Source organism: Pelistega suis, assembly GCF_013133795.1.
GTDB lineage: Bacteria > Pseudomonadota > Gammaproteobacteria > Burkholderiales > Burkholderiaceae_B > Taylorella > Taylorella suis.
On record NZ_JABGBN010000001.1, the window covers coordinates 345,803 to 403,215 of the forward strand.

The window sequence follows — 57,413 nt, forward strand, 5'->3', positions numbered from 1 at the left end:
AACGTCGGCTAAGATACCTGCACCACCAGAAGGATCGACACCAGCAATAGTCAGTGTATTTTTAATCATGAAAAAGTATTCCCATAAAAGTAAAAGGATTAAGTCCTTATTTTGATAAGGGTTTTATCTATTGTAAAAGAGGAAATCCCAGTTTCCAAAAAGAAACAGGAGTAAAATAAAAATAGTTAATCAATACCATAACATTGATGGGAAGTTTTGTTTAATTTATTAATAAGTAAGGAAAAACTATGGTGACAGCAAAAAAATCTGCTCCTCGTAAAGTAACTCCTCGTAAGGCTAGTTCAGGAGATACGATTACAGGTCGTACATCAACACAGACACGTAGCAATGTGGTGAATAACCGTGTACGTGAGCGTATTGATAAAGAGAGTGCTGCTGTCGCTGTTGCTTTAGAGAAAAAAACTGAGTCTGTACACAGTTTATTAGAGGGATTATCAGCGGATGATCGTAAGGCTTTATTAAAGCTTTTACGTGATGAAAAACGTAAATTAGACGCAGAGAAAGTTGAAGATTCAGATAATGTGCTTGTCGAAAACTGGCAAGAAGAGGGTGTTTACCCATATCGCTATTTGATGAGCCGTCGCAATTATGAGTTCCAAAAATATAATCTTCAGGTTGAACTTTTGAAATTACAACAATGGGTTCAGGAAACAGGTTCTCGTATTGTGATTCTTTTTGAGGGTCGTGATGCAGCAGGTAAGGGTGGTACGATTAAGCGTTTTATGGAGCACTTAAATCCACGTTTTGCTCGCGTAGTGGCACTACAAAAGCCAACTGAAGTAGAAAGTGGTCAGTGGTATTTCCAACGTTATGTACAACATTTACCGACAAAGGGCGAGATGGTTTTATTTGACCGCTCTTGGTACAACCGTGCAGGTGTTGAGCGTGTGATGGGATTCTGTTCTGATGCTCAATATAATGAATTTATGCGTCAGGCTCCAGAGTTTGAACGCAATCTTGTACGTAGTGGGATTGTATTGATTAAATTTTGGTTCTCCGTCAGCCGTGAAGAGCAACGTCGTCGTTTCCGTGAGCGTAAACACCATCCATTAAAACAATGGAAGCTATCTCCAATTGATATGGCTTCTTTAGATAAATGGGACGACTATACTAAAGCGAAAGAGGCTATGTTCTTCCATACGGATACGAGCGACGCGCCTTGGACGGTGGTGAAGTCAAATTGTAAAAAACGTGCACGTTTAAATGCAATGCGTTATGTTTTACATAAATTTAACTACAAAAATAAAGACCTTAAATCTATCGGTAAAATTGATCCGCTCATCGTTGGTCGTTCAAATGTGATTTATGAATCAGGCGAAAGCGCTGTTATTGATAAACCTAAAATAGCCTAATTGCTTAGCCTGAATGTATAAAGTGTATTAATTTATTTAAGTTACTTGTAGAACCAGTCTTCATTGAAGACTGGTTTTTTCATTATGTTGCAATAAAAGGTATCAATCGTTGATATAGGGAAATGCAATCTGACAAGTTGATGTAATCTCAGTAAAATAAGATGATGTTATTGTCAATACAATGGATGAAAACGTCTTTACGTAACTGAAAAAGAGAGAAGAATATGAGTTTTGATTTTGATTTATTAGTGATTGGTGCAGGTAGTGGTGGTGTACGTGCCTCACGTATGGCAGCCGCTCGTGGTGTAAAAGTGGCTGTTGTCGAAGGAGCTCCTTTAGGAGGGACTTGTGTGAATTTAGGTTGTGTGCCAAAGAAGCTTTATAGCTATGCCTCAAGTTTTCCTGGACATTTTAGCTCATCAAAAGGTTATGGCTGGAGTGAGGTTTCTTCCTCTTTTGATTGGGAAGTGTTAAAGAAAAATCGTGCGACAGAAATTACTCGCTTAAATGGCATTTATGGCAATTTATTAAAAGGGTCTGGTGTTGTTCAATTGAACGGTTGGGGGGCTATTGTCGATGCTAATACGGTTAAAGTAGGTGATAAGACATATACTGCACGTTATATTCTGATTGCTACAGGTGGATGGCCTACTGTGCCTGATGTACCGGGCAAAGAGCTTGCCATTACGTCTAATGAAATTTTTGATTTGCCAGCCTTTCCTAAACGCTTATTAGTCGTTGGCGGTGGCTATATTGCGAGTGAGTTTGCCTCCATTTTTAATGGTATGGGTGCTAAGGTTATCCAGTTGTATCGTTCCGAAAAAATCCTACGTGGTTTTGATGAGGATATTCGTCATTTCTTAAGTCAAGAAATGGTAAAACATGGCGTTGATTTACGAGTTAATAGTGATGTTGCCAAATTAGAAAAGACAGCGACGGGTATTTTAGTTACCTTAAAAGATGGTTCGACCGAAGAGGTTGATCAAGTACTCTATGCGACGGGGCGTGCACCTAATACCAAAGGATTGAATTTGGAAGGAGTTGGTGTGGCAACAAGTAAGAGTGGGCATATCATTGTAGATAAAAACTATATGAGTAATGTACCTTCTATTTTTGCTATTGGTGATGTGGTGGGACATTTAGAGTTGACTCCTGTTGCTTTAGGTGAGGCGATGGTATTAGTTGATTATTTATTTGGTGATAAAACGCGTCAAATGAGTTATGACAATATTCCTACGGCTATTTTTACAACACCTAATGCCGCCACAGTAGGCTTAACAGAAGAACAAGCACGTCAACAATATAAGGATATTGCCATTTATCGCTCTGACTTTAAAGCGCTCAAGCATACCTTAACAGGCAAAGATGAACGGACATTAATGAAGTTAATCGTTGATAAAGCCAGTGATAAAGTACTTGGCGTTCATATGGTGGGTGATGAAGCAGGAGAAATTATCCAAGGTTTTGCTGTGGCCTTAAAAGCGGGTGCAACAAAGGCAATTTTCGATAGTACGATTGGGATTCACCCAACTGCTGCAGAGGAATTTGTGACAATGCGTACACCGGTGGGGGATTAATGCAGCAACAGATTCAGCATTGGTTAGTTTCAAATAATGTAGCGTTTTATCCAGAATATCTTGCGCTTGGTCTTGCCCTTCTGGGTATTTTGATTTGTTGTGTAGGGGTGTCTTATGTGGCGTATTTAGTCTTACGCCGCATTATGCAAAATGTATGTGCTAAGTCTTCGTTTTTATTTGTACGCAGTCTTAGCGAAACACAGCTGTTTACACATATTAATTATTTAGTTGTTGCCATCGTATTACAACAACTATTGATGTTATGGTTGCAGCCATCTACTTTACAAAAGGTATTATTGGTTATCGCTCAAGTATGGCTATTGCTTTGTGTATTATTTATTGCATTTGCCTTACTCAATGCTTTAACGCGGTGGACATTTGAACGAGGATTTGCAGGTAATTTTCCAGTTCGAGGTCTTATCCAGACCATTAAGCTATTGTTGTCTATTGGTATTGGCATTGGTATTATTTCCTTATTAATTGGTCAATCGCCTTTGATTTTATTGTCCGGTTTAGGTGCAATGACGGCGGTATTGATGCTGGTATTTAAAGATCCTATTTTAGGATTGGTAGCTGGTATTCAGTTGTCAGCGAACAATATGCTCAGTATCGGTGATTGGCTTGAAATGAGCAAGTATAATGCTGACGGTGCGGTTATTGATATTGGCTTAACTACCGTCAAGGTGCGTAATTGGGATAATACCGTCACCACCATTCCGACTTATGCCTTAATTTCAGACTCGTTTAAAAATTGGCGTCCAATGAGTGAGTCAGGAGGGCGTAGGATTAAGCGTTCTGTAATGATTGATGTGAGTACTGTTCGGTTTATTTCTGAAGATGAGGTTAACCGCTTAACGCGTAGTCCTTTATTATCTGAATATATCATTGCGAAATCGCATGAGTTGGAGCAAGCTAATCGCGAGGCGGATATGAGTTTAGGCTTAAATGGTCGTCGCCTTACAAATTTAGGGACGTTTCGTGCTTATTTGGCTCGCTATTTAAAGAATCATCCGCATGTGCATCAAGAGATGACTGTGATGGTGCGTCAATTAGCCCCTACAGAAAATGGCGTGCCTTTAGAGATTTATTGTTTTAGTAATGATGTGGCATGGGTAAATTATGAGGGGATTCAGGCTGATATCTTTGATCATATCTTTGCTGTGGTGGGTGAGTTTGGTTTACGTATTCATCAATCTCCAACAGGCTATGATATGCAGATAGGTCTTCATCATAAGGATTAAAGAGAAAGAGTTATGCTTAATTCAAATGCTATTGTGGCGATTGGTACCTTGGGGGGTACGATTACAATGACCTCTCAAGATGGGGCGACAGGTGTTAGTTCAACCTTGGGAGCAGTTGATTTAGTACAGTCTATTCCAGGGCTAGCAGAGTTGGCGGTACAGTTGCGTCTTAAGACGCTTGCTAATTTGGCTAGTGGTTCTATTCAGTTTGAGCATCTTTTTCAAGCCTTAGCTTGGGCAAAGCAACAAGTAGAAGATGGAGCGACAGGAGTTGTTCTTGTCCAAGGAACGGATACATTGGAGGAAAGTGCATTTTTCCTTGATATGTATTGGCCTTATGGTGCCCCTTTAGTCTTAACAGGGGCTATGCGTTCTCCTAAAGAGGCGGGTGCAGATGGTCCAGCAAATTTATTATCTGCGATTAAAGTAGCAATGAATCCTAAAATGCGGAATTATGGCTCAGTAGTCGTAATGAGTGATGAAATTCATCAAGCGAGATATGTGCGTAAGCAGCACACTATGTCGGTTAATGCCTTTGCATCACCGGTTGTTGGTCCATTAGGCTATGTTCAGGAAAGTGATATTTTGCTTTATCGTCAGGCTAATGAGCGAGCAGTATTGCCCATACCTGTGCAATATGATGAGAAAGTCTTGCTAGTAGAGGCAGTCTTGGATGAGTCTATTGAGCTATATCAAGTCTTGCCTAAGCTTTCGTATGCGGGATTGGTTATTGCGGGCGTGGGGAGTGGGCATGTATCAGAAAACGTGAGAAATGCCTTAATTCCCGTATTGGAGAAAATGCCTGTTTTAATGGCTTCTCGTACGGGAGCGGGAAGTACGACAAAAGCCGTTTATGGGTATAAAGGGGCCGAGATTGATTTACAGTCTTTGGGTGTGATGATGGCAGATGCCTTATGTCCTCGGAAGGCACGCTTATTATTAAGTGCGATTTTATGGTCAGCAGATGGTCAGCGAAGCTATATTGAACAAGCCTTAAGAAAATATCTTAATACGTATAAAACACCTTAAATAGACTAAGGGTTAATACTAGGGACTCCAAAAAACAACGGTTTTGCGCTTAAAGCCACTTATAATGTGCGCTGCCTAACCCAGGTGTGGTGGTATAACATCGAAGAAGTATGCGTGGTTAGGTCATATCGATGTTGTTTTTTGGAGTAGTAAAGCAATGACTCTTAGTACAATTGCTATCCTTGTTTCTTTGTTTTTATTGATGTATCTCGCTTATCGAGGTATTTCAGTTTTAATTTTAGCACCAGTAATGGCAGCCTTAGCTGTCTTGCTATCAGGCGATTTTTCTTTAATGGCACCTATTTATACCGAAACCTTTATGGGTGCTTTAGGTAATTATCTCTTAAAATTCTTCCCAGTATTCTTATTGGGTGCTATTTTTGGTCAGCTTATTGCGGATTCGGGAGCTGCATCTAGTATCGCACATTGGTTCACTCGAATTCTTGGTCCTAAACATGCAATCTTAACGGTAGTATTGGCGTGTGCAGCCTTAACGTATGGCGGTGTGTCTTTATTCGTGGTGGCATTTGCGATTTATCCTATCGCTAAAGTGATGTTCTATCGTGCCAATTTGCCTAAACGTTTTATTCCTGGAGCGATTGCATTAGGTGCATTTACGTTTACAATGACGGCATTACCAGGTACGCCTGCGATTCAAAATGCTATCCCTATTCCTTACTATCAAACCAATGTATTTGCTGCGCCGGGTCTTGGTTTAATTGCCTCAGTTATTATGTTTTGTTTTGGCTGGTGGTGGCTGACAGCACGTGCGAATAAAGCAGTAGCTGCTGGCGAGGGATATGGCAATCATAATGACGGTGTTGAGCACGAAAATATCGAGGAAAAAAATGCGATGCCAGTATGGTTAGCATTTTCACCGCTTATTTTAGTGATTGGTTTAAATGCCTTATTTACGTATGTCATTTTCCCAAGTGCAGATTTTTCAGCCGTAGCAGCTAAGTTCCCTAATTTAGTTCCTGCTAAAAATACGGGTATGTGGGCGATTATTATTGCTTTAATCTTATCGTGCATTTGGTTAATTGTGATTGCATGGAATCGCTGGGCTGATTTACGTGAGACAATCAATAAGGGCTCTTTTGGCTCTATGCTACCGGCATTTAACACAGCTTCAGAAGTAGGTTATGGTGCAGTGATTGCGAGTCTAGCAGGCTTTGTTATTATTAAAGAGTTTGTGTTAGGTGTTGCTCCGGGCAATCCATTGATTTCTGAGGCAGTGGCGATGTCAGCTTTAGCAGGTATCACAGGTTCTTCTTCTGGTGGTTTAAGTATTGCTTTACAAACATTAGGACCAGACTACTTACGCTTAGCTGTTGAGAATAATATTAGCCCAGAGTTATTACACCGCGTGGCGGTGATTGCTGCAGGTGGTTTTGATACCTTACCGCATTGTGGTGCTATTATTACATTATTATCGATTTGTGGTTTAAATCACCGTCAATCGTATGCGCATATTGCTGCTGTCACTATCGCAGGACCTGTGCTTGCTGTAACGGCGGTTATCATCTTAGGAACCATATTTGGCTCTTTCTAAGTAAACGATAGTTATGCTATGATAAACGAGGGTTGGTTCTTATGAGCCAGCCCTTTGTACTTATCAGGAGAAAAGGATGGGTCTTTATATCGGATTAGGTATTGGCTTGTTGCTAGCGACGTGTGTTGTGCATTGGGTCGTATGGAAATTTTTATTAAAGCCTCGTTTAGACAAGCATGCTAAGATGATTCAAGAGCAATCACAACAGCAAGAGTCATAAAGTCCATTAGCTTGTTATAATGAAAACCTTGTGTGGTTCGAAATCCTCCCACACAGTTATCTAGGTTGCTTAGATAACTAAATCAAAACTAAGGAACTTATTTATGTTATCCCAAGAAAAAGCCTTGGTCATCTTTTCTGGTGGTCAAGACTCCACGACTTGCTTGGTGCAAGCGATAGCGACATATGGTCGTGAGAATGTACAAACCATTAGCTTTGCTTATGGACAGCGTCATTCGATTGAATTAGAAAAAGCACGTTGGATTGCTCAAGATTTAGGTGTTTCTCAGACGGTGTTAGATTTATCGCTGATGAAGCAAATTACGCATAATGCGCTGATGGATAATCAAGCAGAGATTGCCGAAGACAACAATGGTATGCCCAACACTTTTGTTGATGGACGTAATGCATTATTTTTGATGTATGCGGCTATTTATGCGAAATCACAGGGCATCAAGCATATTATCGTCGGTGTCTGTGAGACGGATTTTAGTGGTTATCCAGATTGCAGAGATGTATTTATCAAATCAATGAATGTGACCTTGAATTTAGCGATGGACTACGCTTTTCAGATTCATACCCCATTGATGTATTTAACTAAAGCTGAAACATGGGCATTGGCTGATACATTAGGGTATTTGGACTATATTCGTGAGCATACACATACCTGCTATATGGGAATTGTCGGTGGCTGTGGTGAATGTCCAAGTTGTGTGTTGAGAGACAAAGGTTTAGCGAGCTATCTAGAAAGTCGCTCAGCACAGGGAGCGTCACGATGAAAGTGGTTAAAACCTTTACGTTTGATAGTTCGCATTTATTGGACGGTCATGACGGAAAGTGCAAAAATCTACACGGACATACCTATAAATTAGAAGTTGAAGTGAGTGGTTCTTTGCATATGGATGGTCCTAAAGAAGGGATGGTGATTGACTTTAGCGACTTAAAAGCCGTAGTAAAAGAGCAAGTGGTCGATAAGATGGATCATGCCTTTCTTTACAATCGCTTAAATGAAAGAGAATGTGCGATTGCGAATTTGCTAGAAGGCTGGAATCTGAAGACGTATCCTTTAGAGCAACGTACGACAGCTGAGGTGATGAGTCGTCATATCTTCCAATTATTACAAGAAAAAGGCTTGCCTGTCACACGAGTCAGGTTATGGGAAACGCCTAACTCTTATAGTGAGTATGATGAATATGATGGTTAATCATGAGCAGCCTTTACAACGCTTAGATAGTCAAAATCCTAGCTATCGTATTGTAGAGATTTTTGAGAGCCTGCAAGGTGAAGGTCATAATACAGGTATGCCTTCTATTTTTATTCGTCTAGGGCGTTGTAGTTTAGCGTGTACTTGGTGTGATACGGATTACTTGAAATATAAAGGGATGACACTAGCAGAGATTCTGGATTTTATTGCGCCTTATCAGGCTAAAAATATCATTATCACAGGCGGTGAGCCAAGTATTCATCCTCAATTGGATGTATTGTTGTCGGCCTTAAAGAAAAAAGGTTACTCTTTGTGTATTGAAAGCAATGCTTTACATGAGATTTCTCCTCTCATTGATTATATTGCTGTAAGTCCTAAGTATTGTTACGCTGAAAAATATGAACGTGAGTGTATCTCTCAAGCAGATGAGGTGCGTATTGTTGTGGATCCTTTAAGAGCAGGAGAGCCTGAGCCTAAGACCCCCTTAGCTATTGACACTGATGATGCTTTCTTATTGTGGTGTGAAAGGATCGCTGCCAAAATTCAAGCGAAGTATTATTTCTTATCACCGCTGGAAGTCGATGGGGAAATGAATATTCTACAAACCATAAGCTGTATTGGTCGTTTAAATGAGCGTGCAAAGACTAGAGAAAATGCTCCTCATTGGCGATTAAGCATTCAAACGCATAAGTTTGCTCATATTCAATAATAGTTGTAAAGAGTAGGTGAGTCTTCTATTTTTAAAAACAGAATAGAGGGATTTGTGTTAAGGTAATGTGATAATAAATAGAGAATTAATTCATAAGGAAGGATTATGTTAAAGAGAGTCGTATTAGCGATGGCCTGTATGGTCAGTGCATCTTCTGTTTTTGCAGAGGAGTTCCCGAGCAAGCCAATTCGTTTGATTGTGCCAAGCGCTCCTGGTTCTGCTTTTGATAATTTGGCACGTGTATTGGAGCCTGAGTTAAGCAAAGCTTTTAATCAATCTGTGGTAGTGCATAATTTAGCTGGTGCTTCTAATATGACGGGTACACGCGAAGTAGTACGAGCAGCGGCGGATGGGCATACAGTCGGTATGGTTTCATCAACACATGCTATTAATCCGTATTTGCATGAGCAAATGCCTTATGATGCAGTAAAGGATTTTACACCTATTACAAATTTGGTTATTACACCACTTATTGTGACAGTACCTGCAAATTCACCTTATCAGACGCTAGCAGATTTAGTAGCAGATGCTAAAGTCAATCCTGATAAGATTAATTACGGTTCGGCTGGTGTAGGGAATTCCTTACATTTGGCAACGGTATTACTTGAAAATGCAGCGAGTATTAAGCTAACTCATGCCCCTTATAAAGGGGGTAATTTAATCGTTAATGATTTGATTGCAGGTCATTTGCAAATGGCGACCTTAGCGATTCCTAGTGTATTGCAACAGATTAAAGCGGGTAATTTACGTGCTTTAGCGACTACAACAGCCAAACGTAGTGATGCTTTGCCAGATGTTCCAAGTATAGGTGAAAGTTATCAAGGTTATGATTATTCGACGTGGTTAGCCCTGGTAGGCCCCAAGGGGATGAATGATAAAGTGAGAGACAAATGGCATAAAGCCATTGCAGACGCTATGGCTAAGTCAGAGGTACAAGAAAAATTAGCTGCGTTAGGTCTCGTGATTGAAACGTCAACACCAGCAGAATTACAAGCACGTATTAAAAAGGATTTAGAAGAAAATCAAAAACTATTTAAACAAATTAATGCGACACATTAAAATTTAAATAATTATTGATTCTATTGAGCACGCATAAATAGCCTGTGATGATTGTCACGGGCTATTTTTTTATAAAGACTTATGATAGCATATAAATAAGAATTGTTATTGTTTTTATTATTATTTATATCATAGGGATTGATATGGAGTTGCCACTCAGTTTATATTTAAAGGAAAATTGCCGTACGACGCATGATAGTGTAGATCACTTAGTTATGTCAGTAAAACCTTTTGATACTATAGAAAACTATACGCGCTTTTTGCAATTACAAGCCGTATTTCATCAAATTGTGGATGCTATTTATAAGGATCAATTACTTAATCAAGGCATTGAGGATTTAGCCGAGTTAGCGCGTTATGAGGAAGTGCTGAAAGATTTAAAAGATTTACAAGCGAATACTAAAAACATTACGCAAACATTACCTATACCTCAAGGCAAAGAGGTTTTGGGTTGGTTATATTGTGCTGAAGGGTCTAATATCGGCGCAGCTTTTCTATATAAAGCAGCTCAACATAAATTAGGCTTAACTGCTGAGTATGGTGCTCGTCATTTAGCGCCTCATGCAGAGGGTCGTGCTAAACATTGGAAAGATTTTTGTGATCAATTTAATCAAATTGATATCACGGTAGAGGATAGAGCTGCAGCTCTTAAGGGAGCATTAGATGCCTTTGCAACCTATAAGGCATTACTAAGGGAAGTGTTTGAATTATCGCCAGCGACGGTCTAAAAGATAAAGGACTGCCATTGGCGTGATAGCAGATGACAGTCCTCAAACTAAGCATTGCTCAGCTTATGGAGATAATCGATAAACTGTGTGTCATTTATTTTTTAAAGCCGCTTCGATTTTTTTATCGGTTTTATACTGACTTAATGCATAGACAGACCAGATGGCTGCAGGCAACCAACCGATGACGGTAATTTGTAAAATGAGACAAATAATACCCGCCCATGGACGACCAATAGTAAAAAATTGCAGCCAAGGTAATAATATGGCAAGAATCAGACGCATTGTATACTTTCCTTTGTGTTCATTAAGCTGTGGTAAAAGCCGAAATATTTATGTATATCAGCTTTGTCGTCCTTATCATATAAGGCTTTATTTCAAAAAATCAAGCAATGACACGTTGAATGGCATTTTTCCATGATTTTAACCGTGTTTGTCGTTCATCTTCACTCATCTGTGGCTCAAAACAGCGATCAAGCTGCCACATAGATGAAAAATCACTTTCATTAAAGAAGCCACAACTTAGCCCCGCCATTTTAACGGCACCAAAGGCTGTGGTTTCTGTCAGTGTTGGACGTAGTACGGGTACGCCAAGAATGTCTGCTTGGAATTGCATAAGCAGATTATTCGCACTTGCACCACCGTCTACACGGAGTTCGGTGAGAGGAACGGGGGCATCTTGCTGCATAGCATGTAATACATCCGCTACTTGAAAGGCAATGGATTCGAGTGCAGCGCGTGCAATATGGGCTTTTTGAGTTCCTCGGCTAAGACCACTGATACTGGCTAGGGCATTCGGTTCCCAATAGGGAGCCCCTAAGCCAGTAAAAGCGGGTACGAGAATGACACCGTCGCTGTCTTTGACTTGTGAAGCGAGTTGTTCTACTTCATGGCTTTCTTTGATAAATCCTAAATTATCACGTAGCCATTGAACAATAGCACCTGCCATGAAAACGCTGCCTTCAAGTGCAAATTGAGTCATTTGTCCAGTCTTTTGCCAAGCCACAGTGCTTAGCAATTTATGGGTACTTTTAATCACTTGATTGCCCGTATTGAGTAGCATAAAGCAACCTGTACCATAGGTGTTTTTTGCCATACCAGCTTGTTGACAATCATGACCAAAGAGAGCAGCTTGCTGATCGCCAATGGCCGCAAAGACGGGGATTTTTGCGCCAAATAGGTCTTTATTCGTATGGGTGATTTCCTGCCCTGATGCAACAATAGAAGGTAAGATATTTTGAGGGATTTTAAAAAGATTAAGTAAAGGGGTAGACCATTGCTGTGTGTGAATATCCATTAGCATAGTCCGTGAGGCATTAGACACATCGGTAACATGACATCCCTTACTTAAATTCCAAATCAACCAACTATCTACTGTACCAAAGGCTAATTCATTGCTGTCAGCCAATGTGCGTGCATGGGGGGTATTGTCTAAAATCCATGCTAATTTAGTCGCACTAAAATAAGGGTCAATCATGAGTCCTGTAATGTGCTGAATATGGCTTTCATGCCCTTTGTCTTTGAGTTGCTGACAAAATGCAGAGGTACGACGGTCTTGCCATACAATGGCTGGTGCGATTGCTTGTCCTGTTTTTTTATTCCAAACGATTGTTGTTTCTCGTTGATTGGCAATCCCGATAGCACGAATCTCATGTGCTTGAATCGCTGCTTTTTGTATGACTTCTTTGATGGTATTGAGCTGTGATTGCCAAATTTCATTGGCATCTTGTTCGACCCAAGCAGTTTTTGGGGTATTTAACTGGAAAGTTTGCTGAGCACTTGCAACGACCTGTCCTGCCTGATTAAAAAGAATGCTGCGACTAGATGTTGTGCCTTGGTCAAGAGCTAAGAGATATGACATAGTGGGTAAAGATGTAAAAATAATGGCATTATTGTAATACTTATATTTATGTAAAAAATATATTTATAATCGTCTTTTTATAACATTTGGCAATAAGAATAGAAAAAAACATTCGCTCAGCGGAGAAATAATTTTTGTATAGTTATTTCATCCTTAATTTTTAGACGAGATCATAATGAAATTACTAAACAAAATTTCCGCACTTGTATTAAGTTTAGGTTTGGTGGGTACCGCTACTGCACAACAGCAAGATTTCTTAAATGTGTCTTATGATGTTATGCGTGATTTTTATAAAGAATATAACCCGCTTTTCTTAAAAGAATATGCGGACAAGCATAATGGTGCAACGCTTAATATTCAACAGTCTCATGGTGGTTCAAGCAAGCAAGCACTCAGTGTGGCTAATGGTTTGCAAGCGGATGTAGTGACAATGAATCAAAGTTCTGATGTTGAACTACTAGAGAGCAAAGGGCTTATCGAAGCAGGTTGGGATAAAGAGTTCCCTGACCATGCTGTCCCATTTACGAGTGCTACGGTATTTTTAGTGCGTAAAGGCAATCCAAAGAATATTAAAGACTGGGCTGATTTAACTAAAGAGGGTATTCAGGTTGTTGTTGCTAACCCAAAAACAACAGGCAATGGTCGTTATACCTTCTTGGCAGCTTATGGTGCTGAGTTAAAAGCTAATGGTGGAGACCATGATAAGGCAAAAGCTTTAGTAAAAGCCTTATTTAAAAATGTGCCTGTCTTAGATAATGGTGGTCGTGCGGCGACAACAACATTTGTCAAACGCAATATTGGTGATGCATTGATTACCTTTGAAAATGAAGCGAATATGGCGGCTCGTGAGTTTGGAGCAGGAGAGTTTGAGTTGGTATATCCAAAATACTCAATTAAAGCAGAAAACCCAGTCGCTATTGTGGATACGGTCGTAGCGAAAAAAGGTTCAGCCGAGGTGGCTAAAGAATATCTCTCTTATTTATGGAGTGATGCAGCACAAGAGTTAGCCGCTAGTCTTTATTTGCGTCCAAGTAATTCTACTGTATTAGAGAAGCATAAAGATCGTTTCCCTCATATCGACACTTTCCGTGCTAATGATGTATTTGGTACCTGGCCTGAAATTATGAAAACGTATTTTGCGGATGGTGGTGTCTTTGACGAAATTCAAAAACCATAAGTGAGTTGATGTGTTACTGAAGTCACGTACGATATTGCCGGGGTTTGGTTTAAGCTTCGGCATCAGCCTTTTTACGCTATCCTTGTTGGTACTCATTCCTTTTGCGATGTTGATTTATCACACCGCAGGAATGGGGTGGAGTAAATTTTGGGAAACGATTTCTCATGCACAGGTATTGGCGGCTATTTACTTGACCTTAAAAATGTCATTTTTTGCGGTTTTGACGAATCTTGTTTTTGGTACGATGACCGCATGGGTGCTTGTACGCTATCAGTTTTTTGGTCGTAGTGTTGTTAATGCCTTAGTGGATTTGCCGTTTGCATTGCCCACCGCCGTGACGGGGATTGCACTGGCGACTTTATATGCCCCGAGTGGATGGTTAGGGCGCTGGTTTGATTTCAAAATTGCATTTACACCCTTAGGGATTTGGTTGGCATTGGTGGTTGTGAGTTTTCCTTTTATTGTGCGAGCCGTACAACCCGTATTAGAAGATTTGTCACCTGAATTAGAAGAGGCAGCCGCAACCTTAGGAGCAGGTCATTTGACGATTTTTAGACGAGTCGTATTACCAGAGCTCATACCAGCTTTATTAACGGGATCGGGGATGGCATTTGCTCGTGCAACGGGGGAGTATGGTTCAGTCGTATTTATTGCGGGTAGTATTCCTTATGTATCAGAGATTTTGCCTGTCATTATTACGGCAAAATTAGAGCTGTTTGATGTGGCAGGTGCTTCTGCGGTGGCTTTATTTATGTTATTGATTTCTTTTGTGATTCTTTTTGTCTTTAATATCACACAATGGTTCTTTAGTAAACGATTGGGGGCAAAAGTATGAATCCATTAACGAATCATAAGCCCAGAAAAATTGTTGAGCCAAGATGGATGCGCTATACCTTAATTGGTTTGGTATTGGTATTTTTGGCGGTAATGTTACTTATTCCTTTAATCTCAATTTTTATTGAAGCATTACGTCAGGGGGTGGATTTATATATTGCGGCATTAACAGACCCTGATGCTTTATCGGCGATAAAATTAACTTTATTAACGGCTACTATTGTTGTACCAGTCAATGCTGTTATAGGCATTGCTATTGCTTGGTTATTAAGTCGTTATGACTTTAGAGGCAAGCAATTATTTACAACCTTGTTGGACTTACCTTTTGCGGTGTCTCCTGTGGTGGCTGGTTTGATGTTTGTTCTGTTATTTGGGGCACATAGTGTCTTGGGTGCTTGGTTAGAGAGTCACCATATTCAAATTATTTTTGCTGTACCGGGCATTGTATTAGCCACTTTATTTGTGACCTTTCCCTTTGTGGCTCGTGAGATTATGCCCTTAATGCAGAGTCAAGGAGATCAAGAGGAGCAGGCCGCTTTAATTCTGGGTGCTTCAGCATGGCAAATGTTTTGGCGAGTGACTTTACCCAATATCAAATGGGCATTGCTTTATGGTCTGATTTTAACCAATGCACGTGCAATGGGGGAGTTTGGTGCGGTAAGTGTGGTATCTGGGCATATTCGAGGTTTAACCAATACAGTACCCTTGCATGTAGAGATTTTATATAACGAATATAACTTTGTGGGTGCTTTTGCAGCAGCTAGTCTTTTGGCTTTTCTGGCATTATTTACCCTGATTTTACAGCACGTCTTAGCTTATCTACAGGTGCGTAAAAATCATTTAAAAGTGAGTGATGAATGAGTATTCAAGTTAAGCATATTGAAAAGCATTTTGGTCAATTTCATGCTTTAAAAAACATTAATCTTGATGTTGAAACAGGGGCATTAGTGTCTTTGTTAGGACCTTCTGGCTGTGGTAAAACAACGTTATTGAGAATTATTGCAGGGTTGGAAAGTGCGGATACAGGACAGATTCTGCTAAATGGTGTGGACGTTACTCACATGCCAGTACAAGCACGTAAGATTGGCTTTATGTTTCAAAGTTATGCGCTATTTCGCCATATGAGTGTGTACGATAATATTGCCTTTGGTTTATCGGTATTGCCTCGTCGTATTCGTCCTTCAAAAGATGAAATTCATGAAAAAGTGATGTCGCTATTGAAATTGATTCAATTGCCTCATTTAGCAAATTCTTTGCCTCATCAATTATCAGGAGGACAACGGCAGCGTGTTGCTTTAGCACGTTCTCTAGCAGTAGAGCCAAAAATTTTATTATTAGATGAACCATTTGGTGCCTTAGATGCCAAGGTGCGTAAAGAGTTGCGTCAATGGTTACGTGATATTCACCAAGAGCTGCATATTACCAGTTTATTAGTTACGCATGATCAAGAAGAAGCGTTGGAGGTCTCAGATAAAATCGTAGTGATGAACCATGGTCATGTTGAACAAGTGGGTGATGCGTCAACCTTATATCATCAACCAGATACGCCTTTTGTGACTGAGTTTATTGGGGAGGTGAGTCGTTTTGACGGTGATGTACAGTCCAATCAATGGACGTATCAACAGTATACCTATCCTTTAGCACAGAACCTTAGTGATGGTGCTTACTCTGCCTATATACGCCCCCATCAATGGCTATTAAGCAATCAGGCTGACGGAGCGATGTTAAGCGGGACTATTAAGCATATTCATGATGTTGGATCATTTTTACGTGTAACGATTTTTGATGCAAGAACAGAGCGTTTTATTGAAGTCTTAGTGACCGCAGAACAATGTCCTTATCACGTAAATGATGGTGTTTATCTCATTCCAAAAGCCTTGCAATTATTTCCTGTGCATTGATTATTAACTCAGAGTTAATGGTGAATTGCAATTTGGTAGCTTGATTGCACTGCTGTATCGGCTCATAATGGAACACATACAAAACACATTTAGTGGTTTTTAAAAATTTGAAAAGGAAATCATGATGAGCAAAACATTTTATGAGTTACAACAACAACGTCGTTCTATTTATGCCATTGGTAAAAATGTCACTTTAGATAAGTCTGTGATTACAGATGTCATCCAAAAGGCAGTCCGTGAAGCACCGTCATCATTTAACTCACAATCTTCTCGTGCGGTGATTTTATTTGGTGATGCCCATCATAAAGTTTGGGATATGGCATTAGATGCGCTACGTCCTATCGTTCCTGCAGAGGCATTTGCTGTGACTGAGAAGAAAATCAATGGTTCATTTAAGACAGGATTTGGTACGGTGTTGTTCTTTGAAGACCAAGATGTTGTTAAGGGTTTACAAGAAAAATTCCCACTTTATGCGGATAACTTCCCAATCTGGTCTGAGCAAGCAAGCGGTATTGCACAATATGCGGTATGGTTAGCGTTAACCGAACAAGGTATTGGTGCAACGTTACAACACTATAACCCATTGATTGATAGTGATATTATAAAAGAATGGGGCATTCCTGCCACTTGGAAGTTGCGTGCTCAGATGCCTTTTGGTAGCATTGAGGCAGTTGCAGCTGAGAAAGCCTATATGAATGATGCTGATCGCTTTAAAGTTTTTGGTGTATAATTAGTTTTATGCCGTTGATATAAAAGATAATTTGTATAGACTTCCCCTCTTGCCACTTAATGAATCAGATTTTCTGAGGATTTAAGTGGCTTTTTTTGCCTATTTCTTTTTGCGCTCAATATATTGGTTTAAGTGGTAAACCATAATGCCGATGAGCAAGCCCCAGAAAGCACTACCAATTCCTAAAAGAGTCATTCCAGATGCGCTAGCTAATAAAGTAATAAGGGAAGCTTCTCGAGTAGCTTCCTCTGACCATGCTTGAGAGATATTGCTAAGCAGAGTACCGAAGATAGCAATACCTGCTAGAGATAGAAGTAAGGCAGAAGGGAGTGCATTAAGTAATGATACGACAGCCCCGCCTAGCAAGGCCATAATGAAATATAGAATCGCTAACCATACATTGGCCATATAACGTTTGCTAGGATCCGGATCTACATCGCTCCCCATCGTAATGGCTGAGCTGATGGCGGCAAGGTTAACTTTGAATGCACCCAATGGTGCCATCAACATAGTCGCTAGGCTAGAGGAGATGACAAGTGGCTTATCTGGTACGGTTGTATAACCATGCATACGTAAAATAGCCATGGCGGGTACATTTTGTGTGACAAGAGAGGTAATAAATAAAGGGACGCCTACACTTATCATCGCTTGGAGATTAAAAGAGGGAGCGACCCAAACGAGTTGAGGAGGACTCCAGGTGAGTTGTTCGAGTTTTAATAAATCCAGGTGATAGGCTGTTGTAAAACCGATAATCAGCATAAAGAGCAAGCTGTAGCGGGCAAAACGGATTTTGCTTAATAAAAAAGTCATAAGCATGAGAGCAACCAGCAAGGTTTGCTCTTCCATAGCGATAAAGACTTTTGACCCGAAGTTGATTAAGATGCCAGCTAACATAGCGCTGGCGAGTGTTTTAGGAATAAGTGTAGCAAGGCGATTAAACAAACCTGTGACGGAGAAAAAAAACATTAAGGCTGCCGCAAAGATGAAAGCGGCAGTAGCTTCAGGAAGTTGAATGCCTTGCATGTCGACCATTAGTGCGGCACCGGGAGTACACCAAGCCACCATAATAGGTGTTTTGTAACGTAAAGATAAAAATAAAGTCAATACACCACAAGCTAAACTGAGTGAAGTAAACCAAGAGCTAATCTGAGGGGGTGTTGCGCCAAAGGACGAAGCTGCTTGATAGATAATGACAGCTGCAGAACCATAGGAAACTAAAATTGCCGTCAGTGCGGCAGCAAAATGGCTAGCGGAGAAGGTGGGTTTGACCATATGGGTTTTACTTTATAATAAGCAAAATTTTTTCTGGGACACTTTTATGACATGGTTATATTTAGCTATAGCAATTGTAGCAGAGGTGATAGCTACTTCTAATCTACAATCATCCATGGGATTTACTAAACTAGGTCCTAGCATTATTACCATCATGAGCTATATTATCAGTTTCTATTTCTTATCTCTAGCGTTAAAGCAAATTCCTATCGGTATTGCGTACGCGATTTGGTCTGGGGTAGGGATTGTCGCACTTGCATGTATTGGTTATTTCCTTTATAAACAAACATTAGATATAGTGGCAATGATAGGATTAGGTTTGATTATCTTGGGTGTCGTTATTATTAATGTCTTTTCAAAAAGTGTTGGACACTAATTAAGGAGGAAGGCGATGAAAAAGGGACTACTTTCATTATGTTTAGCATTGACGCCATTAGCCGCAATGGCACAGTCTCCCCTAGGGACATGGCAGTCGATTGACGAGGATGGGGCTAAAAAAGCAGTTGTGCGTATCACGCAAGATCAGAATGGCGATTTACGAGGGACGATTATTAAATTAAATCAAAAGCCGGGTGCTATTTGTGTAAAGTGTAAGGGTGATAAAAAAGATAAACCTATTGAGGGGATGTCTATTATCTGGGCCTTGAAAAAGGTAGGTGACAATAAATGGGGTGAAGGAACGATTCTCGACCCAGCTAAAGGTGAAGTCTATAGCCTCAAAGCAGAGCTGATTGATAATGGTCAGAAATTTAAACTTCGAGGCTTTATGGGCGTTTCTCTATTAGGACGTACCCAAGTATGGTCGAGAATTGACTAAAAAGTTGAACCTTCTTGCTTGAGGAACTCCTGTTCTTCAATAGTAGATTGGCGACCTAATATACTATTGCGGTGCGGATAACGACCAAAGCAATCAATGATAGCTTTATGTTTCAATTCAAATTGATAGTTGTTATCTGTACCGTAATTTTTAAATAAAATTTCGGCTTGTTGGTGGATAAAAGCAGATTCAGAGTGCATATAGGGCATCAATAAAAATCCAGCCTCTAAGCGAGATAGTTGATAAAAACCACTGTCTTTTGCGGCTTCTTGTGCTAATGCCAAGGCCATACCGTCATAGGCAAAAGCAAGCGGATTGTCGCGATGTAGATTGCGAGAAAACTGGTCTAGCACGATGATTTCTGCAAGGCGACCATAGATAGTAGAGCGCCATTCAGCAAGCTCTCCTTGTGTAGCCGTTTGCCATATTGTACTGAAACGATTTTGTATGGTTTGGTCAAATTGTGCGTCTTTTTTAAACCAAAGCTCAGGTGATATTTCTTTGAACCAAAAGTCTAATATTGTTGTTGCTTGCGTCATAGTTTGCTTTTTAGATGAGAGAAGATTATTAAAAGAGTATAGTATAAGATGTTTAAAGCATCTTTTAAGAAGTGATAAGAATGCGATGTCCTTGTTGTTCTGAAAAATTATATGTAGAGTGTTGTGAGCCTTTTCATTTAGCGAAGGCGATACCGAAAACGGCAGAGCAGTTAATGCGATCGCGTTATAGCGCTTACGTCTTACATAAAGTTGATTATATTGTAAAGACAACCATTCCAGCCCAACAGGCCAAGTTAGATGTGGTGGCGATAACGACATGGAGTGAGCAAACGGATTGGCAAGGCTTGCGTATTTTAAAGTATAAACCTATTAGTGGTGTTCCTCAGGCTAAGGTTGAGTTTGAGGCGTACTACCAAGAGAATGGAGAGCGTAAAACTCATCACGAAGTGTCGATATTCTTAAAAATTCAAGGGCAGTGGTATTTTAAGGATCCAACGGTTTGATTAGAGGATATGTTTTTCCTTTAGAATGAGTAAATTTTGTACAATACAGTTGGCTAATTTTAGCTTAAGTGATGGTAAAAAGAGGTTTTTATGAAAAAGTTGGTATTCCCCACGATGTTATTGTTGAGCGCTTGTTCGACAGGACAGGTAGATGATAATAAAACAGCAGAATGCTCACAAATTATGGGTAAGGTTATCCAAGCACCTAGTGCTCAACGCAATCCCGGAGGTGATTTTCTAACACAATATCGTCAACAGATGAATGCTGAGGCAGCGCGTGAGCATGCTCGTCAAGCAAAGTGTCTTTAAAGTTGTTCAACGCCCATATTAGCTAAAGCATCTGCACGCTCGTTACCTGGGTTACCTGCGTGCCCCTTTACCCAAATCCATGAGATTTCATGTTTTTTACATAACTCATTAAGCGTTTGCCATAAGTCTTGATTTTTGACAGGTTTTTTATCTGCTGTTTTCCACCCTCGTGCAACCCAACCAGACATCCATTCATTAATGCCTTTTTGTACATATTGTGAGTCAATATGTAGACGTACTTTGCATGGACGTTTGAGAGCGGAAAGTGCTTGGATAACTGCTGTCATCTCCATGCGATTATTTGTTGTTTCAAGTTCACCACCAAAGAGTTCTTTTTTGTGCTTTCCGTGCTGGAGTAATACACCCCAGCCACCTTTACCAGGATTGCCTTTGCAAGCGCCGTCTGTCCATATATCAACAAAGTCTTCAGTATTCATTGCTTATGCGTTTTTTGGGTTGCGACAGCGGGTTTAATAGCAGAAGGATTTTTTTTCTTAATGGCTGGGCCAATTAAGTGCATGCCTAGACTACGTTTACGCGCTGTCAAAATATAAAAAATACCGTCTTTACCCCAATGTCGAATATGAGATGATTGACGATTTATTTCAAAACCGTATAGTGTAAACCATTCCTTGATTTTGGAAATAGAAATGAATTGTTGGTAGGGAAGAGTCGGTAAATGATGAGAACGATACAGTCTTCGTAACATGCCGATATGCCAAGGATTAAATCCAGTAATGAGTAATTGTCCTTCGTTAATTAAGAGTCGATGAGCTTCTTTTAAAATCTCTTTTGGTTGCGTGCTTAATTCTAGTGTATGAGGAAGAACAATCAAATCGACGGATTGTTCTTCTAAGGGAATGTGAGTAGCAGGTGCTTGAATACATGGGTATTTATACGTGTATGCATGTGTATTTTGGCTTGATACAATAAGTTTTTTTCGTGAGCGATTACTGGTGAGATAGTCGATATGAGGCAAGCCAACTTGTAGAGCGAGATAGCCAAAAGTATTGGTGAGAATAGGTGCTACCTTCATTTGTTCCTGGCGTGTTAATGCCTGCCCTTGAGAGCTTGCCAACCAGTGATGAAAAATTTGAACAAGATGTTTATCCATAAAGGTGTTGCCGTGATAAAAGTTGAGCCTATCCCTGCGTTTAATGATAATTATATATGGATAATAGAGGATGGACGCTATGCTTGTATAGTAGACCCTGGACAAAAAGATCCTATCATAGACTATTTGACAAAAAGACGATTACAATTAAAGTCAATTTTGATTACACATCACCATCACGACCATACAGGGGCGGTTCTTGATTTAGTTGAGCTGACAGGCGCCCATGTATATGGTCCCATGAATGCAATAATCCAAGGGATTGATACTTATGTTCAGGAGGATGATCTTGTATCATTAGCACCATTGGATTTGGTCTTACGTGTTTTAGAGGTGCCAGGGCATACCCTAGATCATGTCGCTTATGTCGGAGAGATGAGCAATGGTCAAACCATTGCATTTTGTGGTGATACTTTATTTTCTTGTGGTTCAGGGCGATTATTTGAAGGAAATTCTACACAAATGTTGCAAAGCCTTGATAAGTTTAAGAAAATGAGTCAGAATACTCTGTTGTATTGTGCTCATGAATATACTTTATCGAATATTCGATGGGCCCTAGCGGTGGAACCTAACAATATTGATTTGCAGCATTGGGAGCGGGAGGCGGTGTGTTTGCGAGAGCAAGCGCTGCCTACGGTGCCAACCACCTTAGAGCAAGAATTAAAAACCAATCCTTTTTTGAGGGTTGGCGAGCAGACCGTGCAACAAGCCGCACAGGCGTATGCTGGTCATGTTTTATCTTCTCGCGCAGAAGTTTTTAGCGTACTACGTGAGTGGAAGAACCATTTTTAGAGAAAATTATGAAAGCAGTTCGTTATGCACTTATTGCACTAACAGCATTATTGGTAGGGTGTGCTTCCTCTGGTGGAAGTCATAAGTCTTATTCATCGTCTGAGCTTAAGAAGCAACAAAAAGACGTGTGGGAACGCATCCGTAAAGGTTTTGATATGCCTAATTTGGACAATGATCCCAAGGTGGATTATTGGACCAATTATTATGCTGCACGTCCTACATCTATCCAAACGATGGCGCAACGTTCTAGTCGTTATATTTACTACATCACTAAAGAACTTGAAAAACGTAATATGCCATCTGAACTAGCATTGCTACCATTTGTAGAAAGTGCTTATAATGCGACGGCGTTATCTCGTTCGAAAGCCGCTGGTTTATGGCAGTTTATTCCTAGTACGGGAACGCACTATAACTTAGCACAAGACTGGTGGAAAGATGAGCGTCGTGATACGGTGCATTCTACACGTGCGGCATTAGATTACTTATCCTATCTCTATAAATTCCAAGGAAATGACTGGCATCTAGCATTGGCCTCCTACAACTGGGGAGAGGGAGCCGTGCGTCGTGCTCGTGAGCGTAATGCTGCCCAAGGTCGAGGTACGGACTATCTTTCTTTACGCATGCCTAATGAAACTCGGGATTATGTTCCTAAGCTACTTGCCATTAAAAGAATTATTGCAAATCCTGCGAAATATGGTGTGACATTACCACATGTACCAGACCAACCTTACTTTGTGGAGGTCGTTAAGGATAAGGATATTGATGTCAGTACTATTGTACGTTTAGCGGGTATTTCTGATGAGGAATTCAGATTACTTAATCCTGCCAATAAGCGTCAGGTGATTTTGGGAGAGCATCGTACGCGTATTTTATTACCAAAGAAAAATATTGCACAGTACGAAAAAAATCTCAAACAGCACAAAGGTGAATTATCTTCTTGGAAAGGTTATACACCTACACCGGGCGAGTCTTTAGCAACTATTGCTCAGCGTCATGGGATTTCATTAGAATCGTTAAAATCAATGAATGGTTATGGGCGTAATCAAAATGTTGCGATTTCTTCTCGTACATTAATTGTGCCTCGTACAGGTGTATCAATGAACTCATCACCGTCAGGTATTGATACACGTGATATTGCTAACCCTATTGCGGATAGCGCTACCATGTTAGCTAGTAATCAAGTTAACTTGCCTGTGCAAACACCTCCGATTCGTCAGGTTAACCCAGATGTTCGTTTAGGCGCAGTAAATAGTAATCCTCAAGCTCGTTTAGTATCGACAGCGACCCGTCGTCCACCGGCATTGCCAGTGCCAGCATCGCCTGCTGCTGAGGTGCCGCCGACACCGACCGCAGAACCACCTAATGAGGATTTGATTGCGAGTTTAGTGGCTAATCCTACAGGGAATGCGCCATCACAACAGACATCGACGGTAACACAAACCCCGGCACCTGTTGCTCCAGCTACTTATAGTGCAACATATAATCCAGCGACAAGTACAGTGGGTACACGAGCAGCAAGTGCACCAATGTATACACAGAGAACAAGTGGTGGTTCTGTTGTTCATACAGTTGTAGCAGGTGATACCCTTTATTCTCTATCTCGTCGTTATGGTACAACAGTTGAGAATATCCGTGCTTTAAATAATTTAGGTGCACGAGAAATACGTACCGGTGAACGTTTACGTATGCCAGGTTCTGGTGTACAAAGCTAATCAGACGGGATAAGAAGTTTAAAGGGAAATCTATATGATCTGCACCCCAAAAGTTGGACTAAGTTTTCAACTTATTAAGGTGCAGATTTTTTATGACTAAATATAACCAAGCATTTAAACAGCAAGTTGTCGAGTTTTACGTCGAACACAACGAAGATTTTGTCAAAACGCTTGAACATTTTTTACTTCCACATCAGACAGTTCGTCGTTGGATAGCCCAGTTTCAGTACTCAGGAAGTCGTGGTTTAGCCGTTATTGGGACCAAACGGGAGTATTCAACAGAATTCAAATTAAAAGTGATTCAATCTATACTGGATAATGAACTCACGGCGGAACAAGCCACACTTTATTTTGGCATTTCAAATTCAGGGATGATTAGCCATTGGTTGAAAGTTTTTTAAAGAGCAAGGTATAACAGGGTTATTGCCCAAACCTAAAGGTCGTCCGAGTATGAAACCTAAATATGCCAAAATGCCTCCAACACCTAAAACGGAAGAAGAACGCTTACGCTTAAAGATTCTCGCCCTAGAAGCGGAGGTAGCCTATCTAAAAAAGTTGGACGAGATAGTCAAACGAGACCAAGCCACAAGGCGCAAGCCGTCCAAGCGTTGAGGGTTGACTATCCGTTGGAGCTTTTATTAGCCATTGCTCAACTAGCACGTAGTACATTTTTTTATTACTTAAGGTGCAGACCTGATAAAGATGCTGCCTTAAGGGAACGAATAATTCAGATAAAGCAGAAGCATCCGAGTTATGGTTACCGTCGCGTAACAGCGACATTAACCGGGGTGAACCATAAGCGAGTGCAACGATTGATGAAAGAGATGGGGCTTCAAGCGACATTGAGAAGACGTAAAAAATATTCGTCCTACCAAGGTGAGATAGGTAAAATAGCGCCTAATTTATTAAGACGTGATTTTAAGGCAAATCAACCGAATGAGAAATGGGTAACGGATATCACGGAGTTCAAAGCGAAAGATGGTCAAAAACTTTATTTTTCACCTATTTTAGATACGTTTAATAATGAAATTATTGCCTTTGGTTTAAGCAAAAGTCCAAATTGGCTTTTAGTCAAAGGGATGTTGCAAGAGGTGATTAAAGCATTACCAGAAAGTGCCAAATCCATTTTGCATTCAGACCAAGGGTGGCATTATCAAATGCGAGCGTATCAACAAATTTTACAGCGCAAAGGCATGTCACAAAGTATGTCAAGAAACGGAAATTTTTAGATAATGCCGCGATGGAGAGTTTTTTGGACGACTCAAAATAGAATGTTTTTACGGCAAGACCTTTGAGAGTGTGGATGAAATTGAACAAACAGTCAAAAACTATATTCGTTATTACAATGAAGAGAGGATTCAATTAAAATTAAAAGGACTGAGCCCGATACAATATCGAACACAGTCCTTGAACTAAATTAATCTAACTTTTTGGGGTCAGATCAACATTGGATTTCCCTTTTTTATTATTGATGAAAATCGACTTTTTTGTAGATAAACGCTTTACGAATAGCGTCAGGGATTTTTTTAATTTCTCTAGAGAGTTTGGCTAGTACAGAAAGTTTTTCTTTACTTTTTTTAAGTGTAGCGACTCTTTCGACTTGGATATCACTGTCTAAATTACTTTTTTCTTTTAAGAAGAATTTTTCTTGGATAATGATGGCGGGATTTAATTGATAAACTTGTAGTTGAGGTACGGTTAGATAACGACGAAAGAGAATATGATCTAACGGTTTTAGATGATGCACAGGCAGTTCTCGTACAAGATTTAATAAATATCTTGCACTTGCTTGTGAAACAATATAAGCCGCTGCACCGTAGTGTGTACTAGTGAGAATGTTTAACTTATATGGTGTATTTGATGAAGAACAAGGGATGTGTTTGAAAGGCTTTTCACCGATTTTCATCAGCATCGTTTCAAATCGTAGAATAAAGAAGTCATTTGGAGATGGAAAAATATCCAATAGCCATTGATTATTTGTTAGAAAGTATTGACTATCTTTTCCTAACAAAATATCATCCTCATAAATTGCAATATAAGGCAAATCCTCATCAATACATTTTTGCCATAGCAGGACATGGCTCATAAAGCATGCCTTTTCTCCATTGCTTAAACTGTTGACGTTAGCTAAGTTTGGTACAAATTGTGTTATGGCTTTGTCAAGACCAATGCTAGGCGTGATAGCATCAAAAAATTCAAAAGCAATATTATGTTTGCCGAACTCTCGATGAATATGCTCGCGGCGATGTTCGGCAGAAGTCATACTGATAACAAAATTTTTTAGCATAGTATCGGCACTTGTCAAATTCTGCTTAAGTAGAATACAGAAAATAAGGAAAGAGTATATTAATCTCTGTAGATATTAACATAAGCTGGCTCATCGATATAAGCATAGCCACGATACATACCTTCCGAATTAAAGGGTAAATAGACATTGCCCTGTTTATCTACAGCGATAATTCCTCCACTGCCTTGAATAGCGGGGAGTTTTTCATAGATAACCTTATCACACGCTGCTTGTAGGCTAAGCCCTGCATATTCCATTAGGGCAGATACATCATAAGCGACAACTGAACGGATAAACATTTCACCGTGCCCCGTACTAGATACGGCGCAGGTTTTATTATTGGCATAGCATCCTGCTCCAATAATAGGGGAGTCACCCACACGCCCCGCGACTTTATTGGTCATCCCTCCAGTAGAGGTAGCAGATGCTAGATTACCATATTGGTCGAAAGCAACAGCACCCACGGTTCCCATTTTCTTGCGTTCATCTAGTGGCGCGGATGTTTTTACGTCATGATCAAGAGCCACTTTGCCTAGACCTTGCGCTGTTAATAGTTGTTGATAGCGAGCTTCTGTACTAAAGTAATTTGGTTCAACGAGTGGCAGATTATGTTCTTTTGCAAAACTTTCTGCCGCTTCGCCGATGAAAAAAACGTGTTGGCTCTTTTCCATGACGGCACGAGCTGTCTGAATAGGGTTCTTGATATGCTTAACGCCAGCAATAGCACCACAAGCAAGCGTGCTACCATCCATAATTGACGCATCTAATTCATGTGTGCCTTTGTTGGTGAAGACAGCACCTTTACCAGCATTGAATAATGGATTGTCTTCAAGCATAGTAACGGCAAGCGTAACAGCATCTAATGCACTTCCTCCTTTTTTTAAACAAAGTGAACCGGCTAATACAATTTCTTCTAAGGCATGACGATAATCATGCTCTTGCTCAGGAGTGATATGTTCTTTAGAAATGGCGCCTGCACCGCCATGAATAGCAATAACTGGTTTTTTCATTAGAAAAGTCTCATTTAATAAAGCTGTCTAACGCAAAGCGGCTGACATGGTAGAAAAAACATTAATTGTACGGATAACGTTTTCAATAGAGTTTTGAGTAAATTGAAGTTGAACGCCGTCCAAACGCGATGTTCCTGGAAGTAGGCAGAAAGCGTCAGCAAGGGATGGGGAGCTTGCTTGAATTGTGCATACATAAGGTCCCTCTATCGTGAAGGGTTTGTTTTTCCCTTGGCGTAATTGATGAACAGCATGCTGCATACCTTCTTGAATAAGTGCACATGAAGCATCAATGGTTTTACTAGCGGCACTAGTATGACCCATCGCAAATTTGGTTTGTACCCAAACAGCATAAGGGAAATAGTCTTGGTTTTCTGAGGCTAAATATTGATCACCACTACCAAAAATAATGGGTACACCTTTTTCTCCTGCAAGTAAACCATATAGTGACGGTTCTCCGACATCTATGCCGTTCACATTAATACGTGCAAAAGCAAAGCTATTAATCGTGTGTGCTAATACGCCTTTACCTTGCGCTCGTGAGTGATGACCGACTAAGGCAATGCCATCGACCCCAAATTCTAAACCTGACATCATGCTGTATAGTCTTGGTTTACCCGTGATTAGCGTCGCTCTATTGTCAATATTAGAGGCGATAAGATTGCGAAACATAGCATGAGAGTCATTGACAAATACTTCGGTTGCCCCAGCAGCAAATGCACCAGCAATGGCCGCATTTGCTTCTTGAGTCATCCAGTGGCGTGCTTTTTCATATTCATTATTACCCGGACGAACTTGTTCGGGAGCAACAACACCTGCAACCCCTTCGATATCAGTCGAAATTAAAATTTTCATAGTAAGTTATCCTATAAGTCCAAGTTGATGAAGATAGTATTTCAATGTAGGGCAGTGATAGTTGTTTCTTCCTTTAATCTCTGTTGCATACCATAAAGCATTGATAATTGCTTGTTCGGTTGCTTCTGCAGCAGCATTAAAGAAATCATTTAATGCCGTTTCATGAATGAAGGATGGTTGGGGAATAGATTGAGATGCGTCATGAGGAATACGATTTGTGGTTGAAAAGGCGACGGCAATATCACCACTACCATGCCCGTAGTTTGAGCCTGTTCTGGCAAGACCGGCAGCAGCACGCATACTTAAGCGCTTTAATTGCCGAGCGTCTAATGGCGCATCTGTAGCAAGAATAATAATGATAGAACCTTTATCCGTATGTGCTTCGACTTGTCGTAGGGCTTCAATTTTTTGACCAATCGCATGCCCTTGAATATGTAAGTAGGGTAATGCACCAAAATTAGAGAGTACAAGAGCGCCGATGAGATAGTCCTTTTTAAATGTAACATAGCGAGAGGCAGTTCCTATCCCTCCTTTTAGTCCAAAGCTACGCATTCCTCTGCCAGCACCCACAGAGCCTTGTTCAATATGAGTTTGCTGACAATTACAGGCTTCTGTGTAGTGAGACTCTTGAATTGCCAGTGCTTGAATATCATTTAAGACACCGTCATTACATTCCAGCACTAAAGGATTCACGGTTGACCATTCTCTCCCTATTTGAGGGTGTTGAGTAAAGGCTTGTCTAATTTGTGCTTGTGCGAGAATAGGAACCGCAAAGGTATTGCTTAGTGCAATAGGTGTTTCAATAGTCCCTAACTCTTCTAATTGAATCAGACCAATGCTTTTTCCAAAGCCATTAATGACTGATGCACCTGCAGCCACTTTATTTAAAAATAAATCCTGTTGATGAGGATAGATAACCGTAACCCCTGTTTGGATGTCACCTTGATTGAGCGTTACCTGACCTACAGTAATGCCTGCTACATCACTGAGGCGGTTATGTGGTCCTTCTGGAAGAATTCCCACTTTTGGGGGAATATGTTCGCTAAAAAGAATTTTATTCATAGCTTGTTATTGTTTGAGTTTTGGATCCAGAGCATCGCGTAAGCCATCACCTAATAGGTTGAAGGCTAAAACAGTAAAGAAAATAGCCAATGCAGGGAAAAGAGCAATATGCGGTGCTAAAGCAATATCTGCACGAGCCTCATTGAGCATGGCGCCCCATTCTGGGGTTGGTGGTTGAGCACCCAAGCCAATAAAAGAGAGTGAAGCCGCAGTAATAATTGAAGTGCCGATACGCATGGTGCCATAGACGACAATTGGTGAAATAGTCCCTGGCAGAATATGCTTAAAAATAATTGAAAAATCAGAGGCGCCTAGACTACGAGCTGCCTCTACATAGGTCATATTTTTGAGTGCAAGCGTATTGCCACGAACTAATCGTGCAAAAGCGGGAATACTAAAGACAGCCACAGCAATAATGACATTAATCATACTTGGCCCAAGAACAGCAATAACACCGATAGCTAATAGAATACCTGGAAATGCTAAGAGAACATCAGAAATACGCATAACTAGGCGATCGGTCCATCCTTCATAGTAACCGGCTAATAAGCCAAGAATGGTCCCAACTGCTGCACCAAGAGCGACTGAAATAAACCCCGCAGCAAGAGAAATGCGAGTTCCCATAATAATACGACTAAAGATATCGCGACCTAATGAGTCCACACCCATCCAGTGTAGTGTAGATGGACCTTCATTGATACGGTCATAATCAAAGAAATTCTCTGGATCAAAGGGTACCAGCCATGGTGCAAAAATAGCAATAAGGACAAGAAGTAGCACAAATGCACCTGCCCACATAGCCAAGGTTTGTTTTTTAAACTTACGGATAAACTCGCTGAGAGGTGTGCGAATTTCGGTAGTAGAATGTTGGAGAGTATTGGCAGAATTAGACATAAGAAACCCTTTTATTTATAGCGGATTGTTGGGTTAATAGCGCCATATAAAATATCAACGATAAGGTTAATGACGATAAACTCTAGAGAGAATAATAAAACGAGCCCTTGAATAACAGGGTAATCACGAGCATTGACGGCATCTACTAGTAATGAACCCATACCTGGCCAAGCAAATACAGTTTCTACGACAATTGATCCACCTAAGAGGAAACCAAATTGCAGTCCCATCATGGTTACAACAGGAATTAGTGCATTTCGTAGGCTATGTTTAATAATAACGATATATTCACTTAGACCTTTGGCACGAGCCGTGCGGACGAAATCTTCATTAATCACTTCGACAAACGAAGCTCGGGTAAAGCGAGCCATAACGGCAGCTACAGCGGCACCTAAGGTGAGAGAGGGTAATATATAGTGTTTCCAACTATCTGCACCGATAGAAGGTAACCAACCTAAGTCAACGGCAAAAAATTGGATAAGAATCATCCCTAACGCAAATGAAGGGAAGGAAATACCTGAGACAGCGAGGGTCATAAATAGGCGGTCAGGCCAACGGTTACGCCATACGGCTGAGACAACACCGATAATCAAACCAAAGAATACAGACCATAACATACTCGTGATGGTCAGTAGCATAGTAGGCATAAAGCGAGCTGCAATCTCGTCTAGAACGGCTCTTTTGGTGCGAAGAGAAGTGCCTAAATCACCTTGCAATAAATTGCTAATATAGTGGAAAAATTGTTCGTGTAAGGGTAAATGTAAGCCTAAGCTTTGACGAACAAGCTCAACGGTTTCTGCATCTGCTTCAGGACCTGCGGCAAGAATAGCTGGATCACCGGGAAGTAAATGTACAAATAAAAATACAACTACGCTGATGATAAAAAGCGTTGGTAGTATCCCTAGAATTCTTTTTATTAAATAAGATAGCATTTCGTTTGTCTTTTAAGCGTTGGCAAGTAAGTCTTAAAAATTTGATTACCCTCACCCTCATTTTTGGTGAGGGTAATCGGATTGCTATAAAGCAATAACTAACTATAAGACTGATTAGTCTTTAAGTGTCGCCGTTTTGAAGTAGAGAGAACCGTCAGGCATAACAGTAATGCCTTCTAGGTTTTTACTACGAGCAGAAACGGTTTTATTCACATTTAAGAATACCCAAGGAGCATCCGCCCAAATTTGTTTTTGGGCTTCTGCATATAATTTGGCTTTTTCTTCCTTGTTGGTTGTGCGTAAAGCTGCGGCTAAGTTAGCATCAACCTTTTCATTTTTGTAGTACGCTGTGTTGTTAAATACTGGAGGCCATGCATCACCAGCTAAAAGAGGACTTAAAGCCCAGTTTGCTTCACCTGTAGAGGCAGACCAACCAGAGTAGTACATACGAACCTGAGCGTCTTTTGGATCTTTGACTGTTTGAACGCGTTGGACACGTTGACCTGCCTCAAGATTTTCTACGCTAACTTTAATACCGACTTGACGAAGTTGTTGTTGTAAGAATTGAACAGCTTTGATAGATGTACCGTCGTTATAAGCTCCCCACAATGTTGATTCAAAACCGTTTGGATAGCCAGCCTCAGCCAAAAGCTCTTTGGCTTTTTGTGGGTTGTATGGCCATGGGTCAAATTGAACAGAGTATTCCACTTGGTTCGGAACAACACCTGTTGCTACATCCGCATAACCATTGAAGGCAACTTTAATCATCGCTTCTTTATTGATAGCATAGTTAATCGCTTGACGTACTTTTGGATTGTCAAATGGCTTAACTAGGGTGTTCATAGAGATGTAGCGTAAGATAATAGATGGTGCAACAATAACGTCAATTTTGTCGTTCTTTTTGAGTACTTCAATTTGCTCATTAGGAACAGGATAAATAAACTGTGCTTCACCTGTTTGTAGTACCGCAGCACGTGTATTATTATCGGTTACGATACGGAATGTAATTGAATCAACTTGAGCTTGTTGATCTTTATTCCAATAAGTATCAAACTTTTTCATTGAAACGGCTTGTGCTGGATCCCAATGACCAAATACAAAACGACCTGTGCCTACTGGGTTTAAATTGATATCTTTACCATATTTGGCGAGCGCTGTGGGTGAAATAATCATTGCAGACGGATGAGCAAGATTATTAATAAAAGCAGAGAAAGGTGCTTTTAAGGTGATTTTGACTGTGTGTGCGTCTAATGCTTCTATTTTTTCGATATCTTTGAATTGATTAAAGCGTGCGAGTGCGTTATTACGATCAAGAACGCGCTCAAAGTTATATTTGACGGCTTCGGCATTAAAGTCTGTACCGTCATGGAATTTTACCCCTTCACGTAATTTAAATGTGTATACCAAACCATCTTCGCTTACTTCGTAGCTAGTTGCTAAAACAGGTTTAATGTTAAGTGCTGTGTCAAACTCGAATAGACCTTCATACCAGCCTTTGCCGAGTGCTTGGCTAATCGTTGAATTCGTATTGTATGGGTCAAGGGAGTCGATGCTTTGAGAAATGACAGCAACGACATTTTTTTCTGCCATTGCAGGTGTAGCAAAGCCTAGACTCGCCATCAGCGCAGACATTAATACTGTGTTTTTAAAGAAAGAAGTTTTCATATAGACTCCTAAAAAGTACCGCAGGGATTAACGATAAATACCGATTGGGTGACGAGCCACAAAGTGATCTTCTCCAACCTGTACAAGGGGTTCAACAAGAGGTTCATCTCCTAGTTTACGAATAGGACTAGGAATCTCTCCTGTTAAAAGTTGTTTTTCTAAGTGTTTGCGACTTGGGTCAGCGATAGGGACTGCATCCATGAGTTTTCGTGTATAAGGATGTTGAGGGTTTTCAAAAATAGCTTGACGTGAACCCATCTCAACAATCTGACCTAAGTACATGACAGCAATACGATGGCTAATGCGCTCAACGACTGCCATATCATGCGAAATAAAAATATATGAAATACCAAACTCTTGCTGTAAATCCATTAATAAATTAACGATTTGGGCTTGAATGGATACGTCAAGTGCAGAGACAGACTCATCAGCAATGACTACTTTAGGGTTGAGCGCTAAGGCGCGAGCAATACAAATGCGCTGACGCTGCCCTCCTGAGAATTCGTGAGGGTAGCGTTGTGCCATATCGGCGGATAATCCCACTTTTTCCAATAACCAAGCAACGCGCGAATGAGCTTCTTCTTTAGCGCAAATTTGGTGTATCAGCAATGGCTCCATGATAGAGTAGCCAATAGTTTGGCGAGGGTCTAGTGAAGCATAAGGGTCTTGGAAAATAAATTGAATATCACGACGAATTTTTTGCATCTCGCGAGTATTAAGCTTTGTGATATCTTGTCCTTTAAAGAGGATTTCACCCCCTTGCGCTTGGATAAGTTTGAGAAGAGTACGTCCTGTGGTGGATTTGCCACAGCCAGACTCTCCGACAATAGCTAAGGTTTCTTTAGGGTAAAGGTCAAAATTTACTTTTTCAACAGCATGTACGCGTTTTTGTACTCGCCCTAAGAATCCACCAGTAATATCAAATCGAGTGATTAAATTCTTCACTTGTAAAATAGGGCCAGAATCATAATCAGGGGCAAGAGGTTCATATACTTTAGTGTTTTTATTGATGCTATCTTCTTGCATAGTGAGTAAGTCAAAACGTTCTGGTAATGCTTTGCCACTCATTGCACCGAGACGAGGTACTGCTGATAAGAGAGCTTTTGTATAAGGATGTTGTGGGGAGTCAAAGATTTTTTGCGATACGTCTTCTTCTACTTTATTGCCTTTATACATCACTAAAACACGGTCGGCAACCTCTGCTACTACACCCATATCGTGAGTGATGAAAATGACCCCCATATTCATTTCTTTTTGTAGCTCTCTAATGAGTTGTAAGATTTGTGCCTGAATCGTAACGTCTAGGGCTGTGGTTGGCTCATCTGCGATGAGGAGTGAGGGTTTACATGCTAAACCCATGGCAATCATGACGCGTTGACGCATGCCTCCTGAGAGCTGATGAGGGTAGCGTGTGAGCACATTTTTTGCTTCTGGGATACGTACTTGATCAAGCATGCGTAGGGCCTCTGCCATGGCTTGGGATGCATTAAGACCTTGATGCAGACGAATTGACTCCGCAATTTGTTCACCGACGGTAAAAACAGGGTTTAATGATGTCATCGGCTCTTGGAAAATCATGGCCATATCGGCACCGCGAATGGCGCGCAGTTGTTTTTTATCTAACTCAGCTAAATCAACAGTTTGTTGGCGGCGACCAGTAAATAACATTTTTCCTTGAGTAATCGTGCCACCTCCATTTTCTACTAGTCGCATTAAGGATAAAGAGGTAACAGATTTACCAGAACCAGACTCACCAACGATAGCGAGTGTTTCACCTTGAGCAACAGTAAAGGATAAATCTTTGACTGCATGCACCGTTCTTTCTGAGCTAATGAAATCAACACTAAGATTTCGAACGTCTAAAACTGTTTTGTGAGTAGCATTCATAGGGAGAGGTATTTTCATATTAAGGTGAGTTAGGACTAACAAGCCAAGGAGTGAGTGTTTGTGCCATTTCTGTGGCTAATTCCACTGCGTGATTAGAACTGTAATCAATTCCTGCCATTAGTGCCTCAATTAACGCTAGAGTACTAGCTTCGCTGTTCTGACCAAATTGTGTTCCACTTTTCGCGTAGAGTACGCAGTGTGCAATGGGTGCGATAGGTGCGGTTAATTTATCGGTAAGGGCTAGGACTTGTGCTCCTTTTTGTATTGCATTGCGAGCAAGCTGTATAGTGTCTAGTAGATAGCGTGGAAAAGAAATAGCGATGATGAGATCTTTTTCATCTACAAAAGTTAAACGGCGTGCTGCTTCCGCGATGCCTCCTGGACTACTTAGCGATAACACCATATCTTTGTATGGAAAAAGACGTCTTTCCATAATGCCACTGAGATAGGCACTTGAACCAAAACCAAGAATGAATATACGTTTAGCGCCTAGAATCATTTGAACAGCTTTTTCACAACTTTCTTGGTTGAGGTTGTGGCGAGTCACTGATAGATTTTTTTCTGTTTCAAGTAGTGCATTGGTGAATACTTCTTGGATACTATTGCTTGTTCTTTGTCCGTCTTTTAGACGGTGTACAGAATCTAAAACACTTTCAAAACCTTTGATAAGGTCTTGACGAAAAGGGGCATAACCACTATAACCCAATGCTTTAGCAAAACGATTGGCACTTGCTGTGGAAGTGCCTACTGCAGTAGCAAATTCCTCAATGGAGTATAAGGCCACTTTAAATGGATAATTGAGAACAAAAGCCGCTATTTTTTGTTGAGGTTGAGTCAACGTAGGCGTAATTTTGACAAGTTTTTGAGTAAAGCTTGTTTCAATTGTCATGACTTTCTCTAATGAGATGAATAAAAATTTACACAAATATTAAATTGTGAAAGTTTATTTACATATTAGGGATAATACTGATTTGTGCGTAGACTGTAAAGAAGGGGGAGGATAAATGTAAAAAAGCCCCACTTTGGTGCAAGTGGGGCTTGGTACGATAAGCTTATTGTTTAGCGATTATAAGCCAATCTTATTGTGCTTTTTGCACGTTAAACTCAATGCGACGGTTTTGTGCGCGACCTTCATCTGTACCGTTGTCAGCGATAGGATTTTCTTGACCATAACCTACGGCTACTAATTGATCAGCAGGAACACCTTGAGCAATTAAGTAGTTACGCACAGAGTTAGCACGCTCTTCAGAAAGTTTTTGGTTAGCTGCTGCGTCACCAACATTGTCTGTATAACCAGCAATCTCACCAGCGCGTTTGTTTTCTACTAAGTAGTGAGCAAATGCATTCAAACGACGGTTATAACGTTGTTTAATCTCAGAAGAACCTGTATCAAATACGATATTCAAGTCTAATTTTTCTAAAGACATATCAGCGATAACTTCAGCTTCAGGCTCTTCTGCGGCTGGGGCTGCTTGAGCTGGTTCTGTTGCCGGAGTTGCAGGTGCTTCAACAGTTACTTTATCCGCATTTACTGAGAATAAAGAACCTAAAACGCCTTTTACTTGATCAACTAAAGATGATTTTTCAGCATCGCTACCTACTTTACCAACTAGTTCAAATGCTTTATCCGCAAAAGAACCGCTTACGGCAGGGAATGACTTGAATACATTCGCCAAACCAGCAAAGTTGTCAAAAGAGAATTTACCAGCCTTAGCATCAACCACTAAGTTGTTTACTACGGGTAAACCACCAGCTAAGCCTGAGAAAGCATCAGTGATTTTTGTTTTTAATTCATCATTTTGCACAAGACCACTTAACGTGAAGTCTGTGTCTGTTTTTAACCAAGAAAGATTGCCTAAGCCATCCGTTGTTTTTGCTTCTTCAGCTACTGGAGCAGCAGGTGCTGCTGGAGTTGTTGCTGGAGCCGGAGTCGCTGCTGGAGTAGGCGTTGCAGGAGCCGTTGTTTCTGTAGTGTTATTTGAGCAGCTTTTGAAGCCTAATAGCGCAGCTAATAATACTGCACCAGCTGTTAACCATTTCCATAGACCAGACTTGCCAGCTGTTGCTGTAGCGTGACCTGCTACGGATTGTGCAGCAGCAGTTGCTTTTGTGCCAGCAGCAGCTGCACCAGCTACACCAGCACCTAAAAGACCACCAATTTTGCTTACGCTACCTAGCGCATCATTGAAAGAATTACCAGCAAAACCTAAAGCACCTAATGCATTTGTATCTAGGTGAGAAGCTGCTGCTTTAGCTTGCTCACCTAATAGACTAGCAAAGCCACCAGCAGTTAAACCACCAGCAATTTTATTTTTGAAGAAAGAGAATACTGTAGGAGCAATTAAACCTAAGAAAGACTGAGCTTTGTCAGCAGACACGCCAGTACTATTTGCTAAGTAAGATGTTACTGCATCAGCACGGTTACCGAATAAGCTAGGTAATAGTTTTTTGCCAGTTTCTAATAATCCACCTAACTGAGAGGAATCAGCTTTACCAGTTAATAAGTCTACTGGATTAACATTAAAGCCAGTATTTTTGATTAGGTTAAATAAAGCAGAGGCACCTTCTTTAGAACCAGACTGTTGTACCATGCCACCTAAAACACTTGACAAGCCTTTATTCAAAAGACCACCTGCGCTTTCGTTTGATAAACCAAGCTGTTTTGTTACCTGACCTAACACGAGATCACGAACAGGACCTTGGAATAATTGACCTAAATCAAAGCTCATATTTTTCTACCTATAAAATTAAATGAAAACTAAGTGACGAGTTATCTCTAAGAATGGCGACGTCACTCCACTAGGAGCATATTAACACCCATTATGTTGCGGTTTTGTTAAGAGTTGTTAATTCTTATGTGATTTAGGTCAATAAAATATTAAGAAATATAAAGATTGAAAATAGTATTCAAAAAAGGTCAGAATAGTTAAAAAGCGCAAAACATTTTAAGAGTACTCCTATGAGGTAACTATTGCCGTAGTAGTTTAAACTTTAAATAAAGTCAATGACGTAATGAGGGCAAATCCCTGTTTTTTGGATAGTGTCCTGCCAAGGGATTGTTGAGGCAAATCCATTGGCTGATACCATTGCTGTATGTAGACCTGCATTACAACCACCTAGGATATCGGTATGTAGCGTATCACCAATCATGAGAGTTCGAGACAAAACAGTATCAGGTTTCAGTTTTGCTTTTGCTAGATTAAAGATGTTGTCATAGGGTTTACCAAAGGCTAATGCCTTAATGTGGGCTTTATCAAGGATTTGCTTTGCCATAAAACCAGGTTCTAAAGAAAATCCATTGTCGCGAGGCGCTACTAAGTCTGGGTTGCCTAATAGAATCGGTCGAGGTTTTGTTATTAGACTCTGAATAAGTGTTTCTTGGAGAGAACTCGTCCAGTCCTGACTAGAGAGTAATAGTATACCGTCTACAGTATCCATAGCATCTGGATATTCAATGAGATTGATAAAGCTACCGTTAAGGTCATTGAGTTTTGTACCTATGGGAGCAGTGACACCATAGCTTTCAGCTCTATGCGTATGTAGATAAGTGGCAAGAGCATCTCGACTACTGACGATTTCATCTAAAGAGAAATCAAAGCCTAGCTTAGTATATTTTTCAAATAGTTGTTGTCGCGAAACACTAGCAGCATTACTGACAATACAGAGTTGTTTATTTTGTTGGCGTAAGGTTTTGATACGTTCTGCGGCGAGTGGAATAGCCGTTTCCCCAAGATTTAATACCCCAAATGCGTCAAAAAAGAATGCATCATAGAGATGGCTAATATCGCCAAGCGTATGCACTTTTTGGAAGTGTTTAGGAAAAATTGGTTTTGGGAATATCTTCTCTAAGGTTTGGTAAGTATGAAGAATTTCTGCAGGAGAGAGAGTCAGTAGCATAAAGGAAGATGATAAGAAAAATCATTGTGTTCAGACTGATTATTAGTTTAATTGTAAATCAAATAGAAAAATTTAGATAATATTAGAAATCTATTGATAAAAATATAAATCTAAATGATAATAATTATTGTTTAGATTTTTGAGTTTTTAGGAAGTGAAATCGTGAAAAAGAATTCTTTACAGTTAAAACCATTGTCCGCCATTGTCCTGATGTTGTGTAGCAATGGTCTTTATGCTCAAGATAGTGATGTTGCTGTATTGTCTGAGATTACTGCGCATCAAGATTATTTAGCTGTGACGGCATCAGATACACAATTAAATAAGAAAGATTTAGAAAAAACGAATGTTCAAAACTGGTCTGATATTGCTAAGCGCTTAGATGCAGGGATTAACTTTAATACACAAAATAATAGTATTAATATGCGTGGCTTGGATGCACAACGTGTACAGGTGACGGAGGATGGTATTCCTTTGCCATGGCTAAATGACGGTGCTCGTGGTGTCATGGGGGGTGTTTCAGGTATTAATTTTAATGCTATCTCTTCGGTAGATATTCATAAAGGGACAGGGGTTAATGGTACTAATGCCCTAGCGGGTGCGGTAGAGCTGTATTCTTTACGACCTTCTGATGTATTGGATGTAGCACGTAATATTGGCTTATTAAGTAAAGTGGGTTATTCAGGCTATGATAATAGCTGGTCTGCTGATGCTGCCTTAGCTTTCCGCTTGGGTGATAAGACAAGAGCGTTAATTCAGTATGGTTATAAAGCCGGCAATGAAGTAAAAAATCTGGGGTCTGTAGGGGGGTATGGTGTGAATCGTACGAAAGCTAATCCTGCAGACTACGATGTGAATCAAGTTGGTATCCGTCTTGAGCATGACTTGAATTCAAACCATCGCATTGGTTTCGGTGCTAGTTCATATCGTCAAGAGAGAACGATTGATGAGCGTCATTTACAAGGTGGGATTTTAAATGCACGTACTCAGCAACTGGTAGAAACCTATCCAATTGGACAATATGAGGGTAGTGAAGATATTAAACGAGATCGTGCTTGGTTAGAGTATGACTATAAGGCACCGACAGAATTTTCGGGTTTAGACCAAGTGTCAGGTGTGGCATATTGGCAAAAAAGCGAATTGATTAATGGCATCGATGCTTGGCGTAATAACAATAGGATTGTGCGTCCAAGGGGGATGAGCTTTAATGCCTATCCATTTGGAGATTATTCACGTACTAATTCGGTAAAAGAACAGAGTTACGGATTCAATCTAAAAGCCTCAGGTACTTTTGGGGATGCTAGTTTTTCTTCGCGTTGGATGGCAGGTTTAACTTGGGATATTGGGCAGTTTAAACAATATTCGGCAGGGGTAGATAATTGTGGTGCCGCGCAAGCGGAACTTAATACTATTTTGAGCCAAGTTCCACCAGCATTACGAGGACGATTAGCGGGGACGATTCGTCAATATTTTTTAATGGGGTGTAGTTTCTTGCATACTAATCAGGCAGATGTACCAAAAGTGAAAACGCAAGATTTAGGACTTTATTTACAAAATACATTTGCTTGGAATAGTAATCAATTTGAAGTAACCCCTGGATTACGTTTTGATTATTATCAACGTAGACCGAGTGCAAGTGCTAACTTTGCAGAAAGTGCTAGTGGAGTACTTGGTGGGGAGTTGGCCAATCGTAGTGGTAGTCGCTTTTCTCCTTCCATTGATTTTCGTTTCCAAGCCTCAGATAATTTGAGTCTGTATGCACGTTATACAGAAGGCTTTCGAGCGCCGAATGCACAAGAGCTTTATATGAAATATGGTTCCGAGGCAAATTATTTGCGTAAGGGCAATGCGAATCTTCGTCCAGAAACAAGTCGAGGGTATGAGTTAGGAGCCATGTATAACAGCGATACGTTGAATGCTTCTTTAGTGTTTTTTGATCAATATTATAAGAATTTTATCGAGTCTGGTTATGCAGTAGAGGCTAATTCGCCCTATGCGGCATTACAAGCGCAAGGCTTATATCCACAAGGTGTGTTTGAGACGCGTAATATCACACGTGCTCGGATTTATGGTATTGAAGCAGCGGCTAAGTGGGACTTCCAACCAGACTGGTATGTTCGTAGTTCATTAGCATGGTCTGTAGGACGAGATAAAACAAACGATACTTACCTTAATTCTGTTGCACCACTTAAAGCGATTGTCGGTATTGGTTATGATAATGGTTCGTTTGGAGTGGATGCTACCTTAACAATGGCAGCCAAGCGTAATAAGGTGCGTTCAGATGTAGCGGATTTTAAAGCGCCAGGGTATGGCGTTGTCGATTTATCTGCCTATTGGGAGCCCGAGTCTTTGAAAGGGCTACGTCTGCAAGCAGGTTTGATGAATGTCTTTAATAAAAAGTATTGGAATGCGCTTAATGTTCCTACCGCAGGAACAGGACGTAATGAACGAGGCATCGATTACTACACTGAACGTGGTCGTTATGCGACAGTTTCTGTAAGCTATCGTTATTAGTTTCCTATTAAATTGTTTTAAGCAAAATAGTCGTCGTGAGACAGACGGTTTAAAACGAAATTCTTAAAGTGCTGTGCCGCTTCTGAAAGCACAGCACTTTTTCTTTGGAAAATATAAAAATGACGTATCACAATCGGTTGAGTAATTTTGAGCATCGTTAAATCGTAATGTTGAATTTGTTGTTTTGAATAAGGTAAGCATACGGTAATGCCTAGGCCTGCGGCAACCATACTTAAAGCCGTGGACATATAGTTAACCTTACTGGCTGAGTCTAGTAATTGACGGTTTGTATGAGAAAGTTGTTCTGCAAGAATTTCAGAAAAAGGTCCTTTTAAGGTAATGAGGTTTTCATCTTGTAAATCTGTCCAACAGAGGTTTTTATAGTTAGCAAGAGGATGTTCTTTAGGAAAAACGGCATGAAAGGGTAAGCTAAAGAGTTTGTCGTTCGTGATGTTAGATCGAATTGCTCGCTCTGGACCTATTCCCCAATCCGCCTCATCTGAATCGACATGATCGATGACTTTTTCGACACTACAATCGATAATATCAATTTGTATCTCGGGTGATTGATGACGAAATTCAGCTATTAGTTCAGGCAGTAATGAGGCCGCTAATTGCTGTGAACAGGCAACACGTACACGACCTTGATAGATGGCACGATGATTCTGTGCTTGGTGATTAAGCAAATCTAATTTATCTAAGATTTCTTGTGCTTGAGGGTAAAGTTCTTGCCCTATTTTCGTTAATACAAGACGGCGTGTAGTACGCTCAAATAAGGTAACTCCCCAGTTTTGTTCGAGCTCTTTTATCAACCCACTTAAAGCCGATTGTGTTAAAAAAAGTGATTCGGCAGCCAGCGTAAAACTCCCCATCCTAGCAACTGTCACAAAAGCTCGTAATTGTCGAAATGAAATATTCATAAAGGTAGTAATGAAAATTTTTTATAGAAATCGTAGGCAGTATTAAGTATAGCGTATGATGTTGTATAGGCAAGGCATAAAAATTAACCCCTTTTAGCATGAAGATAAAAGGGGTTAGCGTTAAACCTAAAGTAAAGTACTTAATCGCTTAAGGTGCTTGCATTTCTGGATTTAAGCTTTTCGGTGCAGTAGCAGGTGTTACAGTAGGAATCTGAACCGCTGGAATAGTTACTGCTGGAGCTGCTTGTGCTGTGGGTACTTCAATATAAGGTAATTGAAGTGCTTCACTCGTCATACGACGAATTTTGTTGGTTAGCTCAGTACTTTCATTAAGCTTTTGACCATAAGAAGGAATAATCTCTTTGACTTTAGCAGCCCAGTCTTGTTTCATCTTAACAGGGAACGCTTTTTCCAATACAGATAACATAATTGGAGGCGATGTAGATGCGCCAGGAGAAGCACCGAGTAATGCCGCTAAAGTACGGTTTTCATCAACCACGACCTCTGTACCAAATTGCAATACAGTTGAACCGTCCGGCATTTTTTTGATGATTTGAACACGTTGACCTGCTGTAATTAATTTCCAGCTATCCTGTTTGGCTGATGGATAGTATTTTAATAACTCAGCCTGACGATCTTCGGCAGATAAAGTGTTTTGTGCCACTAAATATTTGACGAGATCAAGATTATCAATGCCCACCGTAATCATGCCTAATACGTTGTGAGTGTTTGTTGCAGAGAACAAATCAAACCAAGAACCATTTTTTAGGAACTTTGTGCTGTAGAGTGCAAATGGACCAAATAGCATGGTTTGTTTGCCATCTAAGCGTCGAGTGTCTAAATGAGGAACAGACATTGGAGGTGCACCTGTTTCAGCTTGACCATATACTTTTGCATTATGGCGAGTGGTGATATCTGGATTTTCAAAAGATAGGAACTGACCACCAACAGGGAAACCTGCATAGTTTTTCGATTCAGGAATATCTGATAACTGTAAAAGTTTTAACGTTGCACCACCGGCACCGATAAAGACAAATTTTGTCTTAATCGTTTTTTCAGTATTGCCTTTTAAGTCGTAGTAAGTGATATTCCAAGTTTTATCTTCATTTTGACGTAGTGCACGTACTTCATGTTGTAAATGAAGAGAGAAATTAGGATTCTTTTGTAGGTTAGCCGTAAGTTGCTGTGTGATTACCCCAAAGTTAACATCTGTACCTAGAGGCATATAAGTAGCAGCCACTTTCTGTTGTGGGTCACGACCCTCCATGGTTAAAGGAGCCCATTCAGCAATTTTGGCTTGTTCTGTTGAGAATTCCATGCCATAGAACAGAGGGTTTTTGATGAGCTCCGCATGACGTTTTGTTAGGAAATCAATATTTTGATCGCCCCATACAAGACTCATGTGAGGGGTAGCATTAATGAACTCTTTTGGATTGCTCATTGCGCCACGGTTAACTTGGTGTGCCCAGAATTGGCGAGACACTTCAAATTGTTCGGCAATATTTACGGCACGTGTTGTTTGGACAACACCGTCTTTCATTGGTGTGTAATTTAACTCTGCAAAACCAGAATGACCTGTACCGGCATTATTCCAACCATTAGAGCTTTCTAAGGCAACAGCATCTAAACGCTCGTAGGCATGAATTTTCCATGTCGGTTCTAGCTCTTGTAAGTAGGTAGCTAAAGTCATGCTCATAATACCGCCACCAATGAGCACAACATCAACAGGTTGCTCGTTGTCTGCAGCAGGTACGCTTGGTTTGGTAAACGGCCATTTTAAAAAGATAAGTGCCGCAATTACGAATAATAGGGCAAGTCTAAAGATAAATTTTAAAAAACTAGTCATTGTAAAAGATACTCTTTTTAAGAAAAAGACTTTGATTTTAACTGTTTGATAACGCTATGTTTTGCATAAGATGAAATGTAATTAAATAATACGAGGTTGATACAAAAAGAAAAAAGCCAATAATCCATGAAAGTTTATTGGCTTGTGTATATAACGCCATTCCTTAGTAGGAGGGGCGGCAAGGACTTCGATACCTAAAGCAATGAGATAATAATTAAAATTCTTTTTTGAGTTTATTAAGCAAAAGGAATTGACGGTCTCTACGGACTGTTTTTTGCGATACGCTATTTTCGGGGTAGTCATAAATACCGCCGCCAGTTTTTATGCCTAAATGCTGATTCTCAACGAGGCTATCAAGTAGTTCAGGTGCTTTATCAGCATTATTTAAGGTTGGTGAGAGATTATTTAAGACATTGCGCCAAATATCTAAGCCACCAAAATCGGTGGTTTCTAGTGGCCCAATAAATGCCCAACGAAAACCAGGGCCTGCTGTAATCGCTGTATCGATGCTTTTTGCATCTGCTACACCTTCGTTGAGAAGGTGTAGTGCCTCGCGGACGAGAGCCGCTTGTAGGCGATTTGCGATAAAACCAGGTTTGTCTTTTTGTAAGAGAACGGGTTCTTTGCCAATAACGCGCATCACATGTTCAATATAGCTCACTATTTCAGGAGAGCTTTCTTGATTAGCGACAATCTCTACGAGCGGCACAATTTGAGCAGGATTAAAGAAGTGTGTAATGAGAAAACGATTTTTGTGTTGAATGCCTTGGGCGAGTACTTCGACAGCAAATGAAGATGTATTGGACAGAATAATAGCGTCTTTGCTGGCGAACGCTTCGATAGTTTGAAATAACTTATATTTTAAGTCCAAAATTTCAGGCGCGGCCTCAGTAATAATGCTAGCTTTGCTGACTGCCTCTTGAATTGAGGTTGTCAATTGAATGTTGTTTAGAATCCCTTGAATAGTATCTTTTTCAATAAGCCCGCTATCTGCAAAGTGTTGAAGACTTGTTTGGATTTGTACTAAACCACGTTGAGTGGCTGCATCATCAATATCGTATAGCATGACCTGATAACCTGACATTGCATAAAGTTGAGCAATACCATGTCCCATTGTACCCGCACCTAATACCGCAATATTTTTATTGGACTGCATTTTTTTATCCTTTTTCTACGTAGTTTTACGCATGGACAAACACGTGTTTGTCCAATGTTCAAAATAATTTCTGCTTTTTAGAATGATATGGACGTTTTCTAAAGCGTCGGTTTTTATATTAAATCTAAAGGAGCGGACAATGAAATTTTCATTAAATTATTTACAAAAAACTTTAGTACTCTTTGGTGTGATTGGGGCGGTACCTGCGTTGGCGGCAGAATGGGAACAGCCTGATGCAGTAGTCACAACCAAAATTTATTTTGGTTGTAATTTGGATGAATTTAAGGCGAATAGAGAAAGAGGATGTACCCCAGTAGAAGAGTATACGTGGACATCAGGTGGGACATATATGACAGGATTTCAAAAAACACATGGGTTTTTTATTAATGGTGCTGTAGGAGGAGTTGATTCGGAGGAGTTAGTTAATTTAAAAACGATAGTGACTTCACAAGGAGAAAACTTAGATGCTCATACGCAGTCTATTAGCAACTTAGAAGGGAAAATATCTACTTTAAATCAACAGCAAACTCAACAAGCGACAAGTTTGAATAGAATCCAAGATGTAATGACGGGTTTAGATAATAGAGTGGCACAGAATACGCAGGGCATTGTCACTAACCAAAAAGCGATTCAAGGTTTAGATGGGCGCGTAGCACAAAATACCTTAGATATTGCGGATAATAAAGTGGCTATTCAACAAAATAAGGAAGTCATCGCTAAAGGAATCAATATTGTAACAGATAAAGGAAGTGCAAATTATCAGCTAGGTGATACGATTAAAGTGCATGGGGGTACAAATATACAAACGCAGCAAAAAAATGAAAAGATTGTAATCAGTTTGGTAGATAACCCTCAATTTAAGGGAGAGCTAAATGCACAAGGTGGTTTAGTGGCTCACCATTATTTAGCAACTCCTAAAAATACCTTAGTTGATTTTGGTGGAAACCGTGTGCGGAATGTGGGTGATGCTGTACATGACAATGATGCGGTGAACTTAAGACAACTTAAGCGATTGGGGACGCATATGAATAATGAAGTGAAGTCTTTACATAAGCAGCTTAGACACACGCGTAAAACCGCCCATGCGGGGACTGCTTCTGCTTTAGCCGTCGCTTCTATGCCACAGGCCTGGGATCCAGATCAGGCAGGGATGAGCTTAGGTACGGCAATTTATCGAGGAGAAACAGGTTATGCTATGGGGTTATCTCGGATGTCTTCATCAGGTCGTTGGGTCGTTAAAGGAGCATTGACAGCAGATAGTCGAGGAGGTATGGGAGCAACTGTGGGTGCATTCTTTGCATTTGATTGATAGTTTCTTGTCGCGATATTCCCTAAAGTTTAGACACTTTAGGGAGGCGATAGTCTGTCACGTTTTTGGCACAGTCGAATTTTTAGTTTGAGTAGAAAAGCAAAAATCCTGACAATCAAAGTTATGTAACTTCTTGATTTATCAGGATTTTATATGTGGTGCCCGGGGCCGGAATCGAACCGGCACGCCTTGCGGCGGGGGATTTTGAGTCCCCTGCGTCTACCAATTTCACCACCCGGGCAAATACGGAGATTGATATTCAATCAATGAATAAGTTGCATATTATACGACTTTTATAGAAAAAGTGTGAACTTTTATCTTGTGGTATAAAAATTAATAGGCAAATTCAGAAAACTTGCTTGAAAAACAGTATGTCGCCCTTATCTGCTGGAAAAATCATTGTTTTATAGAGGAATAAAAATATGTCAAATGTGCAAACAATGGGCTTTCAGACGGAAGTCAAGCAGTTACTTCAATTAATGATTCATTCGCTTTATTCGAATAAAGAGATTTTTTTGCGAGAGCTGGTGTCTAATGCCTCAGATGCTTGTGATAAATTGCGGTTTGCTGCGTTAAATGATTCAAGCCTATTAGCAGAGGATAGTGAACTACGTATTCGAGTGAGTTTTGATGAAGCAGCCAAGACAATTACCATTGAGGATAATGGTATTGGTATGAGCTACGATGAGGTGATTGCTAATTTAGGTACGATTGCTCGCTCGGGCACCAAAGAATTTTTTGCCTCATTGACAGGGGATCAGCAAAAAGATGCCCAACTGATTGGTCAGTTTGGGGTTGGGTTTTATTCGGCATTTATTGTCGCCAATAAGGTTGAGGTACTTACTCGCAAAGCGGGTGCTGCGCTTACAGAGGCAGTACGTTGGGTATCTGAAGGCCAAGGGGAGTTTTCGATTGAAGTCATTGAAAAGGCGACTCGAGGCACTAGTATTACTTTATTTGTCAATGAAGACGGTGAAAAATTCTTAAATAGTTGGGCGCTTAGAGAGGTGTTGCGCCGTTATTCTGATCATATTTCTTTACCTATCCAAATGGAAAAAGAAGAGTTTAATCAGGAGACAGGGGCTAGCATCAAAACAGGTGAATGGGAGTCAGTAAATCAAGCCAATGCGTTATGGGCACGTAATAAAACAGAGATTACTGATGAGCAGTATAAGGCATTTTATTCACATTTAAGTCATGACTACAATGAGCCGTTGGCATGGTCACACCATCGAGTCGAAGGGCGTAGTGAATATACGCAATTGCTTTATATTCCAAAGCAGGCACCTTTTGATTTATATGATCGAGAAGCTAAGCGTGGTGTGAAGCTTTATGTTAAGCGAGTCTTTATTATGGACGATGCAGAGCAATTACTGCCATCGTATTTACGGTTTGTTCGTGGTGTTATTGACTCATCAGATTTGCCGTTAAATGTATCTCGTGAGATTTTACAAGAAAGCCGTGATGTTAAGCTTATTCGAGATGGCGCTGCTAAGCGTGTCCTCTCAATGTTAGAGGATATCGCCGAAAATCGTTCTGAGGATTACATGGCGTTTTGGGCTGAATTTGGTCAAGTATTAAAAGAGGGGCTTGGTGAGGATCAAGCTAATCAACAACGTATTGCGAAATTAGTGCGTTTTGCTTCTACACATAATGATCAAGCAACACAAACAGTATCATTAGTTGACTATGTCGCTCGTATGAAAGAGGGGCAAGATAAGATTTATTATGTGGTAGCGGATAGCTTTGCAAATGCAAAAAGTAGTCCTCATCTTGAGATTTTCCGACAAAAAGGTATTGAGGTTTTATTATTATCTGATCGTGTTGATGAATGGATGCTGACCTATTTCCGTGAGTTTGACGGAAAATCGTTAGTTTCTGTTGCGAAAGGTGGTTTAGATTTAGAAAAGCTCAGTAATGAAGAAGAGAAGAAACAACAAGAGGAAGTGGCTCAAGAGCTCAAACCATTAGTTGAACGTTTGCAAGTCGCTTTGGCTGAGCGTGTTAAAGAGGTGCGCGTGACGGCACGTTTAGTGGATTCCCCTTCTTGTGTTGTAGTGGGACAGAATGAGTTAAGCCCTCATTTATTGCGAATGTTGAAAGCAGCAGGTCAAGAAGTACCAGATATTAAGCCTATTCTCGAAATCAACCCAACTCATCCTTTCGTACAAAAGCTAAAAGGGATTGATGGTGATGATTTTGCGGATTGGGCAAGTATCCTATTAGATCAAGCGATGTTAGTGGAGGGGGCTCAGATTGATGATCCCGCAGCATTTGTGAAGAAGCTAAATCGTTTGTTGGTATCTTAGTTGATTAATGAACTTTTAGATAAAAAAAGGGGAGGCGTTGAAGCCTCTCTTTGCTTATTGGTCAAATGATTTGTGATTTGTAAATCTTAATAAGTTGATGGATGGTTGACCTTCTATTGTAGATGAGGCAGTTCCCGCCATGTCCATTTAGCTTCTTTGCGATAACGGGTCCAATCAAAAAAAGGTCCTGGATCTGTTTTTCTCGCAGGGGCAATATGTTTATGGCCTCTTACTGCGCGCAGGGGATAGCGGGATTTTAAGCAAAGACTGAGTTTTGCTAAGCGTTGATATTGTATATCTGTAAAAGGTTCAAAATCACTTCCCTCAAGCTCAATACCAAGAGAGAAATCATTGCAGCCTTCAATCCCTTCAAAGCAAGAAATGCCAGCATGCCAAGCACGTTTATCTGTGCTGACAAACTGTATGATTTCACCGTCTCGTCGAATAAGAAAGTGAGCAGACACGCGTAAGTGAGCAATTTCTTTAAAGAAAGGGTGGTGATCGATTTCTAAACGGTTAGTAAAAAGTTGTTCAATATATGGGCCTCCAAAAACAAAAGGAGGTAGGCTAATATTGTGAATGACTAGTAATCGCGCCAAATGCCCTGTCGGTCGTTCATTAAAATTAGGTGAAGGGACTTTACGTACTTGTGGTGCCGGTGTTAGCCAACCATGACGATCTAAGTGTAGATGACTCATCGAGGTTTATATCCTAATTGTAAGTGTTCTTTGGAGCACCAGTGATGATTGCCTTGTGAAATAGCCTCGTTTTCTGGCAAATGAATACCACAATACGCACATTGAACCATGCTAATGGTTGTGGTGCTTTTTGATTTGGAAGGATGAGAGTGGACTGTCGCTTTTTTTCTACTATGACGGAAGAAAAAAATCAGTCCTAAAATAACAGCTAAAACGATTAAAAACTTCATTAAGCACCTTGTTGAATTAATTCCTCAAAGATTAGGCGAGTGCCTGTATAGGCGAGCATTAATAAGGCAAAACCAAATAATGTCCAGCGTAGGGCTATGCGACCCCTCCATCCCCACATCATTCGACCAAATAAGAGCGTACCAAAAATGACCCACGAAATTAATGTAAAGAAAGTTTTGTGGTCACTAGGTAGGATAACTCCCATTATATTCATGGAGACAAACATGCCAGTAATGATAGCAATAGTGAGTAGGATAAAGCCTAACCAGATTAAACGAAATAGTAATTTTTCTTGAACCAGTAGAGGTGGTTGAGCATCTAGTACACGAGAAAGAAGATTAGGTTGAGTGCTAAAGTCTTGTGGTTTGTGTAAATAATTATCGAGACCAGTCATGATTAAGGCTTGCAATGATCCAAGCGCAATTAGACTATAGGCAAACAAAGAGGTGATGAGGTGCACCATAAATAAATTGGTTTGGGCATGGATTGTTGTGCTGACTTCAGAAGTAGGAATCAACGCAGCTAATACGCAAATAATCACCCCAAGTGGTAGAAGGAGTAATTGGAAGCCATTGATTTTCATAAAATGACTTTCGAACCAATACACAATTAATCCTAGCCAGAGGGTAAAGGATAAACCCAGTGTCCAATTAATTTGGATATGCTCTGTCGCAAGCATACCAATATGGATAGCAATTCCCTGAATAATAATGATGGCTAATAAGACTAGAGAGGAGAGTATTGGGCGTTTATTAAGGTCTTTGTGCTTAAATAAATGAGACCAAATTGAGATACCTAGCCCAAGATAGAACAACGCAGCTAAATAGTGCAATACAATATCGTATGACATAACAAACCCGAAATGTAAAAGGGAATTGTTTACAAGTATAACACTTACACTCTAACGAAAAATATGTTTGATAATTTAACCAATCGTCTATCTAAAATCATGCAGACTATGCGTGGTGAAGCGCGTTTAACAGAAGCGAATACCAAAGATATGCTGCGTGAAGTACGTATGGCACTCATTGAGGCGGACGTTGCCTTACCTGTGGTGCGTGATTTTATTGAACGCGTCAAAGAAAAAGCGATGGGCCAAGAGGTCTCAACTAGCTTGAATCCCGGCCAAGCTTTAGTTGGTGTTGTTCATAAAGAACTTACTTCCCTGATGGGAGGTGACTTAGGCGAGTTTGCAAGCGAGTTATCATTGGCGACACAGCCCCCTGCGATTATTTTAATGGCAGGTTTACAAGGAGCAGGTAAAACAACGACGACGGGCAAATTAGCTAAGTTGTTGGCAAATGGTCAATTAAAACAGCAAGGTCGTAAGATTAATAATAAAAAGGTCTTGGTGGTGAGTGCTGACGTATATCGTCCAGCGGCGATTGATCAATTAAAAACGGTAGCGACTCAGGTTGGAGTGGATTTCTTCCCCTCGGATCCTAGCCAAAAACCATTGGATATTGCTAAAGCAGCCGTAGACTATGCTAAACGTCAGTTTTATGATGTACTGATTGTGGATACGGCGGGTCGTTTAGGTATTGATGAGGCGATGATGAAAGAAATCGCGGAGTTACATCAATTCTTAAAACCAATTGAGACCCTGTTTGTTGTCGATGCTATGCAAGGTCAGGATGCGGTTAATGTGGCTAAGGCTTTCTCAGATGCTTTACCATTGACTGGTGTTGTTTTAACTAAGCTGGATGGTGATGCCCGTGGTGGTGCAGCATTATCTGTACGTCATGTTACTGGCAAGCCTTTAAAATTTATCGGGGTCTCCGAAAAAGTTGATGGTTTAGAGTCTTTCCATCCTGAACGTATGGCTCAGCGAGTGTTAGGCATGGGTGATATTGTTTCGCTTGTTGAACAAGTACAAAGCAATATTGATATGGCTGAAGCCGAAAAAATGGCTAAGAAGCTCAAGAGTGGTGATAAGTTTGACTTAAATGACTTTTTAGAGCAATTACAGCAAGTGAAGAAGATGGGCAGTATGACTAGCCTATTGGAAAAACTCCCTGGGCAATTTGCACAAGCAGCGAGTCAGCTAAAAGAAGGGGAGGCCGAAAAGCAACTTCGTCGCACGGAAGGTATTATCAACTCAATGACACCTGCGGAGCGTCGTAAGCCTGAATTGATTAATGGCAAACGCAAACAGCGGATTGCTAAAGGTTCTGGCGTGCAAGTTCAAGAGGTAAATCGACTATTGAAACAGTTTGATCAAATGCAAGGTATGATGAAGCAGTTCAAGAAAGGTGGTATGGGCAAATTAATGCGTGGTATGGGTGCGCTTAAGAATATGGGTGGACTCGGTGGTCTTGGTGGTTTCGGTGGTTTTGGTAAGAAACGCTAAGCTTGCCAAAATCGCGAGAAGAGCAAGCTAGCTCATTAATGAAAAAGGCTTATCGTGGTGGATAAGCCTTTTTCTTATGATTTGCTTGTGATTATAGAATAGTTCACAGGCACTAGTCTGCTTATTCAGGGATACGTAATACTTGACCTGGATAAATTTTGTCTGGGTGAGTTAACATTGGTTTGTTAGCTTCAAAAATCTTTTGATATTTGTTTGGATCACCATACATTTCTTTAGAGATTTTTGATAAGGTATCGCCTTTAACCACAGTATAGAAACGAGATTCAGGAGTAGCTTGAGCTACCTGTAATTGATTGTCTACAGTTGCTACACCAAGTGTATTACCTAAGGCAATTGCGATTTTTTCAGAGATTTCGCTATTAGCCGCTTGACCTTTTACAGTGACTTTATCGCCATCAACAGAAATGTCTAAACCTTCTGCATTAAGTTGATGCTTTTCTAATTCTTTTTTGAGATCATCAGCACTTGCTGCTTGTGCTTCTGAACCGCCAAATAGTTTTGCACCTGCTTCTTTAATAAAAGAAAAAAGACCCATAATGTGCTCCTTAATAGTGAGTTAAAAAGTTTACCTTTTCATTATGGACGAAATTGAGGAGAACTCAAGTTTTTTCGTGAAAAGAATTGTTAGTTTTCATGACAGTCTTTGACTAAACATCTTATTTAAGACTGACTAAATTTATCGGTTGCTGTAATTAGTGCTTTGAGAATACCTGGCTCTGTAAAGGCATGCCCTGCATCGTCAATGATCTGAAAATCAGCCTCAGGTAAAGCTTGGTGTAATTCCCAAGCAGCTTGCATTGGTGTACACATATCATAGCGACCTTGGATAATCACGGTAGGGATATGACGTATCTTATACGCATCGCGAATGAGTTGATTATCTTCAAAGAAACCTTTATGCATAAAATAATGATTTTCAATGCGAGCAAAAGCAATAACAAATTCGTTTGCAGAGAAGTGCCCTGCTGTAGCAGGATCTGGTAGTAGCGTAATCACACGTCCTTCCCATAGGCCCCAAGCAATGGCAGCTTCTAATTGGGCAGCTTTATCACTACCTGTCAGGCGTTTGTGGTAGGCTGTGACAAAATCATGGTGTTCATTTTCAGGGATAGGACGGATAAAGTCTTGCCAAAAATCAGGATAGACTTGAGAAGCACCACCTTCTTGATATAGCCAATCAATTTCAGATGCGCGTGACATAAAAATACCACGAAGAATAAGTTCGCTGACATTCTCGGGGTGGGTTTCGGCATAAGCTAGGGCAAGTGTAGAACCCCAAGAGCCACCAAATACCATCATTTTTTCAGCACCGAGAACTTCCTCGCGTAAGCGATGGATATCGTGAACAAGGTGCCAAGTCGTGTTGTTTTCCAGTGAGGCATAAGGAAGAGAGCGCCCACTACCACGCTGATCAAACAACATAATATGATATTTCTCAGGGTTAAATAGGCGACGGTGTTTAGGTGTGCATCCAGAGCCAGGGCCACCATGTAAGAAAACAACAGGTTTTCCTTGAGGATTGCCACAGAGTTCCCAATAAACAAGATGTCCATCCCCTGTATCTAAATAGCCTGTTTTGTAGGGCTCAATGTCTGGATATAACACACTTTTCTCCTTGTTATACTTTTTTAAATACGACATCCCAAGAGCTATGACCTAGACGAAAACCGCGAGTCTCAAATTTTGTTTGAGGACGATAATCAGGTTTCGGAGCAAAACCATTAGCCGTATTTTGCAATAATGGTTCAGCGCTCAAAACCTCTAGCATTTGCTCTGCATAGTTTTCCCAGTCTGTCGCACAATGGATATAGCCACCTTTTTTTAAACGTTGTGCTAATAAATGCACAAAAGGTCCTTGGATAAGGCGACGCTTGTGGTGGCGCTTTTTTGGCCAAGGGTCTGGAAAGTAAATATGAATACCATCAAGACTTTCTAGAGGAATCATATGATTAACAACATCGACAGCATCATGCTGAATAATGCGTACATTTTTAAGGTCGGATTGCTCAATGCGCTTTAGCATAGCACCAACGCCAGCATTAAAGACTTCAACGCCTAGGAAGTTTTCGGCATGGCGAGCAATAGCAATTTTTTCGGTGGTTTCTCCCATACCGAAGCCAATCTCAAGAATGGTAGGTGCTTGACGCTCAAACACCTCTTCAAAATTGAGTAATGCAGGCTGATAAGGGATAGCCCAACGTTGCATTAAGGTATTGAGAGCTTCTTGTTGTCCCGGTGTGATATGGGCGCGACGATGTACAAAGCTACGAATACGCCCAAAGAAAGGATGTTTTTCGTCTTGTTTAACGTGTTGTTCTGGAGTTTCGCTCATCATAGCTCCTTATTAGCGAACACGCATACCTGGTTGAGCACCAGGGAATGGTTCAAGCACATAAATACCCGGATTGGCTTTTTCATCCGCATGGCTGCCAGCTAAGACCATTCCTTCGGATACGCCAAATTTCATTTTACGAGGCGCAAGATTGGCGACCATCACAGTCAATTTACCCACAAGATCCTCTGGTTTGTACATAGACTTAATACCAGAGAACACATTACGATAACGACCTTCACCGACATCTAGGGTGAGTTGTAGGAGTTTGTCAGAGCCTTCTACGTGACTACATTCGACAATTTTAGCGATACGCAAATCAATTTTGGCAAAATCATCAATCTTAATTGTCTCTGCGATTTCTTCACCACCTGGTTTAGGTGTTTCTACGATAGGAGCAGGAGGCTCTAATAAAGCATCCATTTGTGCATCATCGACACGTTGCATTAAATGTTTGAAAGGCGCAATGGTTGTGGGTAGTTCAGTGGCATCTGACCAAACGAATGAACGGTTAATACCAAATAGTTCTGAAGCAACACGTTCAGCTAGTGCAGGTAGTACTGGACTTAATACGACAGATAATGCTTTAAAACCAGCAATGGCACGAGAACAAATATCTTGCAATTGGGCTTTTGTTTCCTCAGAAGCCGTGCTGATACCTTTTGCTAATACCCATGGTTGGGCTTGGTCAAACGCTTGGTTAACGGTATCCGCGTAAGCCATCAATGTACGAATAGCACGACCATACTCTCTGGCTTCAAAATCACCGCTGACGCTATCGACGAGTGCTTTAATTTCCGCACGAATCGTATCAGTATCCCCTTGATAGCTTAATTGACCGTTAAAGTGTTTGCTAATAAAGTTAGCGGCACGACTAGCAATATTGATGTATTTACCAATTAAGTCAGAATTGACACGTGCGATAAAGTCATCAGGATTGAAGTCTACGTCTTCCACTTTGGCATTGAGTTTTGCAGCGATATAGTAACGCATCCATTCAGGATTCATATTGAGGTCTAAATAACGTAGAGGAGAAATTCCTGTGCCACGACTCTTAGACATTTTTTCGCCGCTAACGGTGATAAATCCGTGAGCATTTAACTGGTCAGGTACTTTGCGGCCTGAAAATTTTAACATCGCTGGCCAAAAGAGGGCGTGGAAGTACGTAATGTCTTTCCCGATGAAGTGAATCTGTTCTGTCTCGCCATTTGGATCGAGTAAAGTATCAAAGTCTAAGCCCTTTTTCTCACAATAAGATTTGAGTGATGCTAAGTAACCGACGGGCGCATCTAGCCATACATAGAAATATTTGCCGGGTTCACCGGGAATCTCAATGCCAAAGTAAGGTGCGTCGCGAGAGATATCCCAATCATTGAGGTTATTGTTTTCAATACTTTCGCCTAACCATTCGCGAGTTTTGCCTAGAACTTCATTTTGAAGGTGTTTATAACCAAATTTGCTCGAACCTTGTGTCCACTCATGGAGGAATTGTACGCAACGCGGGTCAGACAAGTTAAAGAAGAAATGCTCTGATGTTTTTAAAACAGGCGTTGCATTACTGAGAGTTGAGTATGGGTTGATAAGCTCTGTTGGTGAGTAGACAGCACTACATACCTCACAAGAGTCGCCGTATTGGTCCTTGGCATGACACTTAGGGCACTCGCCTTTGATATAGCGATCGGGTAAGAACATGCCTTTTACTGGGTCATAGAATTGTTCAATCGTGCGTTGGCTAATTAAGCCATTGGCTTTAAGAGCGAGGTAAATATCGCCTGATAATTGCACGTTTTCTGGGCTATGTGTACTATGCCAGTGGTCAAACTTGATATGGAAGCCGTTTAGATAGGTAGGGCGCTCAGCCGCAATGCGCGCAACAAGCTCTTCTGGTGTGATGCCTTCTTTCTCTGCTTTTAGCATAATCGGTGCCCCATGGGCATCATCAGCGCCGACAAAATGGACAGTATGACCTGACATTCTCATGGCACGAACCCAAATATCCGCTTGAATATATTCCATGATATGGCCAATATGGAATGAACCATTGGCATAAGGCAGTGCAGTAGTAACAAAGATAGTACGTGTCATAGCTTTATCAATAAATCTAATACGAAAACTAAGATTTTAAACGAAAAGCTCGTCCCTATTACTAAGAACGAGCTTTCCCGAAGGATAAATTTAGGAAATAGTGGAAACTATTTTAATTCTCGAATTTCTACGTCACTCACATCCTGTTGTGGGCGACGGCTATATGAGGGCTGACGAAAACGCTCATTAAACTGAGATTGAGTTTTTTGTGCTTTTGCGCGAGATTGTTGCCAATATTGAGCGGCTGAGAACTTTTTACCACGGATAAGGTATACCAAATACATCACGCCAAGAGAAACGACACCGACCACTAGGAACATAAAGGCGATGCCTAGACCAGCGAGGGTGAACAGTAAAACAAGGGCGCCACGAAATAGACTACGAATAAAATCCATGAATAAAAACTCCAATGATATTATGGTGTTTAGGGACAAAACTAATCAGTTATGCTAAAACTATCCTTTGATTTTAACATTACTATGAATAACGCTTATGTCAGTCACCTTGTCTATCTCTCAGATTCTATCCTCACTTCAATCTTTGCAAGATCCTTTGATTATCGAAACAATCGGTCATAAATTAAAGGCAGATGATATTCACATTCAAGGTTCGACAGTTAGTATTCGATTAACTCCGGGTTATTTTTTGACGGAAATTGATCGTAAAGCACTACAGAATCAAGCATTAAATCTTTTGCATTCTCTAGGGGTAACCGAGGTGCGTCTGGACATTGTAAATGGTGTACAGAAACATAAAGTTCAAGAGGGCTTAAAACCCATTGAAACAATTAAGAATATTATCGCGGTGGCGTCTGGTAAAGGCGGTGTTGGTAAAAGCACGACAGCGGTAAATTTAGCTGTAGCGCTCGCACAGGCAGGAGCGCGAGTAGGTATCTTGGATGCAGATATTTATGGCCCCTCACAACCTTTATTGCTAGGTGTCAAGGGTA

56 protein-coding genes, 1 tRNA gene and 1 pseudogene (2 of these 58 running past the window's edge) are annotated in these 57,413 nt (G+C 40.6%); 28 read left to right on the top strand and 30 right to left on the bottom strand.

Annotation, left to right across the window (positions count from 1 at the left end; genetic code table 11):
* A protein-coding gene (gene thiD, locus HKX39_RS01715; protein ID WP_171679578.1) for a bifunctional hydroxymethylpyrimidine kinase/phosphomethylpyrimidine kinase crosses the window boundary here: on the bottom strand, positions 1–69 show its 5' portion. 756 nt of this gene lie to the left of the window's left edge; 69 of the gene's 825 nt are visible here — the first part of the coding sequence; its start codon is at positions 67–69; its stop codon lies off the left edge, out of view.
* A gap of 179 nt (positions 70–248) precedes the next feature.
* Between thiD and ppk2 the strand changes: the two genes are divergently transcribed.
* From ppk2 to HKX39_RS01770, 11 genes are all read left to right on the top strand, one after another.
* Complete coding sequence (ppk2, locus tag HKX39_RS01720; protein ID WP_171679579.1) at positions 249–1,373, top strand: polyphosphate kinase 2; 1,125 nt, start codon at positions 249–251, stop codon at positions 1,371–1,373.
* Between the two features lie 224 nt (positions 1,374–1,597).
* Positions 1,598–2,950 (top strand): glutathione-disulfide reductase, encoded by a 1,353-nt coding sequence (gene gorA / locus HKX39_RS01725; protein ID WP_171679580.1) that lies wholly within the window; start codon positions 1,598–1,600, stop codon positions 2,948–2,950.
* A complete protein-coding gene (locus HKX39_RS01730; RefSeq protein ID WP_171679581.1) occupies positions 2,950–4,191 on the top strand; it encodes a mechanosensitive ion channel family protein in 1,242 nt (413 codons plus the stop codon). The genes gorA and HKX39_RS01730 overlap by 1 nt, the downstream gene beginning before the upstream one ends.
* A gap of 12 nt (positions 4,192–4,203) precedes the next feature.
* Entirely contained in the window at positions 4,204–5,220 is a 1,017-nt protein-coding gene (locus tag HKX39_RS01735) for an asparaginase (RefSeq protein ID WP_171679582.1), read from the top strand.
* A gap of 157 nt (positions 5,221–5,377) precedes the next feature.
* A complete protein-coding gene (locus tag HKX39_RS01740) occupies positions 5,378–6,772 on the top strand; it encodes a GntP family permease (RefSeq protein WP_171679583.1) in 1,395 nt (464 codons plus the stop codon).
* A gap of 76 nt (positions 6,773–6,848) precedes the next feature.
* On the top strand, positions 6,849–6,992 hold the full coding sequence (locus HKX39_RS01745) for a hypothetical protein (protein WP_171679584.1): 144 nt from the start codon (positions 6,849–6,851) through the stop codon (positions 6,990–6,992).
* 103 nt (positions 6,993–7,095) lie between these two features.
* On the top strand, positions 7,096–7,770 hold the full coding sequence (queC, locus tag HKX39_RS01750) for a 7-cyano-7-deazaguanine synthase QueC (protein WP_171679585.1): 675 nt from the start codon (positions 7,096–7,098) through the stop codon (positions 7,768–7,770).
* Entirely contained in the window at positions 7,767–8,195 is a 429-nt protein-coding gene (gene queD, locus HKX39_RS01755) for a 6-carboxytetrahydropterin synthase QueD (protein WP_171679586.1), read from the top strand. The genes queC and queD overlap by 4 nt, the downstream gene beginning before the upstream one ends.
* Complete coding sequence (locus tag HKX39_RS01760) at positions 8,185–8,904, top strand: 7-carboxy-7-deazaguanine synthase QueE (protein ID WP_246225957.1); 720 nt, start codon at positions 8,185–8,187, stop codon at positions 8,902–8,904. Before queD ends, HKX39_RS01760 begins: the two co-directional genes overlap by 11 nt.
* 105 nt (positions 8,905–9,009) lie before the next feature.
* A complete protein-coding gene (locus tag HKX39_RS01765) occupies positions 9,010–9,963 on the top strand; it encodes a Bug family tripartite tricarboxylate transporter substrate binding protein (protein WP_171679587.1) in 954 nt (317 codons plus the stop codon).
* A gap of 143 nt (positions 9,964–10,106) precedes the next feature.
* Positions 10,107–10,691: a biliverdin-producing heme oxygenase gene (locus tag HKX39_RS01770; RefSeq protein ID WP_171679588.1), complete on the top strand. Its 585-nt coding sequence runs from the start codon at positions 10,107–10,109 to the stop codon at positions 10,689–10,691.
* Positions 10,692–10,781: 90 nt separating this feature from the next.
* Here the strand turns inward: HKX39_RS01770 and HKX39_RS01775 are convergent, their stop codons facing one another.
* A complete protein-coding gene (locus HKX39_RS01775) occupies positions 10,782–10,973 on the bottom strand; it encodes a YqaE/Pmp3 family membrane protein (RefSeq protein ID WP_171679589.1) in 192 nt (63 codons plus the stop codon).
* A 100-nt stretch (positions 10,974–11,073) separates the two neighbouring features.
* Positions 11,074–12,549: a glycerol kinase GlpK gene (glpK, locus tag HKX39_RS01780; protein WP_171679590.1), complete on the bottom strand. Its 1,476-nt coding sequence runs from the start codon at positions 12,547–12,549 to the stop codon at positions 11,074–11,076.
* Between the two features lie 175 nt (positions 12,550–12,724).
* Between glpK and HKX39_RS01785 the strand changes: the two genes are divergently transcribed.
* The 5 genes from HKX39_RS01785 to HKX39_RS01805 all read left to right on the top strand — a co-directional run bounded on the left by HKX39_RS01785 (position 12,725) and on the right by HKX39_RS01805 (position 17,191).
* A complete protein-coding gene (locus HKX39_RS01785) occupies positions 12,725–13,726 on the top strand; it encodes a sulfate ABC transporter substrate-binding protein (protein ID WP_171679591.1) in 1,002 nt (333 codons plus the stop codon).
* A 10-nt stretch (positions 13,727–13,736) separates the two neighbouring features.
* Complete coding sequence (gene cysT, locus HKX39_RS01790) at positions 13,737–14,561, top strand: sulfate ABC transporter permease subunit CysT (RefSeq protein WP_171679592.1); 825 nt, start codon at positions 13,737–13,739, stop codon at positions 14,559–14,561.
* Positions 14,558–15,421 carry a sulfate ABC transporter permease subunit CysW gene (gene cysW, locus HKX39_RS01795; protein ID WP_171679593.1) on the top strand — a complete coding sequence of 288 codons (864 nt, stop codon included), beginning with the start codon at positions 14,558–14,560 and terminating at the stop codon, positions 15,419–15,421. Before cysT ends, cysW begins: the two co-directional genes overlap by 4 nt.
* A complete protein-coding gene (locus tag HKX39_RS01800; RefSeq protein WP_171679594.1) occupies positions 15,418–16,461 on the top strand; it encodes a sulfate/molybdate ABC transporter ATP-binding protein in 1,044 nt (347 codons plus the stop codon). The genes cysW and HKX39_RS01800 overlap by 4 nt, the downstream gene beginning before the upstream one ends.
* 124 nt (positions 16,462–16,585) lie before the next feature.
* Positions 16,586–17,191: a nitroreductase family protein gene (locus tag HKX39_RS01805; RefSeq protein WP_171679595.1), complete on the top strand. Its 606-nt coding sequence runs from the start codon at positions 16,586–16,588 to the stop codon at positions 17,189–17,191.
* A gap of 99 nt (positions 17,192–17,290) precedes the next feature.
* Here the strand turns inward: HKX39_RS01805 and HKX39_RS01810 are convergent, their stop codons facing one another.
* Positions 17,291–18,463, bottom strand: coding sequence for a benzoate/H(+) symporter BenE family transporter (locus HKX39_RS01810; RefSeq protein ID WP_171679596.1), 1,173 nt, complete (start codon positions 18,461–18,463; stop codon positions 17,291–17,293).
* A 46-nt stretch (positions 18,464–18,509) separates the two neighbouring features.
* Here HKX39_RS01810 and HKX39_RS01815 point away from each other — a divergent pair, with 46 nt between their 5' ends.
* Together HKX39_RS01815 and HKX39_RS01820 are read left to right on the top strand one after the other, a co-directional pair.
* Positions 18,510–18,839: a DMT family transporter gene (locus tag HKX39_RS01815; RefSeq protein ID WP_171679597.1), complete on the top strand. Its 330-nt coding sequence runs from the start codon at positions 18,510–18,512 to the stop codon at positions 18,837–18,839.
* 15 nt (positions 18,840–18,854) lie between these two features.
* Complete coding sequence (locus tag HKX39_RS01820) at positions 18,855–19,280, top strand: DUF2147 domain-containing protein (RefSeq protein ID WP_171679598.1); 426 nt, start codon at positions 18,855–18,857, stop codon at positions 19,278–19,280.
* Here HKX39_RS01820 and HKX39_RS01825 read toward each other — a convergent pair.
* Complete coding sequence (locus HKX39_RS01825) at positions 19,277–19,819, bottom strand: DUF924 family protein (protein ID WP_171679599.1); 543 nt, start codon at positions 19,817–19,819, stop codon at positions 19,277–19,279. The genes HKX39_RS01820 and HKX39_RS01825 overlap by 4 nt on opposite strands.
* 80 nt (positions 19,820–19,899) lie before the next feature.
* On the opposite strand from HKX39_RS01825, the gene HKX39_RS01830 reads away from it, so the two are divergent.
* Together HKX39_RS01830 and HKX39_RS01835 are read left to right on the top strand one after the other, a co-directional pair.
* Complete coding sequence (locus HKX39_RS01830; RefSeq protein WP_171679600.1) at positions 19,900–20,283, top strand: YchJ family protein; 384 nt, start codon at positions 19,900–19,902, stop codon at positions 20,281–20,283.
* A 90-nt stretch (positions 20,284–20,373) separates the two neighbouring features.
* A complete protein-coding gene (locus HKX39_RS01835) occupies positions 20,374–20,592 on the top strand; it encodes a hypothetical protein (protein ID WP_171679601.1) in 219 nt (72 codons plus the stop codon).
* Here HKX39_RS01835 and rnhA read toward each other — a convergent pair.
* Both rnhA and HKX39_RS01845 read right to left on the bottom strand, forming a co-directional pair.
* Positions 20,589–21,029 carry a ribonuclease HI gene (gene rnhA / locus HKX39_RS01840; protein ID WP_171679602.1) on the bottom strand — a complete coding sequence of 147 codons (441 nt, stop codon included), beginning with the start codon at positions 21,027–21,029 and terminating at the stop codon, positions 20,589–20,591. The two genes, HKX39_RS01835 and rnhA, sit on opposite strands and share 4 nt — an antisense overlap.
* Positions 21,026–21,706 carry a methyltransferase domain-containing protein gene (locus tag HKX39_RS01845; protein ID WP_171679603.1) on the bottom strand — a complete coding sequence of 227 codons (681 nt, stop codon included), beginning with the start codon at positions 21,704–21,706 and terminating at the stop codon, positions 21,026–21,028. Before HKX39_RS01845 ends, rnhA begins: the two co-directional genes overlap by 4 nt.
* On the opposite strand from HKX39_RS01845, the gene gloB reads away from it, so the two are divergent.
* The 3 genes and pseudogenes from gloB to HKX39_RS01860 all read left to right on the top strand — a co-directional run bounded on the left by gloB (position 21,695) and on the right by HKX39_RS01860 (position 25,626).
* Complete coding sequence (gloB, locus tag HKX39_RS01850) at positions 21,695–22,498, top strand: hydroxyacylglutathione hydrolase (protein ID WP_171679604.1); 804 nt, start codon at positions 21,695–21,697, stop codon at positions 22,496–22,498. The genes HKX39_RS01845 and gloB overlap by 12 nt on opposite strands.
* A gap of 8 nt (positions 22,499–22,506) precedes the next feature.
* Positions 22,507–24,210 (top strand): lytic transglycosylase, encoded by a 1,704-nt coding sequence (locus HKX39_RS01855; protein WP_246225961.1) that lies wholly within the window; start codon positions 22,507–22,509, stop codon positions 24,208–24,210.
* A 92-nt stretch (positions 24,211–24,302) separates the two neighbouring features.
* Positions 24,303–25,626 (top strand): annotated as a pseudogene (locus tag HKX39_RS01860) (IS3 family transposase).
* A gap of 49 nt (positions 25,627–25,675) precedes the next feature.
* Here HKX39_RS01860 and HKX39_RS01865 read toward each other — a convergent pair.
* The 11 genes from HKX39_RS01865 to HKX39_RS01915 form a co-directional block, all read right to left on the bottom strand.
* Positions 25,676–26,497 (bottom strand): glycosyltransferase family 25 protein, encoded by an 822-nt coding sequence (locus HKX39_RS01865; protein ID WP_171679605.1) that lies wholly within the window; start codon positions 26,495–26,497, stop codon positions 25,676–25,678.
* A gap of 59 nt (positions 26,498–26,556) precedes the next feature.
* Positions 26,557–27,507 (bottom strand): isoaspartyl peptidase/L-asparaginase family protein, encoded by a 951-nt coding sequence (locus HKX39_RS01870; RefSeq protein WP_171679606.1) that lies wholly within the window; start codon positions 27,505–27,507, stop codon positions 26,557–26,559.
* 27 nt (positions 27,508–27,534) lie between these two features.
* Positions 27,535–28,359 carry a M55 family metallopeptidase gene (locus HKX39_RS01875; RefSeq protein WP_171679607.1) on the bottom strand — a complete coding sequence of 275 codons (825 nt, stop codon included), beginning with the start codon at positions 28,357–28,359 and terminating at the stop codon, positions 27,535–27,537.
* A 6-nt stretch (positions 28,360–28,365) separates the two neighbouring features.
* On the bottom strand, positions 28,366–29,421 hold the full coding sequence (locus tag HKX39_RS01880) for a DmpA family aminopeptidase (RefSeq protein ID WP_171679608.1): 1,056 nt from the start codon (positions 29,419–29,421) through the stop codon (positions 28,366–28,368).
* A 6-nt stretch (positions 29,422–29,427) separates the two neighbouring features.
* Positions 29,428–30,315 (bottom strand): glutathione ABC transporter permease GsiD, encoded by an 888-nt coding sequence (gene gsiD / locus HKX39_RS01885; protein ID WP_171679609.1) that lies wholly within the window; start codon positions 30,313–30,315, stop codon positions 29,428–29,430.
* Positions 30,316–30,326: 11 nt separating this feature from the next.
* Complete coding sequence (gene gsiC, locus HKX39_RS01890) at positions 30,327–31,247, bottom strand: glutathione ABC transporter permease GsiC (protein ID WP_171679610.1); 921 nt, start codon at positions 31,245–31,247, stop codon at positions 30,327–30,329.
* A 114-nt stretch (positions 31,248–31,361) separates the two neighbouring features.
* Complete coding sequence (gene gsiB, locus HKX39_RS01895; protein ID WP_171679611.1) at positions 31,362–32,912, bottom strand: glutathione ABC transporter substrate-binding protein GsiB; 1,551 nt, start codon at positions 32,910–32,912, stop codon at positions 31,362–31,364.
* Between the two features lie 27 nt (positions 32,913–32,939).
* Positions 32,940–34,799: a dipeptide ABC transporter ATP-binding protein gene (locus tag HKX39_RS01900; protein ID WP_246225963.1), complete on the bottom strand. Its 1,860-nt coding sequence runs from the start codon at positions 34,797–34,799 to the stop codon at positions 32,940–32,942.
* A gap of 19 nt (positions 34,800–34,818) precedes the next feature.
* Entirely contained in the window at positions 34,819–35,688 is an 870-nt protein-coding gene (locus HKX39_RS01905; RefSeq protein WP_171679613.1) for a MurR/RpiR family transcriptional regulator, read from the bottom strand.
* Between the two features lie 190 nt (positions 35,689–35,878).
* Positions 35,879–37,528, bottom strand: a complete 1,650-nt coding sequence (locus HKX39_RS01910; protein WP_171679614.1) for an OmpA family protein — start codon at positions 37,526–37,528, stop codon at positions 35,879–35,881.
* Positions 37,529–37,790: 262 nt separating this feature from the next.
* Positions 37,791–38,696, bottom strand: coding sequence for an HAD-IIA family hydrolase (locus tag HKX39_RS01915; protein WP_171679615.1), 906 nt, complete (start codon positions 38,694–38,696; stop codon positions 37,791–37,793).
* Between the two features lie 162 nt (positions 38,697–38,858).
* Here HKX39_RS01915 and HKX39_RS01920 point away from each other — a divergent pair, with 162 nt between their 5' ends.
* Positions 38,859–41,207, top strand: coding sequence for a TonB-dependent hemoglobin/transferrin/lactoferrin family receptor (locus HKX39_RS01920; protein WP_171679616.1), 2,349 nt, complete (start codon positions 38,859–38,861; stop codon positions 41,205–41,207).
* A 17-nt stretch (positions 41,208–41,224) separates the two neighbouring features.
* Here the strand turns inward: HKX39_RS01920 and HKX39_RS01925 are convergent, their stop codons facing one another.
* The 3 genes from HKX39_RS01925 to HKX39_RS01935 all read right to left on the bottom strand — a co-directional run bounded on the left by HKX39_RS01925 (position 41,225) and on the right by HKX39_RS01935 (position 45,129).
* Positions 41,225–42,127, bottom strand: a complete 903-nt coding sequence (locus tag HKX39_RS01925; protein WP_171679617.1) for a LysR family transcriptional regulator — start codon at positions 42,125–42,127, stop codon at positions 41,225–41,227.
* A 148-nt stretch (positions 42,128–42,275) separates the two neighbouring features.
* The gene (gene mqo / locus HKX39_RS01930; RefSeq protein WP_171679618.1) at positions 42,276–43,973 is read right to left on the bottom strand and encodes a malate dehydrogenase (quinone); all 1,698 of its coding nucleotides are present in this window, start codon (positions 43,971–43,973) and stop codon (positions 42,276–42,278) included.
* Between the two features lie 214 nt (positions 43,974–44,187).
* Positions 44,188–45,129, bottom strand: a complete 942-nt coding sequence (locus HKX39_RS01935; protein ID WP_171679619.1) for a 3-hydroxyacyl-CoA dehydrogenase family protein — start codon at positions 45,127–45,129, stop codon at positions 44,188–44,190.
* A 139-nt stretch (positions 45,130–45,268) separates the two neighbouring features.
* Here HKX39_RS01935 and HKX39_RS01940 point away from each other — a divergent pair, with 139 nt between their 5' ends.
* Positions 45,269–46,438 (top strand): YadA-like family protein, encoded by a 1,170-nt coding sequence (locus HKX39_RS01940; RefSeq protein WP_171679620.1) that lies wholly within the window; start codon positions 45,269–45,271, stop codon positions 46,436–46,438.
* 156 nt (positions 46,439–46,594) lie between these two features.
* Here the strand turns inward: HKX39_RS01940 and HKX39_RS01945 are convergent.
* Positions 46,595–46,679: transfer RNA gene (locus HKX39_RS01945), tRNA-Leu, on the bottom strand.
* Positions 46,680–46,860: 181 nt separating this feature from the next.
* On the opposite strand from HKX39_RS01945, the gene htpG reads away from it, so the two are divergent.
* A complete protein-coding gene (gene htpG / locus HKX39_RS01950) occupies positions 46,861–48,747 on the top strand; it encodes a molecular chaperone HtpG (RefSeq protein ID WP_171679621.1) in 1,887 nt (628 codons plus the stop codon).
* Positions 48,748–48,860: 113 nt separating this feature from the next.
* Here htpG and ampD read toward each other — a convergent pair whose 3' ends face one another.
* The 3 genes from ampD to HKX39_RS01965 are packed head-to-tail and all read right to left on the bottom strand — an operon-like array spanning position 48,861 to position 50,526.
* Complete coding sequence (gene ampD / locus HKX39_RS01955; protein ID WP_171679622.1) at positions 48,861–49,445, bottom strand: 1,6-anhydro-N-acetylmuramyl-L-alanine amidase AmpD; 585 nt, start codon at positions 49,443–49,445, stop codon at positions 48,861–48,863.
* Complete coding sequence (locus tag HKX39_RS01960; protein ID WP_171679623.1) at positions 49,442–49,675, bottom strand: PP0621 family protein; 234 nt, start codon at positions 49,673–49,675, stop codon at positions 49,442–49,444. Before HKX39_RS01960 ends, ampD begins: the two co-directional genes overlap by 4 nt.
* Positions 49,675–50,526, bottom strand: a complete 852-nt coding sequence (locus HKX39_RS01965) for a cytochrome C assembly family protein (protein ID WP_171679624.1) — start codon at positions 50,524–50,526, stop codon at positions 49,675–49,677. Before HKX39_RS01965 ends, HKX39_RS01960 begins: the two co-directional genes overlap by 1 nt.
* 63 nt (positions 50,527–50,589) lie before the next feature.
* Here HKX39_RS01965 and ffh point away from each other — a divergent pair, with 63 nt between their 5' ends.
* A complete protein-coding gene (gene ffh / locus HKX39_RS01970) occupies positions 50,590–52,026 on the top strand; it encodes a signal recognition particle protein (RefSeq protein WP_171679625.1) in 1,437 nt (478 codons plus the stop codon).
* A 121-nt stretch (positions 52,027–52,147) separates the two neighbouring features.
* Here the strand turns inward: ffh and lysM are convergent, their stop codons facing one another.
* The 5 genes from lysM to HKX39_RS01995 all read right to left on the bottom strand — a co-directional run bounded on the left by lysM (position 52,148) and on the right by HKX39_RS01995 (position 56,859).
* On the bottom strand, positions 52,148–52,582 hold the full coding sequence (gene lysM, locus HKX39_RS01975) for a peptidoglycan-binding protein LysM (protein WP_171679626.1): 435 nt from the start codon (positions 52,580–52,582) through the stop codon (positions 52,148–52,150).
* Positions 52,583–52,707: 125 nt separating this feature from the next.
* On the bottom strand, positions 52,708–53,652 hold the full coding sequence (pip, locus tag HKX39_RS01980; RefSeq protein ID WP_171679627.1) for a prolyl aminopeptidase: 945 nt from the start codon (positions 53,650–53,652) through the stop codon (positions 52,708–52,710).
* A 13-nt stretch (positions 53,653–53,665) separates the two neighbouring features.
* Complete coding sequence (gene trmB, locus HKX39_RS01985) at positions 53,666–54,379, bottom strand: tRNA (guanosine(46)-N7)-methyltransferase TrmB (RefSeq protein ID WP_246225965.1); 714 nt, start codon at positions 54,377–54,379, stop codon at positions 53,666–53,668.
* A 12-nt stretch (positions 54,380–54,391) separates the two neighbouring features.
* On the bottom strand, positions 54,392–56,464 hold the full coding sequence (gene metG, locus HKX39_RS01990) for a methionine--tRNA ligase (RefSeq protein WP_171679629.1): 2,073 nt from the start codon (positions 56,462–56,464) through the stop codon (positions 54,392–54,394).
* 107 nt (positions 56,465–56,571) lie between these two features.
* Positions 56,572–56,859 carry a hypothetical protein gene (locus HKX39_RS01995; protein ID WP_171679630.1) on the bottom strand — a complete coding sequence of 96 codons (288 nt, stop codon included), beginning with the start codon at positions 56,857–56,859 and terminating at the stop codon, positions 56,572–56,574.
* Between the two features lie 97 nt (positions 56,860–56,956).
* Here HKX39_RS01995 and apbC point away from each other — a divergent pair, with 97 nt between their 5' ends.
* On the top strand, positions 56,957–57,413 hold the start of the coding sequence (apbC, locus tag HKX39_RS02000) for an iron-sulfur cluster carrier protein ApbC (protein WP_171679631.1). 635 nt of this gene lie beyond the right edge of the window; the window shows 457 of its 1,092 coding nt (coding positions 1–457); the start codon lies at positions 56,957–56,959; its stop codon lies off the right edge, out of view.

Bases quoted from the DNA above. Each gene is read 5' to 3' on its own strand.
- ampD (WP_171679622.1), bottom strand. From the start codon at position 49,445: ATGAGTCATCTACACTTAGATCGTCATGGTTGGCTAACACCGGCACCA.
- glpK (WP_171679590.1), bottom strand. From the start codon at position 12,549: ATGTCATATCTCTTAGCTCTTGACCAAGGCACAACATCTAGTCGCAGC.
- HKX39_RS01845 (WP_171679603.1), bottom strand. From the start codon at position 21,706: ATGGATAAACATCTTGTTCAAATTTTTCATCACTGGTTGGCAAGCTCT.
- queC (WP_171679585.1), top strand. From the start codon at position 7,096: ATGTTATCCCAAGAAAAAGCCTTGGTCATCTTTTCTGGTGGTCAAGAC.
- HKX39_RS01925 (WP_171679617.1), bottom strand. From the start codon at position 42,127: ATGAATATTTCATTTCGACAATTACGAGCTTTTGTGACAGTTGCTAGG.
- HKX39_RS01855 (WP_246225961.1), top strand. From the start codon at position 22,507: ATGAAAGCAGTTCGTTATGCACTTATTGCACTAACAGCATTATTGGTA.
- HKX39_RS01740 (WP_171679583.1), top strand. From the start codon at position 5,378: ATGACTCTTAGTACAATTGCTATCCTTGTTTCTTTGTTTTTATTGATG.
- HKX39_RS01820 (WP_171679598.1), top strand. From the start codon at position 18,855: ATGAAAAAGGGACTACTTTCATTATGTTTAGCATTGACGCCATTAGCC.
- HKX39_RS01760 (WP_246225957.1), top strand. From the start codon at position 8,185: ATGATGGTTAATCATGAGCAGCCTTTACAACGCTTAGATAGTCAAAAT.
- gorA (WP_171679580.1), top strand. From the start codon at position 1,598: ATGAGTTTTGATTTTGATTTATTAGTGATTGGTGCAGGTAGTGGTGGT.
- trmB (WP_246225965.1), bottom strand. From the start codon at position 54,379: ATGAGCGAAACTCCAGAACAACACGTTAAACAAGACGAAAAACATCCT.
- HKX39_RS01765 (WP_171679587.1), top strand. From the start codon at position 9,010: ATGTTAAAGAGAGTCGTATTAGCGATGGCCTGTATGGTCAGTGCATCT.
- HKX39_RS01815 (WP_171679597.1), top strand. From the start codon at position 18,510: ATGACATGGTTATATTTAGCTATAGCAATTGTAGCAGAGGTGATAGCT.
- HKX39_RS01870 (WP_171679606.1), bottom strand. From the start codon at position 27,507: ATGAAAAAACCAGTTATTGCTATTCATGGCGGTGCAGGCGCCATTTCT.
- HKX39_RS01960 (WP_171679623.1), bottom strand. From the start codon at position 49,675: ATGAAGTTTTTAATCGTTTTAGCTGTTATTTTAGGACTGATTTTTTTC.
- HKX39_RS01915 (WP_171679615.1), bottom strand. From the start codon at position 38,696: ATGCTACTGACTCTCTCTCCTGCAGAAATTCTTCATACTTACCAAACC.
- ppk2 (WP_171679579.1), top strand. From the start codon at position 249: ATGGTGACAGCAAAAAAATCTGCTCCTCGTAAAGTAACTCCTCGTAAG.
- HKX39_RS01800 (WP_171679594.1), top strand. From the start codon at position 15,418: ATGAGTATTCAAGTTAAGCATATTGAAAAGCATTTTGGTCAATTTCAT.
- HKX39_RS01825 (WP_171679599.1), bottom strand. From the start codon at position 19,819: ATGACGCAAGCAACAACAATATTAGACTTTTGGTTCAAAGAAATATCA.
- mqo (WP_171679618.1), bottom strand. From the start codon at position 43,973: ATGACTAGTTTTTTAAAATTTATCTTTAGACTTGCCCTATTATTCGTA.
- HKX39_RS01775 (WP_171679589.1), bottom strand. From the start codon at position 10,973: ATGCGTCTGATTCTTGCCATATTATTACCTTGGCTGCAATTTTTTACT.
- HKX39_RS01745 (WP_171679584.1), top strand. From the start codon at position 6,849: ATGGGTCTTTATATCGGATTAGGTATTGGCTTGTTGCTAGCGACGTGT.
- HKX39_RS01965 (WP_171679624.1), bottom strand. From the start codon at position 50,526: ATGTCATACGATATTGTATTGCACTATTTAGCTGCGTTGTTCTATCTT.
- HKX39_RS01905 (WP_171679613.1), bottom strand. From the start codon at position 35,688: ATGACAATTGAAACAAGCTTTACTCAAAAACTTGTCAAAATTACGCCT.
- gsiD (WP_171679609.1), bottom strand. From the start codon at position 30,315: ATGTCTAATTCTGCCAATACTCTCCAACATTCTACTACCGAAATTCGC.
- metG (WP_171679629.1), bottom strand. From the start codon at position 56,464: ATGACACGTACTATCTTTGTTACTACTGCACTGCCTTATGCCAATGGT.
- HKX39_RS01835 (WP_171679601.1), top strand. From the start codon at position 20,374: ATGAAAAAGTTGGTATTCCCCACGATGTTATTGTTGAGCGCTTGTTCG.
- HKX39_RS01900 (WP_246225963.1), bottom strand. From the start codon at position 34,799: ATGAATGCTACTCACAAAACAGTTTTAGACGTTCGAAATCTTAGTGTT.
- HKX39_RS01730 (WP_171679581.1), top strand. From the start codon at position 2,950: ATGCAGCAACAGATTCAGCATTGGTTAGTTTCAAATAATGTAGCGTTT.
- rnhA (WP_171679602.1), bottom strand. From the start codon at position 21,029: ATGAATACTGAAGACTTTGTTGATATATGGACAGACGGCGCTTGCAAA.
- HKX39_RS01995 (WP_171679630.1), bottom strand. From the start codon at position 56,859: ATGGATTTTATTCGTAGTCTATTTCGTGGCGCCCTTGTTTTACTGTTC.
- cysW (WP_171679593.1), top strand. From the start codon at position 14,558: ATGAATCCATTAACGAATCATAAGCCCAGAAAAATTGTTGAGCCAAGA.
- HKX39_RS01910 (WP_171679614.1), bottom strand. From the start codon at position 37,528: ATGAGCTTTGATTTAGGTCAATTATTCCAAGGTCCTGTTCGTGATCTC.
- HKX39_RS01935 (WP_171679619.1), bottom strand. From the start codon at position 45,129: ATGCAGTCCAATAAAAATATTGCGGTATTAGGTGCGGGTACAATGGGA.
- gloB (WP_171679604.1), top strand. From the start codon at position 21,695: ATGTTTATCCATAAAGGTGTTGCCGTGATAAAAGTTGAGCCTATCCCT.
- lysM (WP_171679626.1), bottom strand. From the start codon at position 52,582: ATGGGTCTTTTTTCTTTTATTAAAGAAGCAGGTGCAAAACTATTTGGC.
- HKX39_RS01770 (WP_171679588.1), top strand. From the start codon at position 10,107: ATGGAGTTGCCACTCAGTTTATATTTAAAGGAAAATTGCCGTACGACG.
- queD (WP_171679586.1), top strand. From the start codon at position 7,767: ATGAAAGTGGTTAAAACCTTTACGTTTGATAGTTCGCATTTATTGGAC.
- HKX39_RS01805 (WP_171679595.1), top strand. From the start codon at position 16,586: ATGAGCAAAACATTTTATGAGTTACAACAACAACGTCGTTCTATTTAT.
- HKX39_RS01940 (WP_171679620.1), top strand. From the start codon at position 45,269: ATGAAATTTTCATTAAATTATTTACAAAAAACTTTAGTACTCTTTGGT.
- ffh (WP_171679625.1), top strand. From the start codon at position 50,590: ATGTTTGATAATTTAACCAATCGTCTATCTAAAATCATGCAGACTATG.
- gsiB (WP_171679611.1), bottom strand. From the start codon at position 32,912: ATGAAAACTTCTTTCTTTAAAAACACAGTATTAATGTCTGCGCTGATG.
- HKX39_RS01875 (WP_171679607.1), bottom strand. From the start codon at position 28,359: ATGAAAATTTTAATTTCGACTGATATCGAAGGGGTTGCAGGTGTTGTT.
- HKX39_RS01830 (WP_171679600.1), top strand. From the start codon at position 19,900: ATGCGATGTCCTTGTTGTTCTGAAAAATTATATGTAGAGTGTTGTGAG.
- HKX39_RS01880 (WP_171679608.1), bottom strand. From the start codon at position 29,421: ATGAATAAAATTCTTTTTAGCGAACATATTCCCCCAAAAGTGGGAATT.
- HKX39_RS01865 (WP_171679605.1), bottom strand. From the start codon at position 26,497: ATGCTAAAAAATTTTGTTATCAGTATGACTTCTGCCGAACATCGCCGC.
- htpG (WP_171679621.1), top strand. From the start codon at position 46,861: ATGTCAAATGTGCAAACAATGGGCTTTCAGACGGAAGTCAAGCAGTTA.
- HKX39_RS01735 (WP_171679582.1), top strand. From the start codon at position 4,204: ATGCTTAATTCAAATGCTATTGTGGCGATTGGTACCTTGGGGGGTACG.
- gsiC (WP_171679610.1), bottom strand. From the start codon at position 31,247: ATGCTATCTTATTTAATAAAAAGAATTCTAGGGATACTACCAACGCTT.
- HKX39_RS01810 (WP_171679596.1), bottom strand. From the start codon at position 18,463: ATGGTCAAACCCACCTTCTCCGCTAGCCATTTTGCTGCCGCACTGACG.
- HKX39_RS01785 (WP_171679591.1), top strand. From the start codon at position 12,725: ATGAAATTACTAAACAAAATTTCCGCACTTGTATTAAGTTTAGGTTTG.